General features: G+C 66.4%; 57 protein-coding genes (2 of these 57 running past the window's edge). 22 read left to right on the top strand and 35 right to left on the bottom strand.

Features of this window, described 5'->3' with window-relative positions; all coding sequences use genetic code 11:
- The 7 genes in view from VGC56_RS05925 to VGC56_RS05895 are tightly spaced (at most 19 nt apart) and all read right to left on the bottom strand, a layout consistent with a single transcriptional unit that may run on beyond the window.
- Positions 1 to 156: the 5' portion of a UDP-glucuronic acid decarboxylase family protein gene (locus VGC56_RS05925; protein ID WP_464123906.1), read on the bottom strand. Its footprint begins 864 nt before the window's first position; the window shows 156 of its 1,020 coding nt (coding positions 1-156); it begins with the start codon at positions 154 to 156; the stop codon falls past the left edge of the window.
- A 19-nt stretch (positions 157 to 175) separates the two neighbouring features.
- Entirely contained in the window at positions 176 to 1,261 is a 1,086-nt protein-coding gene (locus tag VGC56_RS05920; RefSeq protein WP_464123904.1) for a CgeB family protein, read from the bottom strand.
- Positions 1,258 to 2,370, bottom strand: a complete 1,113-nt coding sequence (locus tag VGC56_RS05915; RefSeq protein WP_464123901.1) for a CgeB family protein — start codon at positions 2,368 to 2,370, stop codon at positions 1,258 to 1,260. Before VGC56_RS05915 ends, VGC56_RS05920 begins: the two co-directional genes overlap by 4 nt.
- The gene (locus VGC56_RS05910; protein WP_464123899.1) at positions 2,367 to 3,569 is read right to left on the bottom strand and encodes a CgeB family protein; all 1,203 of its coding nucleotides are present in this window, start codon (positions 3,567 to 3,569) and stop codon (positions 2,367 to 2,369) included. The genes VGC56_RS05915 and VGC56_RS05910 overlap by 4 nt, the downstream gene beginning before the upstream one ends.
- On the bottom strand, positions 3,566 to 4,678 hold the full coding sequence (locus VGC56_RS05905; RefSeq protein ID WP_464123897.1) for a glycosyltransferase family 4 protein: 1,113 nt from the start codon (positions 4,676 to 4,678) through the stop codon (positions 3,566 to 3,568). The genes VGC56_RS05910 and VGC56_RS05905 overlap by 4 nt, the downstream gene beginning before the upstream one ends.
- Positions 4,671 to 5,771, bottom strand: a complete 1,101-nt coding sequence (locus tag VGC56_RS05900) for an SDR family NAD(P)-dependent oxidoreductase (RefSeq protein ID WP_464123895.1) — start codon at positions 5,769 to 5,771, stop codon at positions 4,671 to 4,673. The genes VGC56_RS05905 and VGC56_RS05900 overlap by 8 nt, the downstream gene beginning before the upstream one ends.
- On the bottom strand, positions 5,768 to 6,883 hold the full coding sequence (locus VGC56_RS05895; protein WP_464123893.1) for an SDR family NAD(P)-dependent oxidoreductase: 1,116 nt from the start codon (positions 6,881 to 6,883) through the stop codon (positions 5,768 to 5,770). Before VGC56_RS05895 ends, VGC56_RS05900 begins: the two co-directional genes overlap by 4 nt.
- Before the next feature lie 280 nt (positions 6,884 to 7,163).
- Between VGC56_RS05895 and VGC56_RS05890 the strand changes: the two genes are divergently transcribed.
- From VGC56_RS05890 to VGC56_RS05875, 4 genes are read left to right on the top strand one after another with little or no spacing between them, the layout of a single operon-like run.
- Positions 7,164 to 7,763 carry a histidine phosphatase family protein gene (locus tag VGC56_RS05890; protein WP_464123890.1) on the top strand — a complete coding sequence of 200 codons (600 nt, stop codon included), beginning with the start codon at positions 7,164 to 7,166 and terminating at the stop codon, positions 7,761 to 7,763.
- Positions 7,760 to 8,542, top strand: coding sequence for a TIGR04290 family methyltransferase (locus VGC56_RS05885; protein WP_464123888.1), 783 nt, complete (start codon positions 7,760 to 7,762; stop codon positions 8,540 to 8,542). The genes VGC56_RS05890 and VGC56_RS05885 overlap by 4 nt, the downstream gene beginning before the upstream one ends.
- Before the next feature lie 21 nt (positions 8,543 to 8,563).
- Positions 8,564 to 9,475: a beta-xylosidase gene (locus VGC56_RS05880; RefSeq protein WP_464123885.1), complete on the top strand. Its 912-nt coding sequence runs from the start codon at positions 8,564 to 8,566 to the stop codon at positions 9,473 to 9,475.
- Positions 9,475 to 10,581 (top strand): inositol-3-phosphate synthase, encoded by a 1,107-nt coding sequence (locus tag VGC56_RS05875; RefSeq protein WP_464123883.1) that lies wholly within the window; start codon positions 9,475 to 9,477, stop codon positions 10,579 to 10,581. Before VGC56_RS05880 ends, VGC56_RS05875 begins: the two co-directional genes overlap by 1 nt.
- 328 nt (positions 10,582 to 10,909) lie before the next feature.
- Here the strand turns inward: VGC56_RS05875 and VGC56_RS05870 are convergent, their stop codons facing one another.
- The 3 genes from VGC56_RS05870 to VGC56_RS05860 all read right to left on the bottom strand — a co-directional run bounded on the left by VGC56_RS05870 (position 10,910) and on the right by VGC56_RS05860 (position 12,944).
- Complete coding sequence (locus tag VGC56_RS05870) at positions 10,910 to 11,341, bottom strand: hypothetical protein (RefSeq protein WP_464123881.1); 432 nt, start codon at positions 11,339 to 11,341, stop codon at positions 10,910 to 10,912.
- 64 nt (positions 11,342 to 11,405) lie between these two features.
- Positions 11,406 to 11,834 carry a hypothetical protein gene (locus VGC56_RS05865; RefSeq protein ID WP_464123879.1) on the bottom strand — a complete coding sequence of 143 codons (429 nt, stop codon included), beginning with the start codon at positions 11,832 to 11,834 and terminating at the stop codon, positions 11,406 to 11,408.
- Between the two features lie 78 nt (positions 11,835 to 11,912).
- On the bottom strand, positions 11,913 to 12,944 hold the full coding sequence (locus tag VGC56_RS05860) for a DUF1176 domain-containing protein (protein ID WP_464123877.1): 1,032 nt from the start codon (positions 12,942 to 12,944) through the stop codon (positions 11,913 to 11,915).
- A 98-nt stretch (positions 12,945 to 13,042) separates the two neighbouring features.
- Here VGC56_RS05860 and VGC56_RS05855 point away from each other — a divergent pair, with 98 nt between their 5' ends.
- Genes VGC56_RS05855 through VGC56_RS05845 form a run of 3 tightly spaced genes read left to right on the top strand, consistent with a single transcriptional unit; the run spans position 13,043 to position 14,882 of the window.
- Positions 13,043 to 13,378 (top strand): YggT family protein, encoded by a 336-nt coding sequence (locus VGC56_RS05855; RefSeq protein ID WP_464123875.1) that lies wholly within the window; start codon positions 13,043 to 13,045, stop codon positions 13,376 to 13,378.
- Positions 13,375 to 14,262, top strand: coding sequence for a bifunctional methylenetetrahydrofolate dehydrogenase/methenyltetrahydrofolate cyclohydrolase FolD (folD, locus tag VGC56_RS05850; RefSeq protein WP_464123874.1), 888 nt, complete (start codon positions 13,375 to 13,377; stop codon positions 14,260 to 14,262). Before VGC56_RS05855 ends, folD begins: the two co-directional genes overlap by 4 nt.
- Complete coding sequence (locus tag VGC56_RS05845) at positions 14,259 to 14,882, top strand: MarC family protein (RefSeq protein ID WP_464123872.1); 624 nt, start codon at positions 14,259 to 14,261, stop codon at positions 14,880 to 14,882. Before folD ends, VGC56_RS05845 begins: the two co-directional genes overlap by 4 nt.
- Here VGC56_RS05845 and VGC56_RS05840 read toward each other — a convergent pair.
- Positions 14,872 to 16,662, bottom strand: a complete 1,791-nt coding sequence (locus tag VGC56_RS05840) for an AcrB/AcrD/AcrF family protein (RefSeq protein ID WP_464123871.1) — start codon at positions 16,660 to 16,662, stop codon at positions 14,872 to 14,874. The two genes, VGC56_RS05845 and VGC56_RS05840, sit on opposite strands and share 11 nt — an antisense overlap.
- 354 nt (positions 16,663 to 17,016) lie before the next feature.
- Between VGC56_RS05840 and VGC56_RS05835 the strand changes: the two genes are divergently transcribed.
- Positions 17,017 to 17,418, top strand: a complete 402-nt coding sequence (locus VGC56_RS05835) for a GtrA family protein (RefSeq protein WP_464123869.1) — start codon at positions 17,017 to 17,019, stop codon at positions 17,416 to 17,418.
- Positions 17,419 to 17,443: 25 nt separating this feature from the next.
- Entirely contained in the window at positions 17,444 to 18,172 is a 729-nt protein-coding gene (locus VGC56_RS05830) for a class I SAM-dependent methyltransferase (RefSeq protein ID WP_464123868.1), read from the top strand.
- Here the strand turns inward: VGC56_RS05830 and VGC56_RS05825 are convergent.
- Positions 18,106 to 19,176: a glycosyltransferase family 2 protein gene (locus VGC56_RS05825; protein ID WP_464123866.1), complete on the bottom strand. Its 1,071-nt coding sequence runs from the start codon at positions 19,174 to 19,176 to the stop codon at positions 18,106 to 18,108. The two genes, VGC56_RS05830 and VGC56_RS05825, sit on opposite strands and share 67 nt — an antisense overlap.
- Entirely contained in the window at positions 19,173 to 20,786 is a 1,614-nt protein-coding gene (locus tag VGC56_RS05820) for a hypothetical protein (protein WP_464123864.1), read from the bottom strand. The genes VGC56_RS05825 and VGC56_RS05820 overlap by 4 nt, the downstream gene beginning before the upstream one ends.
- A gap of 107 nt (positions 20,787 to 20,893) precedes the next feature.
- Here VGC56_RS05820 and VGC56_RS05815 point away from each other — a divergent pair, with 107 nt between their 5' ends.
- Positions 20,894 to 21,400 (top strand): EF-hand domain-containing protein, encoded by a 507-nt coding sequence (locus VGC56_RS05815; RefSeq protein ID WP_464123862.1) that lies wholly within the window; start codon positions 20,894 to 20,896, stop codon positions 21,398 to 21,400.
- Between the two features lie 42 nt (positions 21,401 to 21,442).
- Here the strand turns inward: VGC56_RS05815 and VGC56_RS05810 are convergent, their stop codons facing one another.
- From VGC56_RS05810 to VGC56_RS05800, 3 genes are all read right to left on the bottom strand, one after another.
- Entirely contained in the window at positions 21,443 to 22,669 is a 1,227-nt protein-coding gene (locus VGC56_RS05810) for a class I SAM-dependent methyltransferase (RefSeq protein WP_464123861.1), read from the bottom strand.
- A 75-nt stretch (positions 22,670 to 22,744) separates the two neighbouring features.
- Entirely contained in the window at positions 22,745 to 23,929 is a 1,185-nt protein-coding gene (gene rlmN, locus VGC56_RS05805; RefSeq protein WP_464123929.1) for a dual-specificity RNA methyltransferase RlmN, read from the bottom strand.
- 71 nt (positions 23,930 to 24,000) lie between these two features.
- Positions 24,001 to 24,450, bottom strand: coding sequence for an invasion associated locus B family protein (locus VGC56_RS05800; protein ID WP_464123860.1), 450 nt, complete (start codon positions 24,448 to 24,450; stop codon positions 24,001 to 24,003).
- 170 nt (positions 24,451 to 24,620) lie between these two features.
- On the opposite strand from VGC56_RS05800, the gene VGC56_RS05795 reads away from it, so the two are divergent.
- Positions 24,621 to 25,211 carry an outer membrane protein gene (locus VGC56_RS05795; protein WP_464123858.1) on the top strand — a complete coding sequence of 197 codons (591 nt, stop codon included), beginning with the start codon at positions 24,621 to 24,623 and terminating at the stop codon, positions 25,209 to 25,211.
- A gap of 149 nt (positions 25,212 to 25,360) precedes the next feature.
- Positions 25,361 to 26,473: a DNA polymerase III subunit beta gene (gene dnaN / locus VGC56_RS05790; RefSeq protein WP_464123856.1), complete on the top strand. Its 1,113-nt coding sequence runs from the start codon at positions 25,361 to 25,363 to the stop codon at positions 26,471 to 26,473.
- Between the two features lie 85 nt (positions 26,474 to 26,558).
- Here dnaN and VGC56_RS05785 read toward each other — a convergent pair whose 3' ends face one another.
- The gene (locus VGC56_RS05785) at positions 26,559 to 27,323 is read right to left on the bottom strand and encodes a hypothetical protein (protein WP_464123854.1); all 765 of its coding nucleotides are present in this window, start codon (positions 27,321 to 27,323) and stop codon (positions 26,559 to 26,561) included.
- Positions 27,324 to 27,406: 83 nt separating this feature from the next.
- Here VGC56_RS05785 and recF point away from each other — a divergent pair, with 83 nt between their 5' ends.
- The 3 genes from recF (at position 27,407) to VGC56_RS05770 (ending at position 29,777) form a co-directional block, all read left to right on the top strand.
- On the top strand, positions 27,407 to 28,468 hold the full coding sequence (gene recF, locus VGC56_RS05780) for a DNA replication/repair protein RecF (protein ID WP_464123852.1): 1,062 nt from the start codon (positions 27,407 to 27,409) through the stop codon (positions 28,466 to 28,468).
- 198 nt (positions 28,469 to 28,666) lie between these two features.
- A complete protein-coding gene (locus VGC56_RS05775; protein ID WP_464123851.1) occupies positions 28,667 to 28,900 on the top strand; it encodes a hypothetical protein in 234 nt (77 codons plus the stop codon).
- Positions 28,893 to 29,777, top strand: coding sequence for an SPFH domain-containing protein (locus VGC56_RS05770; RefSeq protein WP_464123849.1), 885 nt, complete (start codon positions 28,893 to 28,895; stop codon positions 29,775 to 29,777). Before VGC56_RS05775 ends, VGC56_RS05770 begins: the two co-directional genes overlap by 8 nt.
- Before the next feature lie 50 nt (positions 29,778 to 29,827).
- Here the strand turns inward: VGC56_RS05770 and VGC56_RS05765 are convergent, their stop codons facing one another.
- The 3 genes from VGC56_RS05765 to VGC56_RS05755 are packed head-to-tail and all read right to left on the bottom strand — an operon-like array spanning position 29,828 to position 32,537.
- Positions 29,828 to 30,346 (bottom strand): phosphoribosyltransferase, encoded by a 519-nt coding sequence (locus tag VGC56_RS05765; RefSeq protein WP_464123847.1) that lies wholly within the window; start codon positions 30,344 to 30,346, stop codon positions 29,828 to 29,830.
- 32 nt (positions 30,347 to 30,378) lie between these two features.
- Positions 30,379 to 31,599, bottom strand: coding sequence for an ABC transporter permease (locus tag VGC56_RS05760; protein ID WP_464123845.1), 1,221 nt, complete (start codon positions 31,597 to 31,599; stop codon positions 30,379 to 30,381).
- The gene (locus VGC56_RS05755; protein ID WP_464123844.1) at positions 31,596 to 32,537 is read right to left on the bottom strand and encodes an ABC transporter ATP-binding protein; all 942 of its coding nucleotides are present in this window, start codon (positions 32,535 to 32,537) and stop codon (positions 31,596 to 31,598) included. Before VGC56_RS05755 ends, VGC56_RS05760 begins: the two co-directional genes overlap by 4 nt.
- 38 nt (positions 32,538 to 32,575) lie before the next feature.
- Here VGC56_RS05755 and queG point away from each other — a divergent pair, with 38 nt between their 5' ends.
- The gene (queG, locus tag VGC56_RS05750; RefSeq protein WP_464123842.1) at positions 32,576 to 33,634 is read left to right on the top strand and encodes a tRNA epoxyqueuosine(34) reductase QueG; all 1,059 of its coding nucleotides are present in this window, start codon (positions 32,576 to 32,578) and stop codon (positions 33,632 to 33,634) included.
- Positions 33,635 to 33,640: 6 nt separating this feature from the next.
- Here the strand turns inward: queG and egtD are convergent, their stop codons facing one another.
- Genes egtD through VGC56_RS05730 form a run of 4 tightly spaced genes read right to left on the bottom strand, consistent with a single transcriptional unit; the run spans position 33,641 to position 36,690 of the window.
- Positions 33,641 to 34,603 (bottom strand): L-histidine N(alpha)-methyltransferase, encoded by a 963-nt coding sequence (egtD, locus tag VGC56_RS05745; RefSeq protein WP_464123840.1) that lies wholly within the window; start codon positions 34,601 to 34,603, stop codon positions 33,641 to 33,643.
- Entirely contained in the window at positions 34,603 to 35,850 is a 1,248-nt protein-coding gene (gene egtB / locus VGC56_RS05740; RefSeq protein ID WP_464123839.1) for an ergothioneine biosynthesis protein EgtB, read from the bottom strand. The genes egtD and egtB overlap by 1 nt, the downstream gene beginning before the upstream one ends.
- Positions 35,851 to 35,906: 56 nt before the next feature.
- Positions 35,907 to 36,485, bottom strand: a complete 579-nt coding sequence (locus VGC56_RS05735; protein ID WP_464123927.1) for a cob(I)yrinic acid a,c-diamide adenosyltransferase — start codon at positions 36,483 to 36,485, stop codon at positions 35,907 to 35,909.
- Between the two features lies 1 nt (position 36,486).
- The gene (locus VGC56_RS05730) at positions 36,487 to 36,690 is read right to left on the bottom strand and encodes a twin transmembrane helix small protein (RefSeq protein ID WP_464123837.1); all 204 of its coding nucleotides are present in this window, start codon (positions 36,688 to 36,690) and stop codon (positions 36,487 to 36,489) included.
- Between the two features lie 302 nt (positions 36,691 to 36,992).
- Between VGC56_RS05730 and VGC56_RS05725 the strand changes: the two genes are divergently transcribed.
- Complete coding sequence (locus VGC56_RS05725; protein ID WP_464123835.1) at positions 36,993 to 38,321, top strand: S41 family peptidase; 1,329 nt, start codon at positions 36,993 to 36,995, stop codon at positions 38,319 to 38,321.
- A gap of 870 nt (positions 38,322 to 39,191) precedes the next feature.
- On the opposite strand, the gene VGC56_RS05720 is transcribed toward VGC56_RS05725, so the two are convergent.
- On the bottom strand, positions 39,192 to 39,635 hold the full coding sequence (locus VGC56_RS05720) for a HEAT repeat domain-containing protein (RefSeq protein WP_464123834.1): 444 nt from the start codon (positions 39,633 to 39,635) through the stop codon (positions 39,192 to 39,194).
- A gap of 104 nt (positions 39,636 to 39,739) precedes the next feature.
- The gene (locus VGC56_RS05715; RefSeq protein ID WP_464123832.1) at positions 39,740 to 40,345 is read right to left on the bottom strand and encodes a hypothetical protein; all 606 of its coding nucleotides are present in this window, start codon (positions 40,343 to 40,345) and stop codon (positions 39,740 to 39,742) included.
- Here VGC56_RS05715 and VGC56_RS05710 point away from each other — a divergent pair.
- The 3 genes from VGC56_RS05710 (at position 40,344) to VGC56_RS05700 (ending at position 42,678) form a co-directional block, all read left to right on the top strand.
- Entirely contained in the window at positions 40,344 to 40,979 is a 636-nt protein-coding gene (locus VGC56_RS05710; protein ID WP_464123830.1) for a hypothetical protein, read from the top strand. The two genes, VGC56_RS05715 and VGC56_RS05710, sit on opposite strands and share 2 nt — an antisense overlap.
- A 125-nt stretch (positions 40,980 to 41,104) precedes the next feature.
- Positions 41,105 to 41,986, top strand: a complete 882-nt coding sequence (locus VGC56_RS05705) for a hypothetical protein (RefSeq protein ID WP_464123829.1) — start codon at positions 41,105 to 41,107, stop codon at positions 41,984 to 41,986.
- A 479-nt stretch (positions 41,987 to 42,465) separates the two neighbouring features.
- The gene (locus tag VGC56_RS05700) at positions 42,466 to 42,678 is read left to right on the top strand and encodes a hypothetical protein (protein ID WP_464123828.1); all 213 of its coding nucleotides are present in this window, start codon (positions 42,466 to 42,468) and stop codon (positions 42,676 to 42,678) included.
- A gap of 1,459 nt (positions 42,679 to 44,137) precedes the next feature.
- Here VGC56_RS05700 and VGC56_RS05695 read toward each other — a convergent pair.
- The 3 genes from VGC56_RS05695 to VGC56_RS05685 all read right to left on the bottom strand — a co-directional run bounded on the left by VGC56_RS05695 (position 44,138) and on the right by VGC56_RS05685 (position 45,229).
- Entirely contained in the window at positions 44,138 to 44,344 is a 207-nt protein-coding gene (locus VGC56_RS05695) for a hypothetical protein (RefSeq protein ID WP_464123826.1), read from the bottom strand.
- 130 nt (positions 44,345 to 44,474) lie between these two features.
- Positions 44,475 to 44,903, bottom strand: a complete 429-nt coding sequence (locus VGC56_RS05690; protein ID WP_464123825.1) for a hypothetical protein — start codon at positions 44,901 to 44,903, stop codon at positions 44,475 to 44,477.
- 83 nt (positions 44,904 to 44,986) lie between these two features.
- Complete coding sequence (locus VGC56_RS05685; protein ID WP_464123823.1) at positions 44,987 to 45,229, bottom strand: hypothetical protein; 243 nt, start codon at positions 45,227 to 45,229, stop codon at positions 44,987 to 44,989.
- Positions 45,230 to 46,296: 1,067 nt separating this feature from the next.
- Between VGC56_RS05685 and VGC56_RS05680 the strand changes: the two genes are divergently transcribed.
- Both VGC56_RS05680 and VGC56_RS05675 read left to right on the top strand, forming a co-directional pair.
- Positions 46,297 to 46,650 carry a cupin domain-containing protein gene (locus VGC56_RS05680; protein WP_464123822.1) on the top strand — a complete coding sequence of 118 codons (354 nt, stop codon included), beginning with the start codon at positions 46,297 to 46,299 and terminating at the stop codon, positions 46,648 to 46,650.
- An 817-nt stretch (positions 46,651 to 47,467) separates the two neighbouring features.
- Entirely contained in the window at positions 47,468 to 48,232 is a 765-nt protein-coding gene (locus VGC56_RS05675; protein ID WP_464123821.1) for an SDR family oxidoreductase, read from the top strand.
- Between the two features lies 1 nt (position 48,233).
- Here the strand turns inward: VGC56_RS05675 and VGC56_RS05670 are convergent, their stop codons facing one another.
- The 6 genes from VGC56_RS05670 to VGC56_RS05645 all read right to left on the bottom strand — a co-directional run.
- Positions 48,234 to 49,034, bottom strand: a complete 801-nt coding sequence (locus VGC56_RS05670) for an SDR family oxidoreductase (RefSeq protein WP_464123820.1) — start codon at positions 49,032 to 49,034, stop codon at positions 48,234 to 48,236.
- Complete coding sequence (locus VGC56_RS05665; protein ID WP_464123819.1) at positions 49,018 to 49,923, bottom strand: acyl-CoA thioesterase; 906 nt, start codon at positions 49,921 to 49,923, stop codon at positions 49,018 to 49,020. Before VGC56_RS05665 ends, VGC56_RS05670 begins: the two co-directional genes overlap by 17 nt.
- Positions 49,923 to 51,338, bottom strand: coding sequence for a phytoene desaturase family protein (locus VGC56_RS05660; RefSeq protein ID WP_464123817.1), 1,416 nt, complete (start codon positions 51,336 to 51,338; stop codon positions 49,923 to 49,925). The genes VGC56_RS05665 and VGC56_RS05660 overlap by 1 nt, the downstream gene beginning before the upstream one ends.
- A gap of 1 nt (position 51,339) precedes the next feature.
- Positions 51,340 to 52,938, bottom strand: coding sequence for an AMP-binding protein (locus VGC56_RS05655; protein ID WP_464123816.1), 1,599 nt, complete (start codon positions 52,936 to 52,938; stop codon positions 51,340 to 51,342).
- Between the two features lie 2 nt (positions 52,939 to 52,940).
- Positions 52,941 to 53,729, bottom strand: a complete 789-nt coding sequence (locus VGC56_RS05650; protein ID WP_464123815.1) for an SDR family oxidoreductase — start codon at positions 53,727 to 53,729, stop codon at positions 52,941 to 52,943.
- A 63-nt stretch (positions 53,730 to 53,792) separates the two neighbouring features.
- A protein-coding gene (locus VGC56_RS05645) for an acyl-CoA dehydrogenase family protein (RefSeq protein ID WP_464123813.1) crosses the window boundary here: on the bottom strand, positions 53,793 to 54,132 show its final stretch. It continues 818 nt past the right edge of the window; the window shows 340 of its 1,158 coding nt (coding positions 819-1,158); its start codon lies beyond the right edge, outside the window; it ends in the stop codon at positions 53,793 to 53,795.

Raw genomic sequence — 54,132 nt, 5'->3', positions numbered from 1 at the left:
GCGCAGGTTCTGCGGCCGGCCGGTCAAATAGGAATCGAGGCAGACGACCCGAGCGCCCTCCCCCAGCAGCACGTCGATGATGTGCGATCCGATGAACCCCGCGCCGCCCGCGACCAGCACCAACTCGTTACGGTTCCTCACAGGCGATACCTCCATTGCGTGTCATGGTCGTTCGTCACAGCGCCGCCACCGCGAGCGGCTCGGCCCGCGCTTCGATGGCTTCGGCAAAATGGGCTTCGAGCTCGGCGGCGCGGTCCGCGGCGCGGTGCCCGTGCATCACGCGGGCGCGGGCGCGGCGGCCCATGTCGGCGGCCTCCGCGTCGGAAGACAGGAGCGCGACGACCTCGTCGGTGGTGCGCGCGAGGACGATCTCCTCGCTCGGCGTAAACAGGCTGTCGAGGCCTTCCCAGATGTCCGACACCACCGGCACGGCGCAGGCGGCGGCCTCGAACAAGCGCACCGAGGGGGACCAGCCGGCGGCGATCATGTCGGCGCGGGTGACGTTCAGCGTGTAGCGCGAGGCGGCGTAGAAAGCGGGGTGCTCGGCCGGCGGCAAATGGTCGATTCGCTCGACGTTCGCGGGCCAGTCGATGTCCGCGGGATATTGCGGGCCGGCGACGACGAAGCGGCGCTCCGGCATGCGCCGGGCCGGTTCGATGAGCAGGCGCTCCAGCGTCGGCTGGCGGTCGGGGCTGTAGGTGCCAAGATAGGAGAGGTCCCATCGCTTCGGCAATTCGAGCGGCGGGTAGGCGTCGGGGTCGACCGAGCAATAGAGGGCGCGGGCGGCGGGGGCGCCGTACTCGCGCTCGATGCGGCGCAGCGTCGGGCCGCCGGTGAAGGAGAGGTAGACGTCGTAGCCGGGGGTCACTTCCGGCGAGAGATATTCGAAATCGCCCCGCTCCAGCTTGGCGAGGGTGACTGGCGTGTCGATGTCGTAGAAAGCGGTGGCGCCGCGGGCATGCGCCTGGACGAAGCGGGCGACCTCCACGCCTTCGGGCACGTAGGAGCCGACCATCACCGCGTCGGCGTTGGCTATCTCCTGGCGCCAGCGGGCGAGGCCGGCGAGGTCCGCATAATATTCGAGGCGGCAATAATCGGGATCGGTGACGTCGCGATTGTCCCGGTACCAGGGGACGTCCCGCTCGAGGAACAGGATGTCGTGCCCCCGCGCGGCGAAGGCTTTGAGGAGGGCGCGGAAGGTGGTGGCGTGGCCGTTGCCCCAGCTGGACGAGAGGGAAAGGCCGAGGACGACGAGCTTCATGCGGCGCTCCGCGCCAGCTCAGGGCCCACGGCTTCCGTTCGCACAACGGCGGCGCGAAACAGCGCGTCCACCTGCTCGCCGCGGTGGGCGTAGGTGTGCTCGGCCAGCACCCGGCGCAGCGCGGCCTGGCCGATGGCGCGGGCGCGCTCGGGCGTGAGCGCGGCGACGTGGTCGGCAACGTCCTGGCCGTCGCGGGCGACCAGCACTTCCGCGTCGGGGGTAAGGAATTGCTCGATCCCCTCCCAGGCGTCGGTGATCAGGCAGGCGGCGGCGCCGGCGGCCTCGAATACGCGGGTGGCGGGGGAAAAGCCGATATTCGCCATCGAGTCGCGGGCGACGTTAAGCACCGCCAGCGGCGTGCAATTAAAGGCGTTGTGCTGGTGGGTGTAGACGTGGCCGAGGTGGCGGACGTTGCCGGGCATCGCCTTCGACTCCCAACCGTTGCCGCCGATCAGGAAGCTGCGCTCGGGGAGGGCGGCGGCCGCTCGTAGGAAGAATTCCTCGACCCGCGCCTCGCGGTCCGGAAGACGGTTGCCGAGGAAGGCGAGGTCGGCGGCGAAGGCGGGATCCGGCCCCACCGGATGGTGCGTCGTCGGATCGAGTGCATTGTAGACGGGGACGCAGCGGCGGGCGCCGAAGCCTTCATAGGCGTCGATGACCGGCGGGCCGCCGCCATAGGTCAGCACCATGTCGAGGCTGGGGAGCGCGCGGCGGACGGGATGGCTGTCGTCGGCGCGCATTTCGTCCAGGGTGGCGGCGGCATCGACGTCCCAGAAGATCTTGAGCGCGTCTTCGCGGCTGTGCTCGATGATCCCTTGGAGCAGCTCGGCGTCGAACACGCCGACGCCGCTCGCCTTGACGACGATGTCGGCGTAGCCGGCTTCCTCCAGCACGCCGCGGAGCGCTTCCGGGGTGGCGTCGTAGACGATCGAGCGCGCCCAGTCCGGCGCCTCCATGTCCCTGTGCTGCTGCCGGTCGAAGGCGTCGGGCTCATAGAAACTGATGGCGTACCCGCGCCCGGCGAGGTCGCGCAGCAGGCCGCGATAATAGGTCGCGGCGCCGTTCCAATAGGAGGAGAGCAGGCTGGAGCCGTAGAAAGCGATCTTCATGCGTATCTCCTCCCCTCCCCTTCAGGGGAGGGGATCGAGGCGTGAGGGCTGTCGATGAGCTCCAGGCGGCGAGTCGCTACAGGCCCCACCCCAACCCCTCCCCTGAAGGGGAGAGGCTTCAAGGTGGCGACGATCCCCAGCAGCTCATCGGCCCGATGGGCGCAGGTGTGGCGGGCGCGGATGGTTTCAAGGCCGTGGTCGATCAGGGACTGGCGGAGGGACGGGTCGCCGGCGACATCCCGCAGGGCCTTCGTCATCGCCGCCTCGTCCTCGCCGATGAGGTAGTCGGTGCCGGGGCGGAAGAGGTGCTCGGCATCGTCCCACGGGGCGCAGAGTAGCGGGATGCCGCAGGCGAGCGCCTCGAACACCCGGATGGTCGGGATGCCCGGGAGGAGCTTCGTGTAGTAGCGCCGCGGCACGTGGATGGTGGCGAGGTGGCGAGCGAAGATGCGCGGCGCCTCCGCATTGGCGAGCCAGCCATGGTAATGGCCGCCGTAGCGGCGCACCGTCGCCTTGGCCGTCTCGTGGTAGCGCACGCCGTAGACGTCGAGGCCGAGGCCGGCGGCGCGGGCGGGGAGGAAGAGGTATTCCTTCAGCTCCTTGGTCCGCTCGCCCTCGCCCCAATTGCCGATCCAGACGAGCCCCTTGCGCTCGCCCTCCTCCACCGGCGGGTGGAAGTGGCGGATGTCGGCGGCCTCGTGCCAGGTGAAGACGCGGTCGCCCCAGCCCCAGCCGCGATACACTTCGGACAGCGCCTCGCCGAACGCGAGCACGCCGTCATAGGCGGAGAGGTCGTAGGCGCGCATCGATTTGGGATCGCTGACGGCGCGGTGGTGGGTGTCGTGGAAGACCAAGGTGAAGGGGACGCCCCGGGAACGGAGCCGGCCGAGCTTCGCCACCAGATCATGCTCGTTCCATTCGTGGACGATGACGAGATCGGCGCCCTCGACCAATTCTTCCAGATCCGCCTTCGGGCCGAAGCGGGTGGAGCTCAGCTCCGGATAGGCCTCGCGCCACGGCTCCAGCCCCTCCTCGCTATGGTCTTTGAGGAGGTTTTCCAGGCTCCACGCACCCTCCGGCTCATAAGCCTGGACTTTGTGCCCCTTCGCCTGGAGCTCGCGCAGGACGCCGCGCAGGAAGTGGGCGTTGCCGTGGTTCCAGCAGCTTTGGAGGGAATGGGTGAAATAGACGATGTTCACGCCGCGGCCCTCGCGGCGAGGACGGGGCGGCGGACGGCGGGGAGGAGGCCGCGGTAGAGCGTCGCCATTTGCGCGGCCATCACGTCGGGGGTGAAGCGGGCGGCGCGCTCGGCCGTGGCGTGGCCCTGCACCGAGCGCTCGAAATCGTCCCCAACCAGGTCGGAGATGGCGCGGACGAAGCCCTGCTCGTCGCGGGGCGGCACGAACGTCGCCACCCCCTCCCACAGCTCCCGAAAGGTCGGGATGTCGGAGAGGATGAGCGGGCAGCCGGCGGCGGCGGCTTCGAGCACAGAGAGGCCGAACGGCTCGTAGAGCGCGGCCGAGACGAAGACCGGGCGGGCGGAAAGCCAGCGGGCGATCTCCTCCTCGCCGAGATTGCCAAGGCAGTGGAGATTATCGAACATCACCTCGGCGCCATTGGGGCCCTTCAAGGGGCCGGCGGCGCGCACCGGCACGCCGACCGACGCCGCAGCGGCGTCAACGGTGGCGAGGTTCTTGCCCTCGTCCCACAGGCGCCCCGCGGTAAAGACGAAATCGTGGAGGGCGCCGTGGCGCACCACCAGCGGCGTCCGGCCGTTGTGGACGGTGCGCGGGGCCGCATCGAGCGCGTAGGTGCGCTGCACCGCCTCGCCGAACGCGGTGGTGGGGGTGACGATTGCGGCGGCGGCGTGGAGGCCGGCGCGGACCATATCGGTCCGCCACACGAAGTCGTGGGGCAGCGGGCTGGCGTGGACCGCCGCCCACCAGGTGGCCACGCAGCTGTGGTGGACGACGACAACGGGCGCCGGGAAGTCCGCCTCGGCGGCGAGGGCGGCGCTGTTGAGCTGGACGATGTCCACCTCAGCATCCTTTGCCAGCGCGGCGATGCCCCGGGCGGCGTCGCGGAGCGCGGCGCCGTCCTCCGCCAGCCAGTCCAAGGCGAGGCCGGTGTCGATCAGCTTCAGGCCCGGAATGACGCCCGCGGCGGCGCGCTGCTCCTCGGACGGCGATGGACCCATCACGGCGACCACCGTGGCGATGCCGAGCCGGGAGAGCCCGCGGGCGAGATCGAGGCTGTACTGCCAGACGCCGCCCACGGCGTCGGCCGTGACGAGAATGCGCTTAGGCATGCGCCACCTCCCCGCTGTCGACGGCGGGGACCTGGACCGTCTCACGCGGGAGGCGTCTCGATTCGCGCAGCCATTCGGCAAGGAGGGCGACGCCCTCCTTCCACGGCACCGCCGGAGAGAGGCCGAGGGCATGCCGAATCGCATTGGTGTCGGCGACGAAGTAACGCTGATCGCCGGCGCGCCAGTCGGAATAATGGACGTCCAGTTCGCGGCCGAGCAGGGCCGAGATGTGGGCGAGGAGCTCGCGCAGGCTCACCGCATTTGCGGGGCCGCCGCCGAGGTTGAAGGCGCGGCCCTTCACCCGGTCGATCCGCTCCCAGGCCTTGAGATAGGCTTCGACGGCGTTCGAGACGTCGAGGATGTCGCGGACCTGGCAGCCGTCGCCGTAGAGGGTGATCGGCTTGCCCTCGAGCGCGCGGATCAGGAAGTGGGCGACCCAGCCCTGGTCCTCGGTGCCCATCTGCCTGAGGCCGTAGATGCAGCTCATCCGCAGGACGGCGGTGCGCATGCCGAAGCTGCGGGCATAATCGAGGACGTACTGGTCGGCGGCGCCCTTCGAGCAGCCATAGGGCGTATGGAAATCGAGCGGACGGGTTTCGGCGATGCCGGCGCGGGCGACGGCGGGGTCCTGCGCGCAGTAGCGCTCGCCTTCGAGGCGAAAGTCGATGTCGCCCAGATCGCCATAGACCTTGTTGGTCGAGGCGAAGATCACGGGGGTGCCGTCACCCTTGAGCCTGATCGCATCCAGCAGGTTCAACGTGCCGCGGATGTTGATCTCGAAATCCTCGCGCGGATCGACCATCGACGTGGTGACGGCGACCTGGGCGGCCATGTGGAACACGGCCTGCGCCTCGCGGGCGGCGCGGGCGAGCGAATCCTCGTCGCGGACGTCGGCGACGATCGCCTGGACCTGCTCGCCGTGGCGCTCCTTCAGCCAGGCGAGGTTTTTCTCGACGCCGGGGCGGGAAAGGGCATCGTAGACCAGCACCTCGTGGCCCCGCTCGGCGAGCGCATTGGCGATGTTGCACCCGATGAAACCGGCACCGCCGGTGACGAGGACGGGGCGGGAGTCGCTGAGATCGTCGCGACTCATGCCACCAGCCCCCGCGCTTCGAGTTCGGCGCGGGCCTCGTCGACCCGGTCGTCGGCGGTCTGGACGGCGACCCATTCGGCCAGTTCGGCGAGGCCTTCCTGGAAATCCTTCTCGGCGCGGAAGCCGAGGGTTTCGGCCGCCTTGCTCCCGTCGCAGAAGCAATGGCGGATGTCGCCGATGCGCGACTTGCCGACGATCTGCGGCGCGATGTCGTTCTTGCCCATGGCGCGGGCGAGTTCCTGCGCGACTTCGGTAACCGAGCGGTCGTGGCCGGAGCCGATGTTGAACACCTCGCCCTTCGCCTGCGGCAGCTCGAGCGCGTCGGCGAAGGCGCGGGCGACGTCGCCGACATAGACGAAGTCGCGGCGCTGCTCGCCATCCTCGAAGATCATCGGCTGCTGGCCGTTCAAGAGCCGCGAGGCGAAGATGGCGAGAACCCCGGTATAGGGGTTGGAGAGCGCCTGGCCGGGCCCGTAGACGTTGAAGAGGCGCAGGCAGACGCCCTCCATTCCATAGGCTTCGGACATGATGAAGGTGGTGCGCTCCTGGACATATTTGCCGAGCGCGTAGATCGAGGCGAGGTCGGGGCGCTTCCATTCGGGAGTCGCCACGGGAACCAGCGGCCGCCCGCACGCATCGACCGGGTCCCAGTTCTGTCCCTCACCGGTGCGGGACTCGCGCTTCGCCTCCTGGACGGGATTGCCGTCGGCATCCTTGTAGAGGCCTTCGCCATAAATGCTCATCGAGCTGGCGGTGACGACGCGGCGGACGGGATCGTCGATCAGTTTCTCGAACAGGACGGCGGTGCCGACGTCGTTGACCGAAGTGTAGCGCTCGACCGCGTACATGGACTGGCCGACGCCGACTTCGGCGGCGAGGTGGATGACGCTGTCGACGCCCTTCAGCGCCTTCATCACCGCATCGCCGTTGCGGACGTCTGCGCGGATCAGCTCGGCTTCCGCCGCGAGGTCGTCGGGGCGCTCCTTGTCCCCATGGACCTGCTCGATCATCGAATCGAGGATGCGGACCTGATGGCCGCGTCCGAGCAGCTCCCGCGTCACAGCGCGCCCGATGAAGCCGGCGCCGCCGGTGATGAGAACCTTTTCGCTCAATTCCCGTCCCTTTTTTATTCTAGATCAATGATCCAAGTTAGGAAGATTTGTCCAGCCTTTTGAACGGCTTGGGTTAGCTTCTTCTTCTTCCCACCTAACCCCACATCCGGCCGATTTGTTCCGAGAGTGAAAAGAGCGAGGAGTGAAGCGGGGGCGCTGCCGAGGGGAGCTAACCTCGATCAATTTACCCGCCGCGGGCTCGGCCCGGAGCAAGGAACCGACCCTTGCGCCAGCGGTTCACCGCGCGCCCCAATCGTTCCAGAACGGTATCGATCCTCCAGTGACAGCCACCCTCCTCCTCATCCGGCACGCGGCGCATGTTGAGCTCGGCCGCACCCTGAGCGGGCGGCGCCGCGACGTGGCGCTGAGCGGCGAGGGGCTGGAGCAGGCCGAGATCGTCGCCGACCTCCTAGCGGTGGAGCCCCTGACGGCGGTCTATTCGTCGCCGCGCGAGCGGGCCTATTACACCGCCCGCTCGATCGCCGAGGCGCACGAACTGGAGGTCGGCATCGTCGATGACCTCGACGAGATCGATTTCGGCGACTGGACCGGCGTCGCCTTCAACGACCTCGAGGGCGACCCGGCCTGGAACGACTGGAACGAGTCGCGCGAGACGGCGCGGCCGCCCGGCGGGGAGAGCATGGCCGAGGCGGTCAAGCGCACCGCCGCCGCGCTCCTCGCAATCGCCGCCGAGCATAAAGGCGAGGCGGTGGCCGTCATCACCCACGGCGACATCATCCGCGGCGCGGTTGCCCATTATCTCGGCCTGCCGCTCGGCAACATGCTCCGCTTCGACATCGACCCCGCGTCCGTCACGCGCCTCGCGCTCGGCAGCTGGGGCGCGCGCATCATGACCCTGAACGAGAGGCTCTATCAATGAATCTTGCCGCACGAAGCATCCATTCCGACCAAGAGCCGCTGCGGGCGAGGATCGAAGCGCTGGGGCCGTGGTTCCACAATATCGACCTGGGCGGAGTATGGACGGCGCCGGACCATTTCCTCGGCGACTATCCCAACATGAAGTTCCGCCGCTTCGAGACGCACCTTCCGGCCAATCTCACGGGCAAGAGCGTCCTCGATATCGGCTGCAACGCCGGCTTCTACTCGATGGAGATGAAGCGGAGGGGGGCCGAGCGGGTCGTCGGCATCGACAGCGACGACCATTATCTCGCCCAGGCCCGCTTCGCCGCCGAGACGCTGGGCTATGCCAATATCGAGTTCAGGAACCTCTCCGTCTACGACGTGGCGGCGCTCGGCGAAAAGTTCGACCTCGTGATCTTCATGGGCGTCCTCTACCATTTGCGACACCCCCTCCTCGCCCTCGACCTCATCCACGAACATGTCGCCGGCGACATGCTGCTCTTCCAGTCGATGCAGCGCGGTTCCAACCAGGTGATGGAGATCGCCGAGGATTATCCGTTCGAGGAGACGGAGATGTTCCGCGAGAGCGCCTGGCCGAAAATGTATTTCATCGAGCGCGAATATGCCCACGACTGGACCAATTGGTGGGTGCCGAACCGCGCCTGCGCCGAGGCGATGCTGCGCGCGTCGGGCTTCACGATCGAGACCAGGGCTGAGGACGAGGTCTACATTTGCCGCCGCGCCGAAATGCCCTATGGGCAATGGGGCGCGGGCGCGGCCTATCCGGCGAAGGGGTGAGATTTGTCCATCGAAGCGGCGATGATCTGGAACGAACCCAATAACAAATCGCATTGGGACCCGGAGATCGACCCCGAGTGGACGATTTTCGGCGACACCGTCACCCAGGCCGCCAAGGCGATCCGCAGCGTCAACCCGGACGTCCGGCGCGTGCTCGGCGGCATCTCGCCCATCGACCCGCATTTCATTCGCCGGCTCGATGGCCAGGGCGTCCTCGACCATGTCGACGTGCTCGCCGTCCACGGCTTTCCTCTCGACTGGAATCTGTGGCCGATCGACGCCTGGCCGGACAAGATCGCCGAGATCGAAGCGGTAGCGCCCGATCATGACATATGGGTGACGGAAGTGGGCGTCGGCAGCTTCGGTGCCGAGGAAGTCCAGGTGTTCGGAGTCGACCGCACCGCCGAGCTGCTGGTCGGCCGGGTGCCGCGCATCTTCTGGTACTCTTTGTTCGACCTTCCCCACAGCTGGGGCGCCACCACCCGCCACCGGGAAGCCGAGGGCTCAAGCTATTACCGCCATTTTTACATGGGCTTGATCCGCGAGGACGGCACGCCCAAGCTTGCGCTCGACCATTTTCAGAGGCACACGCCCGCGATGGGCATCATGCAGTGGTTCCATTTCGAGGATCCGCGCCTCGACGACGCTGTCCAGTGGCTGCGCCGCCTCGGCGTAACCCACTTGCGCACCGGCCTTTCCTGGGCCGACAGCTACCGTCCGGGGTGGGAATCCTGGTTCGACCGGCAAATGGAAAAGCTGGAAGAATTTGAAACTACCGTCACTTTCTGCTTCACGCCTGAATCAGAGGGCGTTGCGCCCCACCACACCAGCCCCCCGAAGGATCCCATGTACTTCGCCGACTTCTGCGCCCGCATGATCGAGCGCTACGCCCCCCAACAGGCCCTTGGCCAGCAGCAGAAGGCCGTCGCCTGATGAGCCTCCATGATCCGAAGGGCATCAACGTTGCCATCGTCGGCGTGGGCAACTGCGCCAGCTCGCTCGTCCAGGGCCTCGCTTATTACCAGAACGGGGGTGCGAACGAACAGATCGGCCTCATGCACTGGGACCTCGGCGGCTACCGGCCGATCGACATCAAGGTCGTCGCGGCCTGGGACGTCGATCGCCGCAAGGTCGGCAAGGATGTCGGCGCGGCGATCTTCGAGAAGCCCAATTGCACCGCCATCTTCTGCGACCACGTGCCCGAAAGCGGCGCGACCGTGGAGATGGGCAAGATCCTCGACGGCTATTCCGACCACATGGCGGAATTCCCGGACGACCGCACCTTCCTCCTCTCCGACGCCGCCGAGCCGACCAAGGACGACGTGGTGCGGCGGCTTAGGGAGACGGAGACCGACGTTCTCCTGAACTACCTTCCGGTGGGCAGCCAGCAGGCGACCGAATTCTACGCCGAATGCGCGCTCGAAGCGGGCGTGGCGTTCGTCAACAACATCCCGGTGTTCATCGCCTCGAACGAAGCCTGGGCGGAGCGTTTCCGCAAGGCCGGCGTGCCGATCATCGGCGACGACATCAAGGCGCAATTGGGCGCGACGATCGTCCACCGCGTGCTGACCGACCTGTTCCACAAACGCGGCGTCAAGCTCGCCCGGACCTATCAGCTCAACACCGGCGGCAACACCGACTTCCTCAACATGTCGAACAAGAGCCGGCTCGCGTCCAAGAAGGTCTCCAAGACCGAGGCGGTGCAGTCGGTCGCCGAGCATCGGCTCGACGACGAGAACATCCATGTCGGGCCGAGCGACTATGTCGCGTGGCAGAACGACAACAAGGTCTGCTTCTTGAGGATGGAGGGCGAGATGTTCGGCGGCGTGCCGATGAACATCGAGCTTCGCCTCTCGGTCGAGGACAGCCCCAACTCGGCCGGCGTCGCCATCGACATGATCCGCTGCGCCAAGGTCGCCAAGGAGCGCGGCATGTCCGGGCCGATCTATCCGGCCGCCGCCTATTTCTGCAAGCATCCGCCCAGGCAGATCACCGACGACGAAGCCTACGAGCAGCTCGAGGCCTTCATCCGCGGATAAGACGCATCGGCTCGAAATGGTACTTCGAGCCGGGGGCTGAATGAATGTGAAAGCCCCTCCTCCCGGTCTGGGTGGAGGGGCTTTTTTTTCTTATGCCTCCCTGCGGAGCGGCAGCTCCGTGGGGAGGGGGACCACACCAAGTGTGGTGGAGGGGTGACAAGGCGCGGACTCAGAGTGTCCAGCGCGCGATCCTCTGCGTCAGGCGTCGGTCACCCCTCCACCAGCTTTGCCGACGGCTGCTGCGCAGCCGGTTCCGGCTCTCGGCAGTCCCCCGGACTGCCGACCCGCCTACACCCCCCTCCCCATCCTGCGGATGGGGAGGCAAGATTCAGCAGCTGCGGCCGATTTCACGGCCGAGCAAAGCGCCCGCGGCGCCGCCGACGATGGCGCCGGTTGTGCCGCCGTGGCGACGGTAGCCGTAATGGCCGCCGCGGGAGATTTCCCGGCCGAGCAAGGCGCCGGCGACTCCGCCGACGATCGCGCCCGTCGTGCCGCTGTGGCAGCGCGAGCGGTAGCCGTAGCGCGGCGCGTAATAGGAGCGGCCGTAATAGGTGGGGCCGTAATAAGCGGGGCCGTAATAAGCGGGGGCGTAATAGCGCGGCGCGTAATAACCGCGGTTGTAATAGCCGCCGCCATAGCCCGCCCCATAGCCGTAGCCGCCGTAATAAGGCCGGTAATGGTGGTGGCGGGCCTCGGCCGCCGTCGGCACCGTGGCGACAGCCGCGACGGCGGTGAGGCCAAGGACGATTGCCTTCAACATACGCTTACTCCTTCCATTGCCGCCGGCATCATGCGCGACGCAGCTGAGCGGAAAATGAACGGGCTCAGCGGATCCAGCCGCGGTGGGCGGCCATGCCAGAGAACCAGACGAGGAAGACGCCGATCGCCACGATGATTGCTGGCATGATCGGCGGCCCGAGCTTGCTCGAATCGGCCATGAGAAAGGCCCAGCCGAACTGGACGATCACCGCGATCAGCGAGACGACGAAGGCGGCGCGGGCGAGCCGCATCCGCGCCAGCATCAGCAAGGCGCCGCAGAGCCCAACCCAGACGGCAATCGCGAAGGCGCACCACGCCCAGACCGGCATCGTCCGCCAGACGGCGTCCTGCGCCGGGGGATGTTTGGCCATCGCCGCGCCGGCCATGCCGACCTCGCCGAGGTAGGAGAAGCAGCCCATCGCCTCCCACAAGAGGGCGAGCACCGCCACCGCCCAGAACCAGACCGGCACCGCCGGCTTCGCTGCGTCTTCCATGATCCCCCTCCCATGTCGTTGCGCGGGTGGAATGTACGCCTTTGCGAGGCCCCGCTCAATCGCGTTGCGGTCGGCCTCCTAGCGCCGCACCGGCCGGGCGCGCCAAGTCGGGATCCAGTCGATCGAGCCGCGGCATTCGTCCATCTGCGCCTGGGCGATGAGGCGGAAGCGGGTGCCGTCCCAGGCGAAGCTCTGGCGGGTGCCGCAATCCCCGATGCCGCGGCCCTTCATGAACATGTCCAGCGTGCCGCCCTTCGGGTCCCACTCGGCATTGAAGACCAGAGGGGGATCATCGCCATGTGCGTCCTTCTTGCCCGGAAGGTCGTCCGGCGCCGGCTGCCACGGCCCCGTCTCGCCGGCAACGTAGAGGAGGCTCGCGGCATTGTAGGCGCCGCTGTCGCAATGGTCGGGGATGAGGGCGAGCGTATGCGTCGCGTCGAGCCGGTAGACCTCCGCCGGCTGACGATCGCCGGGCTCGCCGCCATCGCAGGCCTTCTTTCGCAGCGCGTCCGCCACGGCGAGCGGTATCCGGCGCGGCGGCTTCGAGCTCGGCGCCGGGACGACGATCTCCGGCGCCGGCGGGGCCGGCGGTACGGCGCTCGCCGCCTTCGGCCCGGGGCGGCCCAGAGCGGTAACGGTGCCGACCCGCTGCTGCCGGTCGTCCATGTAGAGCAAGGCGGCGCTCGCCCCGGCGAGCGAGATGGTGCCGAGGCTCTTGCCGTCGGCGCCGAGCGCCTCGAGCCTGGTGCCGGTGCGCAGCGCGGCCAGGAGCGCTGCCGTGCCGGCCGCGTCCACCATTGTGCCCGCCTCCCCTTCCGTGAGCCGCCCCGGGAGGCGCTTGCCGTCCACCGCCAGCGCGGCGACCCCGGTCTTCCCGTCCGACCCGCCGAGTGGCGGCCCGAGGACGATGCGCACGGCCGCGCCCGGCGCCGCGCCGCGCGCGAGGCTCATCGTCAGCCCGTCGTCGGCCGCCTGGTCGTGGAGCAGCGCGACCGCCTCGCAGGCGCGGACATTGTCGCAGCCGACGGCCCAATCCTTGAACAGCTTGAGCTCGGAAGGGTGCGGGGCGGTCCCGGCGGCCGCGGCGGCGAGGAGGAGCGGCAGGATCATACCGCGAGCGTAATCGCCTCCGCACGCGCGCGCCAGCCTCGCCATTGCCGCACTCGGCGCTGCCCCCTACATGGCGGGCAGCGGGTGGTGGAGAGATTATGTACGCGCTGTTTCGGATTATCGAGCTGCTGCTCAACATCGCCTGGTGGGTGATCATCATCCAGGCGATCCTCAGCTGGCTGATCGCCTTCAACGTCATCAACACCTACAATTCGGGGGTGCGCAGCTTCCTGCGCGCGCTCGACCGGATGACGGAGCCGCTCTACCGGCCGATCCGCAAGATCCTTCCCGATTTCGGCGGGCTCGATTTCTCGCCGATGATCGTTCTGCTGCTCATCTACATCCTCAGCAGCATCGTCGTACCGGAGATTTTCCGCCCGCTGCTGGCCCCGTCGGCGCCCGCGACGGTGCAGGTTGCGGCGCCGCCTGCATGAGCGCCGAGATCATCGACGGCCGCGCTTTCGCGGAGCGCCTGCGGGCGCGGGTGGCGGAGGCGGTGCCTGCCTTCACGGAGGGCACGGGGCGCGTGCCCGGGCTGGCCGTGGTCCTCGTCGGCGAGGACCCGGCGAGTGAGATCTACGTGCGCTCCAAGAACAAGGCGACCCTCGCCGCGGGCATGGCCAGCTTCGAGCATCGCCTGCCCGACACGGCCACCGAGGCGGAATTGCTCTCGCTGGTCGAAGAAATGAACGGCGACGACCGTGTCGACGGGATCCTCGTCCAACTCCCGCTCCCGGCCGGGATCGACGACAAGGCGGTGATCGACGCGATCGATCCCGCCAAGGACGTCGACGGCTTCCACGTCGTCAACGCCGGCAAGCTCGCGGTCGGCGAGGAAGGCCTCGTCTCCTGCACCCCACTCGGCTGCCTCATGCTTTTGAAGGACCGGCTCGGCGATCTCTCCGGGCTGGAGGCGGTGGTGGTCGGCCGCTCGAACATCGTCGGCAAGCCGATGGCGCAGCTCCTCCTCAAGGAGAATTGCACCGTGACCCTCGCCCACAGCCGCACCCGCAACCTGCCCGAAGTCGTGCGCCGCGCCGACATCCTCGTCGCCGCCGTCGGCCGCGCGGAGCTGATCCGCGGCGATTGGCTGAAGCCCGGCGCGACGGTGATCGACGTCGGCATGAACCGGATCGACGCCGGCGAGGGCAAGACGAAGCTGCTCGGCGACGTCGCTTTCGACGAAGCGCGCGCCGTCGCCGCCGCAATCACCCCCGTCCCCGGCGGCGTCGGCCCGATGACCATCGCCGTGCTCCTGCGCAACACCCTCGCCGCCGCCCACGCCCGCGAAGGACTGCCGGAGCCCGCCGGGCTGTGATCGAAGCCTTTGTGTCCGCGTTCGTCACCTTCTTCGTGGTCATCGATCCGCCGGGCTGCGCGCCGATCTTCGCCGGCCTGACGCGCGAGGCGACGCCGGCGCAGCGGCGGGGGATGGCGCTGCGCTCGACTTTGGTCGCCGGCGGCATCCTCCTGTTCTTCGGCGTGCTCGGCTACAAATTGCTCCACGCGCTGGGCATCAGCCTCGCCGCCTTCCGCATCTCGGGCGGCATCATGATGTTCATCATCGCCCTCGACATGGTGTTCGAGCGCCGCACCCAGCGCCGCGAGAACCGGGCCGAGGAAGTGAACGCCGACCCCGAGCATAACGATATCTCGGTCTTCCCGATGGGCATCCCGATGATCGCGGGGCCGGGCTCGATCGCCTCGGCGATGCTGCTGATGGCGCGCAGCGACGGGTGGGAGGGATCGCTGATCGTTCTTGCCGCGATCGGCGCGGTCCTCGTCCTCACCCTGATTTCGCTGCTCGGCGCCGCCTTCATCATGCGCCTGCTCGGCCGCAGGCTGGAGGCAATGCTGACCCGGCTACTCGGCGTCATCCTCGCCGCGCTCGCCGCTCAGTTCGTCATCGACGGGGTGATGATCGCGTTCAAGGTTTAGGGCCCGGATTCACCACCCGCCACATCCGGAACGGCGAATCCGTCGGCAGCGTCACCGGCGCCAGCCATTTCGGAACCTGTCCGCGCATCAGCTGCATGTAGAAGCCGCCCGGCGCCTCGGAGGCGTAGATGGTCGATTCCGAGATGCCGGGGCAGAGCAGCACGTAGTCGATGTGGCGCCGGTCGATGACCGACTTTGCGTAATCGGCCGAGTTGCGGAACGACTTCATCACCTCGGCGATGTCGCGGCCGTTGCGGTGATAGGGGCCGGCGACGGCGTCGTGGTGGGTGACGGCGATCAGCCTCGGGCCAAGGTCGACATGGGTGAGCACGTAGCCTTTCGGCACCAAGGCGATCGGGTGCATCGCCCACAGGCTCGGGCAGAGGCCGTTGGCCTTGTCGACCGCCTTGTTGGCCGGGTTGCGGTGCGGCTTGGGCCACCAGTTGACGACATTGTCGACCGCCGTCCCCGAGATGAGCAGGAAGACGCCGACGACACCGAGCACCCGCACCAGCATGAAGCGGCTGTTCCAGAACCAGGGGATGGCGACCCAGCCCAAAGCGGTGGCGCCGGGAAGGGCGAGGAGCTGCGCGGCGGGACCGGCGCGGCTCTGCCACAGCAGCAGGCTCGCGGCGAGGAAAGCCGGGGCGGCGAGGGCGAGCCACAGGCGTAGCGCCGGGCCGTCGCCGCGGTGCTTCGCGAACATCAGGAGGTAGCCGAGGAGGCCGATGACGGGGATGGTGCAGACGGCGAAGATGACGTCGGTGCCGTGGCGGTAGATCGGCCGCGCCTCGAGCACGTTCCGGAGCCACAGGTAATTGGCCTCCGGATCGACATTTTCGAGCCGCCCCAGGCAGTTCGGCCAGAAATGCACGAAGGCGGCGCCGAGCAGCGCCCCGCCCAGGGCCGCGCAGCCGAGGCGCAGCCAGGCGTTGGCGGGGCTGATGAAGCCCAGAACCACGGCGATCGCGCCCGCCGCGACCAAGGCGGAGAGCCAGACCGGCGACAGCGCATCGCAGACCGGCGCGCGGTTGGCGTAGGAGGCGAAGAGGAGGAAGCCGAGCGCGATGCCGCCGGCCAGCGTGCCGCCATAAGCGATCAGCCGCCGCCTTTCCTCCGCGCCGCCGTCCCACACCCAGAGCAGCACCGCCGCCGCGCCCAGCAAGGCGAGATAAGGGAGCATCTCCAGCCCGATGACGATCGACAGCGCCGTCGACAGGCCCAGCGTGAGCCCACCGCGGGCGCGGTTAGGGTCGGTCAGCGCCGAGCAGGAGACGGCGAGGAAGGCGAGCTGCCAGCCATGATGGTCGATCCTGAGCGGCGACCACATGCCCTTGAGCGAGGGCGCGCAGAGCAAAACGGCAAGGGCGAGGAGAAAGGCGAGCGGCCCGAGCATCCGCCGCACCGTCGCCGCCAGCGCCGCCATTGCGACGCCCATCGGCAGGACCGGCGCGATCGCCACCGCCGCCCGCTCCGCCTCGGCGCCGCCGATGAAGGGCGCGAGGGCGAGCTTGATGCCGGCGATCGGCAGGTCGACGAGCCGCGACCAGTGAATGTCGGCGCCGTAGGGCGGGTTCAGGCGATATTGCCGCAAGTCATACCAGCCCTGGCCGGAGAGCCAGGCGCGGACCTGCATGATGCGGATATTGTCGTCCGTGTCAGGGAGGGCGAAGCCGTGGATCAGCCGCCACTTGTCCCACATCAGGAGGGCGACGCCGGCCAGCCAGATCACGGCCACCCACCAGCGCCAATGCCTCTCGAGCCGCGCGAGCCCCTCCATCCCTTTCGCCCTTTCGATCCCCGTGCCCCCGCCTTAGGGCCTGCACTCAGCCCCGGCAACGGCCTGGACGGAGGGGATTTTCGTCCTGCGCAAGGAGCGAGGAGGGAGCGATGGCTGACCATCGTGACCGACGAGCGAGGCCGCGCCGGGCGAAAAGACGCCCGCCCCTGCGGGGTCGTCCGGAAAGGCTCGCCGGACCGCGTCGCTTGCTTGCGCGGACCGTCAGGTCCGCGTCTGCGCGGCGTTCCTTGCCGGCGAGCCTTTCCGGACGATCCAGGCCATTGCCGGGGCTGAGTGCAGGCCCTAATCGCTGGCGGTCAAAGGGCAAGCGAGGCGGGCGAGGAACGCGCTGGAATGAACGACATGGCGCACCTGCGCATCGTGCTGGGGCAGATGATCCGCTTCGGCGCGGTCGGGCTGTTCTCGACCTTCGTCTACGCGGCCGTCTACTGGCCGCTGGCGCAGTTCGTGATGGCGCCGATGCTCGCCGTACCCATCGCCTTTGGCGTGGCGGTGCTGATCGGCTATCCCCTGCACAGCAGATGGAGCTTCAAAGGCCATGGCAAGGACGAAAGATCGGCGCGCACAAAGATGCAATTCGTGCTCGTCCAGTCGCTGGGCTTCCTGCTCAACCTCGGCTTCACCTGGTACCTTACCAGGCATCTCGGCGGGCCGCCCTGGTGGCCGCTCGTCCCGGCGGTGCTGGTGACGCCGCCAGTGACCTTCGGGCTCAACCGCTGGTGGGTATTCGCCTGATGGCCGCGCCGTTCATGGCCCGCTGATGGAACGCATCATCTACGACCGCATGGCGGAGCTCGACAGCCGCCACTGGTGGTACGTCGCCCGCCGCGACATTCTGGCCGAGCTGATCCGCCGCAAGGTACCGCTTCCCACGGAGCCGCGCATCCTCGAGATCGGCTGCGGCACCGGGCATAACCTGCCGATGCTCGGCCGCTTCGGGCGGGTCGACGCGGTGGAGATCGATCCTGTCGCCCGCGCCCTTGCCTCCAGCCGCCTCGGCCACGCCGTCCACGACGCGCCGCTCCCCGCCCTCGCCGGCGTGCCGGAGCGCAGCTACGACCTCGTCGCCCTGCTCGACGTGCTGGAGCATGTCGAGGCGGACCGGGAGGCCCTGATCAGCATCAGCGAGCGGCTGCGGCCGAACGGCCGGATCCTCCTCACCGTTCCCGCCCACCCCTGGATGTGGAGCAGCCACGACGTCGCCAACCACCACAAGCGCCGCTACACGAAGAAGACGCTGAGGGCGGTGGTCGCCGATGCGGGGCTCAAGCTCGAGGAACTGACCTACTTCAACTCGGTGCTGTTCCCGGTGGCGGCGATGGCGCGGGTGGCGTCGCGGCTGGCGGGCAAGGAAGGCAGCGGCGACGCGATGCCGCCCAAGGCGGTGAACGCGCTGTTCGAGACGCTGTTCGGCCTCGAACGCTATGCGATCGGCAGGCTTCCGTTCCCGCCCGGAGTGTCGCTGGCGGCCATCGCCTCCGCTTCGTGAGCGACATGGCCGAGGCGCCCGTGCGCCCCGGTGTGGCCGGCAATGTCGGAGACGATGTAGAGCGGCCGCCGCTTCGCCTCGATGTAGAGCCGGCCGAGATATTCGCCGATCATGCCCAGCACGAACATCTGCACGGCGCCGAGCACCACCACGACCAGCATCAGCGAGGTCCAGCCCTGGATGGCGGTGCCGGAGAGAAAGCCGACCGCGATGTAGATGAGGAGCAGCACCGAGGCGGCGACCAGCCACAGGCCGAAATGGCTGGCGAAGCGCAAGGGGGCGGTCGAGAAGCCGGTCACCGCGTCGAGAGCGAAGCGGACCATCTTCGACAAGGGATATTTGGTCGTGCCGGCATGGCGCTCGGCGCGGTCGTAGACGATCGGCACCTGGCGGAAACCGACCCAGGCGACCATGCCGCGAATGAAGCGCGCCTGCTCGGGGAGGCTCAGGAGGGCGTCGAGCGCGCGGCGGCTCATCAGCCGGAAGTCGCCGGTGTCGCGCGGGATCTCGATCTCCGCGAGCTTGGAGAGGCCGCGGTAGAAGAGCTTGGCGGTGGCGAGCTTGAACGCCGTCTCGCCGGCGCGGGCGCGGCGCACCGCATAGACGACGTCGGCTTTCTGCCCCTCCATCTCCGCCACCATGGCGGGGAGCAGCTCCGGCGGGTCCTGGAGGTCGGCGTCGATGATCAGGATGCGCTCGCCGCGGCACAGATCCAGTCCAGCCGTCAGCGCCAGCTGGTGGCCGTGGTTGCGCGACAGATTGATGGCGACGAGGTGCGGATCGGCGTCGGCGAGGCTGCGCATCATGGCCCAGCTGCCGTCGCGCGAGCCGTCGTTGACGAGCACGATCTCGTAGCTTTCGCCCGCCACCTGCCGCGCCGCCGCGCCGACGCGCCGGTGGAGCTCACCCAGGCACGCTTCCTCATTGTAGCAGGGGATTACCACGGACAAGGCGGGGGGCGACAAAGCGGGGGGCGACAGCGCGGGCGCGGCGGCGGGCATCATTCTTCCTCTTCGGGGACGGCCACCGGCTGGTCGGGGGGCGTGCGGTCGACGACCCTATAGAGCACGCTCGCGCCGTCCCGCCAGATGGGTGTGAGGCCCCGCGCAAGGGCCGGATCGAACTGCGGGGGCTCGATCAGCCAGACGTAGTCGAACACCTGCCGCGGGAAGCCGCGCATCGCCTCGTCGATGGTCCGCCAATATTCGCCGCTGCACGGCTCCTTGGTCACCTGCTGGGCGGGATCGTAGCGCCACCCGCCGCCGCCGAGCAGCCGGCTGCTGAGCAGCTGCCCGCCCGGCATCTGCCACTGGTCGTTGGAATAAGCATGCTTGCGGACCAAGGCGATGGCCGGGAGATGCTCGATCCGCGTCATTCCCCAAGGCTGCCGGCACCGCACCTGGACGAAGGCCACCACCCGCGCATGCTCGGGGATATGGTCGACCGCGGCCAGTTCGCGCTTGTAGGTCTGGTCGTACATCCAGAAGCTCAAAGTATTCCCGCCGATCCGGATCACCACGAACGAGATTGCCGCAATCGCCAGCATCCGGGCGAAGCGGGGGCCGGCATCCTCCTTCAGGCGGATGGCGATGAGGCCGATGGCGATGAGGTACGGGACGAGCCGCATGTCGGCATAGGCAGATCCGAAGATGATCCGCGGCAGCAGGATGTAGACCAAGAGGAGGAAGAGCGCGGACGCCGCGAGGTTGCGCGAGAAGCCGAGGCGCGGGCTGCGGATGCCGCCGGCGATGACCAGCAGAACGGCGATCAGCGACAGCAGGTCGAACATGAACCAGCGGTCGCGCAGCGCCTGGACCAGCCAGAGGTACTTGGCCTGCCAGTTGAACCAGTCGCCCGTCTCGCCGCCGACATGGTGGCCGCTGCGCCACAACAGCATGAGCAGGATCGGCGGCGCCAGCGACAGGCAGTGCCAGGCCGAGCGCAAAGCCGAGTGGACGAGGCTGCGCCCCTTGTCGAACTGGCGCACCAGCTCTGCCGAGAAGGCCATCACCCCTAATGTCCCCCAGCCGAACGTGTGAGTGAACCAGATGATGATCGAGAGCGGCACAAAGATCGCCGCGCGCATCAGCGGATGGCCGAGCCGCGCCAGCCTCAGCCAGAAGGCGAAGGCGAGGAGCGCGAAGGCCATCGACAGCGAGAAGTTGAGGAAGCCGAAGATGAACGGGTGACCGTAGGCGAAGGGGATGGCGAACAGGGCCGTCGGCGGCACCCGCCCGTGCACCTCGCGCGCCACCCACAGGAAGCCGGCGACCGTCATCGGCGGGATCGACAGGACGATGAGCTTGGTGGCGAGCTCCAGCCCGAAGATCTTCGCCATCGGCACGATCAGGAGGTCGACGCCGAGATTGCCGATCACCGACCAGCGGAACGAGTAGAATTGCTGGAGTGTGGGATCGGATGCGAGGTCGAGCTCGACCCGGAAGCGCCCCATATGGCCGGGCAGGTCGACCAGCGGCGGGATGGTCGGCCACAGCAGGGGCAACGTGGCGAGCAAGGCGAGGGCGGCGACGCCCCAGCGATGCTCCCACCAAGGCGCCCCTCTTCTGTCCAAAGCCGTCGTGTCCGTTCCCGCCAGTTGCTGCAGCCTTGCCACAGGCTGACGCGCGCGTTCAAGCGCAGTACAGTCGCTGAGCCGTAACGGCCATGCGGGAATTGGGCGGGATTGCCCTGCCGTCTCTCGACACCAGGAGTGTTTCGCCGATGCACAAGATCGTCCTCGCCGCCCTCGCCGCGGCCGCTGCCTTCCCTGCAGTGGCCCAGCCGATGAAGCCCGTCCTCCCGCCGGTCCCCAACACGACACTGCCCGCTCCCGCCGGTCCGCCGATGCGCGCGGTCACCCGCGCCGAGGTCCAGACGCAGGTGCAGGCGAACTTCGCCCGCCTCGATGCCAACCATGACGGCTTCGTCACCCGCGACGAGGCCGAGGCGGGCCGCCCGCCGCGGCCCGAGGGTGCGCCCGGCGCCGGCGCGGGACGCGGCGGCTTCCGCGGCGGCGGCAATATGTTCGCCCGCTTCGGCGGCCGCGGCTTCGACGAGATGGATACCAACCACGACGGCAAGGTGTCGCTCGCCGAGGTCAATGCGTTCGCGATGGGGATCTTCGATCGCTTCGACACCAATCATGACGGCGTCATCACGCCGGAAGAGCGCCAGGCCGCCCGCGAAGCCTTCCGCGCCGCCCGCCAGGGCGGCGGCGACCGGCAATAGCGCGAGGAGGGCCGGGGCGGTTGCCGCGCCGGCCCTTGTGCCTCAGGTTGCGACGGCGCGTAGCTTCGCTTCGTCGGCGAGCATGTAGTCGCGCAGGATCGGGGTGGCCTCGCGGCGCTTCAGATACTGGAGCTGATAGACGCCCATCGGCGCGTCGCGGAACATGGTGAGCGACACCGCCAGATAGAATTGCCACAGCCGGTAGAAGCGCTCGTCGTACATGGCGACGATCTCCGCCTTGTGGGCCCGGTAGCGGTCGTACCATTCCCGAATCGTGTAGACGTAGTGGAGCCGCCACGTCTCGCAATCGGCCATGATCAGCTTCGCCTGCTCGCTCGCCGCGACGATCTCCGAAAGGGCGGGGAGGTAGCCGCCGGGGAAAATGTATTTCTGCATGAACTTGTCCGTCGTGCCCGGGCCGCCGAGCCGGCACATCGTGTGGATTAGCGCCACGCCGTCGTCGGCGAGCAGCGCGCGTACCTTGCGGAAATAGGTCTCGAAGAAAGGCTGGCCGAGATGCTCGAACATGCCCACCGAGACGATCCGGTCGAAGCTGCCCGTGACGTCGCGATAATCGAGCAGCTCGAATTGCACCCGGTCCGAGACGCCGGCCTCCGCCGCCCGCTGGCGCGCGACCGCGAGCTGCTCCTTCGAGAGGGTGACGCCGAGCACGTCGACGTCGCAATTTCGGTTGAGGTAGAGCGCCAGCCCGCCCCAGCCGCAGCCGATGTCGAGGACCCGCATGCCCGGTTTCAGCATCAGCTTCGAGGCGACGTGGGTCTTCTTGTCGAGCTGCGCCTGGTCGATCGGATTGGCCGGATCGGTGAAATAGGCGCAGCTATATTGCAGGTCGGTATCGAGGAAGAGCCGGTAGAAATCGTTGCCGATGTCGTAATGGTGGGCGACGTTCCTCAGCGATTGCGGCCGCCAGTTGAGCTGGCTGAGCGCGTGGCGGAGCTTGCCGCCTTTCTTCAGGAATTTGTTGGAGCCCGCGCTGTCCTCCCATTTGTGGCTGCCGCGGATGATGTTGACGAGGTCGAGGATGTCGCCGTTCTCGACGATCAGCCGCCCGTCCATATAGGCTTCCGCGGCGCCGAGGCCGGGATCGCTGGCGATCTGCCGCACCACCTTGCCGTCGGCGATGCGCACCGTGACCGGCTTGAACTCCGCGTCCGGCCGGCCGTAGCGGTAGGTCTTTCCCTTATGGTCGATGATCGTGAGCTCGCCCTTCTTGACATAGCCGGCGAGCATCTTGTCGAGCAGCCACATGCGCTTCGTCTCCCCCTGTTGCGGGGGGAGTGAAGCGGAGGTCGGCGGCGGCGGTCAAGCCCCGCCCACCGCAGGTCAGGCGAGCGCCGCCTGCTTCTCCTCGGCGATGCGGTCCAGTTCGGCGCGGCTCTTCTTCTCGGCGGCGGACTTCAATTGTCCGCAGGCCGCCATGATGTCGCGGCCGCGGGGGCGGCGGATCGGGGCGGAGATGCCGGCGTCGAAGATGATGTCGGAAAAGCGCCGCACCCGCTCCTCCTCCGAGCATTCGTAGGCCGCGCCGGGCCAGGGGTTGAACGGGATGAGGTTCACCTTGGCCGGCAGCTTGTACTTTTTGATCAGCCGGACCAGTTCGCGCGCGTCCTCGTCGCTGTCATTCTTGTCCTTCAGCATCACATATTCGAACGTGATGCGCCGGGCATTGTTGGCCCCGGGATAAGCGGCGCAGGCGGCGAGCAGTTCCTCGATGCCATATTTGCGGTTGAGGGGGACGATCTCGTCGCGCACCTCCTTGGTCACCGCGTGGAGCGAGACGGCGAGGTTGACGCCGATCTCGTCGCCCGCGCGCGCCATCATCGGCACGACGCCGGAGGTCGAGAGGGTGATGCGGCGGCGCGACAGGCCGAGCCCGTCGCCGTCCATGACGATCTTCAGCGCATCGCGGACATTCTCGAAATTGTAGAGCGGCTCGCCCATCCCCATCATGACGATGTTGGAGAGCATCCGCCCCTCGGGCTGCGACGGCCATTCGCCAAGCGCGTCGCGGGCCAGCATGACTTGGCCGACGATCTCGCCCGCATTCAAATTGCGCACCAGCCGCATCGTCCCGGTGTGGCAGAAGCGGCAGTTCAAGGTGCAGCCCACCTGGCTCGACACGCACAAGGTCCCGCGGTCAGCATCGGGGATGAAGACCATCTCGAAATCGTGGCCGTCCGGGGTCTTCAAGAGCCACTTGCGGGTGCCGTCGGTGGAGACCTGCTGGACGACCACCTCGGGCCGGCCGATGACGAAGCGTTCCTCGAACCACGGCTTCTGCGCCTTGGCGATGTCGCTCATCGCTTCGAAGCCGGTGGCGCCGCGATTGTAGATCTGGTGCCAGATCTGCTTGGCGCGAAGCTTGGCCTGCCTGGGCTCCAGCCCCGCTTCGATCAGGGCTTCACGCATTTCGTCCCTGGAGAGGCCGACGAGATCCGTCCGCCCATCCTCGCGGAGCGACGGCGCGCGCGGCACGGGCACCGGGTCGATGTGACCGGGGATGGGCATCTGAGCTGTCATGAGGCCGCCCATGTAGGCGTTTAAGAGGGATTTTGCCAGAGGCCGGACGCTCCGCCAAACTAGCCGCGCGCGCACCCGATCGCCGCCGCGTCGATGGCGGTGGCGGCGCCGCGCAGGGGATAGGTGTCGCGCAGGGACGCTCCGTTCTCCGCCCGGGTCTCGAGGGTCATTTGCACCCCGGTGCGCATTGCCGCGACGATGTCGGCGTCGGCGCGGGCATCCTGTGCCCATGCCGTGTCGCCGCCGCCGATCAGCTGGAACAGGCGCTCGTCGACGCGGAGCAGCACCGCCGAGCCCTGCCGCTTCGGCCGCGCCAGGCGAAAGCTCAGCTGGCCGCGCGGCCCGCCGCCCGTCCACCAGCCGACCGATGCCGACGCGCGTCCGCCGCTGCGCCGCACGGCGCCGTCCGGTTCCGCCACCGCCCAGCAATGGCTGCCGTCGCGAAAGGCGCCCCACGAAGAAAAAATTCCCAGCGCCTGTTTCTCGGCCGCGGCGGGTGCCGCAACCATCAGAGCTGAAAGGAGAAGAATGCGTCCGTTTAACACAGGTTCAGCTTTCCCCAATGTTGCTTCTTTGCAACGGATTCAGTTGTTTATCTGACGTTCATGAAACATTTTACACAGCCCCGCGCTGGGCCGCACACATCGCGAAACCCATTACGAGTAGGGAGCTGAATACAATGCGTAAGTACATCCTCGCCGCCCTTGTCGCCGGTAGCATCGCTGCGCCGGCCATGGCGCAGCCGGGCACCGACAATCCCACGCCCTATACGGGCTTCCGCGTCGAAGGTCTCGTCGGCTGGGACCGCCTGAAGGTCCCGGGCGATCATGCGGACGGCGTCCTCTACGGCGCCGGCGTCGGCTACGACATCCAGACGGGCGGACTCGTTCTCGGCGTCGAGGGCGAGGCCGCGGGGTCGACCACCGACCAGTGCGCGACCAGCGTCAGCGTCACCGGCGACCGTCTCTGCGCCAAGCTCGGCCGCGACCTCTATATCGGCGGCCGCATCGGTGCCGTCGTCGGCGGCCGCACCCTGCTCTACGCCAAGGGCGGCTACACCAACGCCCGCGTTCGCCTGACCTACACCGACGGCGCCACCGGGGTGAACAACTTCAACCTCGGCGCCAACAAGGATGGCTGGCGCATCGGCGGCGGCGTCGAGCAGTCGGTCGGCACCCGCACCTTCGTGAAGGCGGAGTATCGCTACTCCACCTATTCGGGCAACATCGACAAGCATCAGGCGGTCGTCGGCTTCGGCTTCCGCTTCTGATCATTGCAGATCGAAGCACCGCTTCGATCCGAGACGAGGGGCCGGGGCGGCGACGCTCCGGCCCTTTTTTCGTGCGCCGCGACAATCCCCTAGCGAGGGGGCGCAACCGGCTTTAAGAGTCGGGGTAAGTGCCACTTCCGGGGGTTATGATGAGAGCGACGATCGAACGGGCCACGCTGCTGAGGAGCCTCGGCCACGTCCAGTCCGTGGTGGAGCGCCGAAACACGATCCCCATCCTGTCCAACGTCCTCATCGAGGCGCAGGAGGATGGCGGGCTGAAGCTGATGGCGACCGACCTCGACCTCCAGATCAACGATACGGTGGAGGCCAATGTCACCCAGCCGGGCGCCACCACCGTCTCGGCCCACACCCTGTTCGACATCGTCCGCAAGCTTCCGGAAGGGAGCCAGGTCGAATTGAACGCCGCCGAGGGCAAGATGCAGGTCAATGCCGGCCGTGCCCGCTTCAACCTCGCCACCCTGCCGCGCGACGATTTCCCGGTGATCGCGGAAGGCGACCTGCCGACCCGCTTCGAGCTGCCCGCCGCGACGCTCCGGCAGATCATCGACAAGACCCGCTTCGCCATCTCCACCGAAGAGACGCGCTATTATCTGAACGGGATCTTCCTCCACGTCTCGGACGAGGCGCAGCCGGTGCTGAAGGCCGCCGCGACGGACGGCCATCGCCTCGCCCGCGTCACCGTCGCCCGCCCCGCGGGGGCCGAGGGGATGCCGGACGTGATCATCCCGCGCAAATGCGTCGCGGAGCTGAGGAAGCTTCTCGACGAGGTCGACGGCACCGTCGGCGTGTCGCTGTCCGAGACCAAGGTGCGCTTCGGCCTCGGCAACGCCATCCTCACCTCGAAGCTGATCGACGGCACCTTCCCGGACTATAGCCGCGTCATCCCGACCGCCAACGACAAGCTGCTCAGGATCGACCCGCGCAGCTTCGAGGAAGGCGTCGACCGCGTCTCGACGATCGCCAGCGAGAAGACCCGCGCGGTCAAGCTCACGCTCGATCGCGACCGCGTCACGCTGTCCGTGACCAGCCCCGAGAACGGCACCGCCGCCGAGGAGGTCTCCGGCGATTACAGTGCGGACGGCATCGAGATCGGCTTCAACGCCCGTTACCTTCTCGACATCCTCGGCCAGATCGAGGGCGACGTCGTCGAAATGCACCTCGCCGACGCCGCCGCGCCGACGCTGCTGCGCGAAAACGACAAGGCCGCGGCGCTCTACGTGCTGATGCCGATGCGGGTGTGAGCCCGGTCGGCTGATCGCGACCCGAGCGTTTCCGCGTCGAGGGTAAAAGCGGCGAAGCGGGCAAGGACCGAACCCTGGAACCGGTTCAGCGCGCGCTCTTTGCCCGGGCCGCATATTGGTCCTTCGTCAGCACGACCGCCGGCAACGCGAATTCGCTCGCCGGGATCGGATCATGGCTGACGCCATCGAGGAGGAGCATTCTTGATAGGCGGATGACGGCGCCCTTGCCGAGCATCTCCTCCGTTTTCGCCATGAACTCGGGAATGGAGCCCAACATCAGCTTCATCATGCGCGAGGACAGCGCGAACTGGGCCGCGATCGCCCGGCCGACGGGCGCGAGATCCGGATCGGCACTGAGGACCGCGTCGAAAGTGTCACCGGCCTTTCCGGTACTGCGGAGCGCCCAGAGCGTGCCCGTGCGGCCGGCCACCGTCTCGCTGCCCTTGGAGACGAGCACGTAGCGCGTCGGGTCGTGTGGCTGCTGGTTGTCCTTGGCAATCGCGCCAAGAGGCTCGAACTGGACGGCGGCCCAATCGTCTTCACGGACGGCGAAGGTTCCCGCGAGGTCGGACTCTATGAGATAGGTGACGCCGCCCAGCGTCAGGAGCGCCTGCTCGTTGCCCCGACTGAGGCGCGTATCGCCAAGGTCGTTGATTTCCACGGTAATGGCGGGGCGCGGCGGCGTCGCCGGCACCTTGTCTTCGGTGACCGACGTGCCCTTTTTTCCCGTGGCATCGATGGTGAGCCGGCCGATTCCACCGGGCATGACGTAATGTGCGGTTATGTCGGCGAGCGCCGGTGAGCCGAGCAGCATCGCGGCCCCGGCCGCCGCGATTTCCTTGAAGCGCATCCGCATCCCCCATCCGCGAGCAGGCGCAATCCTATCATGTCGCCCGCATGGCCGTCACCGGGGTTTGGAGCTAGGACGCGGCGATGGCCGTCACCCGCCTCAGCCTTGCCGACTTTCGCTCCTATGCCGACGCCGTTGTAGCGCCGGGCCCCGGGCTCGTCGTCCTCACCGGGGAAAACGGCGCGGGCAAGACCAACGTGCTGGAGGCGGTGTCGCTGCTCTCCCCTGGCCGCGGGCTGCGGGGCGCGAGCCTGGGCGAGATGCCGCGAACCGAGGGCTCCGGGGGCTTTGCGGTGGCGGCGCGGCTCGAGGACGTCGAGATCGGCACCGGCACAGTGGCTTCGGCGCCGGAGCGGCGGCAGGTGCGGATCAACGGCGCGGCGGCCTCTGCGACGTCGCTCGGCGAATGGCTTTCCGTGCTGTGGCTGACGCCGGCGATGGACCGATTGTTCCAGGAAGGAGCGAGCGGAAGGCGGCGGTTCCTCGATCGCCTCGTCCTCGCGCTGCGGCCGGACCATGCCGTCCATGCCGCCCGCTACGAAGCGGCGATGCGGGCGCGCAACAAGCTGCTCGGCGAGGCGGGGCCGCCGGATGAGGCATGGCTCGGCGCGCTCGAGGCACGGATGGCGGAGCATGGCGGTGCCTTGGCCGAGGCGCGGACAGCCGCGGTCGGCGCGCTCGCCGAGCGGCTGGAGGCGGCGCCGGAGGGGCCATTCGCTCGTGCGGGTCTAGCGCTGGAGGGTGGCGACGAAGAGTTGGCGGGGGGTCTGCGCCGCGGGCGGGCGCGCGATGCGGCCACGGGGCGGACGTTGATCGGGCCGCACCGCACCGACCTTGCCGTCATCCATCTCGGCAAGGGCCAGCCTGCCGGCCTGTGCTCGACGGGGGAGCAGAAGGCGCTGCTCCTGGCCGTGATCCTTGCTCATGCCGATCTCGTCGCCGAGCGGGCCGGGCGACGCCCGATCCTGCTGCTCGACGAGGTCGCCGCCCATCTCGACCCGCGCCGCCGCGCCGCCTTGTTCGAGCGGCTGCACGACGCCGGCGGCCAGGTGTGGATGACGGGAACGGAGCCGGCCCTGTTTGCGGAACTCCCCGCCCGTGCCAGCCGCTGGCATGTCGAGGCAGGTGCCCTTACCGCAGCATGAGCGCAAGATACTTTGTATCGCAAGCTTGCACCCAATAGACTCCAGGTAGCAGCAGGAGCAGCAGCAGCTACTCTGCTGCACCTCTACTATTTCCGATCTTGCTTGCAACTGAATCGTGCCAGGACTATTCTTTGCTGCGGCGCACCATCCGATGCGCTGCGGCTCCCCGCTCTTGGGAGTCAGGGACTAAGTAACCCCATGAAATCGTTCGATCTGTGGCTCGTGAGCTTCGGGCTCCGATGCGGCGCGCTCGCCATCGGCGAGTCGGCCTGCTTCCTCTACGTCGTGCCGACCTTGTTCAACCTCCACCGCGACGCCGCCGATGCGGCCGCCGCTCTGGTGGCCATCGTCGCGCTCGCCGGAGGATTCCTCGCCGCCGCCGGCCTCGCCCGTGAACTCAACCTTCTCCTCAGGAGTGGGAACAATGACTGATTTCGATTTCGACACCAACCGCGCCGCCCTCATCCGCCGGCGCCTTCTCCGCCTGTCGCCGCTGGCGCTGATCCCGCTCGCCGCGCTCGTACCGATGACCTCGTGCAGCCGCGTCGAGCCCGGCCATGTCGGCATCCGCGTCACCAATTTCGGCAGCGCCGCCGGCGTCTCCGACCGCGCGCTCGGCGTCGGCTGGTATTTTACGCCCGTCGGCAGCAACATCTATGAGTATCCGGTCTACACCTCCACCTACGCCTGGACCGCCAGCGCGGCCGAGCAGAGCGCCAATGACGAGGCGTTCAACTTCCAGGACAGGAACGGCCTCAACCTCTCGGCCGACGTTTCGGTCGCCTACCGGGTCGATCCGGTGAAGGCGCCGATCCTGTTCCAGAAATACCGCACCGACATGGCCGGCATCGTCGCCGGGCCGCTGCGCAATGCGGTCAGGAGCGCGCTGGTCGAGGAAGCGGCGAAGCTCGGCGTCGAGGAGATATACGGTCCGAAGAAGGGCGAGCTGATCACCGCCGTTTGGAAGGACGTCTCCCGTTACTTCGAGCCGTTCGGCCTTCATGTCGAGCAGCTCTACTGGGCGTCGAACATCCGCGTGCCGCAGCAGGTGCTGACCCAGATCAACACCAAGATCGCCAACGAGCAGGCGGCGCTCGCCGCCCAGGCCAATGTCGCCACCGTCCGCGCCAATGCCGACGCGGCGATCGCCGAGGCGGAAGGCAAGGCCAAGGCCTCCCACATCGAAGGCGAGGCGCTGCGCGCCAACCGGGAGATCCTGCGCCAGCGGACGATCGAGAAGTGGGACGGCAAGCTCCCGACCTATATGGCCGGCGGCGGGCAGCTGCCGTTCATCGTCAACAAGGAATAGACGCGCCAGGCTCCCCTTCCCGTCCAGGGAGGGGGAGCAGTCGCCCCCTGCTATCTCAGCCGCTCCGGCACTTCGTTCGCCGCCTCGACCAGCGCCTCGCGCGGGGCCACCGCTTCCCAGGGGAAGACGAACCAGCGTTTGTCCTCGGCCCGGTCGATCGCCTCCGACCAGTAATCCACCTTGGCGCGCGAGCGGACGTTGGTGATCAGCACCGCGATGCGCAGCCGGTCGGCGATGCCGCCATAGGCCGCGATCGCCTCGCGCAGGAAGGCGATGGTGGTGCCGCTGTCGTTGATGTCGTCGACGATGAGAAGGTTCATGCCGCCCCGCATCTTCGCCGCGAGCTTGGCGAGGAGCTCGTCGGCAAACCCCGGCTCGCCCGAGCTATGATCGACTGACAGCATCGCGATTCCCGTGCGGTGCGAGAGATAGGCGGCGGGGACCAATCCGCCGCGGCCGATGCCGACCAGAAAGTCCGGCCGCCAGTCGTCGGCCTCGATCCGCTGCGCGACGGCTTCGAGGTCGGCGAGGAAGCGTTCGTGGCTGATATAGGCTAAGTCAGGCTGCATCCGCCCCGCTTACCGGCCCCTCGCCCGACAATCTAGCGCGCGCGGCGGGGGCCGAACGCCTTCGCCGGGCTGCCGCCGGATTTGAGCACGTTTCGCCGGAACAGCGCTCCGCCGAGCCGCACCACGATCCACACCCAGAGCGCCTGCCAGGCCAGCGCTGCCAGGTGCGGCCAGATTTCCGGCGTCTGCGCCGCGCGCGAGATCATCATCATCGGCGAGCTCAGCGGGAACAAGGCGGCGCCGATGCCGAGCGGCCCGTTGAAATCGCCTCCGGCCAAGGTCGCGACGAAGAAGATGACGATCTGGCCGATCGTCACCGGCATCGAGATGGACTGCACCTCGCGCACCGACGAGGCTTGCGAGCCGATGCCGAGGAACAGGCCCCCGAGCAGCAGATAGTTCATCGCGAAATAGAGGAAGCAGAAGAGGAGGAAGACCGGCCACCCAAGCGCCGGCGTGGGGAGGGTCAGGTCTCCCGTCGCCCAGAAGTGCGCGCCGACCGCGGCGGCGGAGACCCAGACCGCAAGGCCGCACAGGGAGACCGTGAGCATCGCCGCAAGCTTGCCGAAGAAGACGGCGTCGATCGGGATCGCGGAGGCGAGCACTTCGATCACCTTGTTCGATTTCTCCTCGATGAAATTGGATAGCAGCATGCCCGCCAGCATCACCGTCACCATGAACAGCAGCCACTGGCCGATCTGGCCCGTCTGCCGCCGCTCGAAAGCGAGTGCGCCCGCCGATTCGTCGACCCTGACGAGGTCCACCCGGGCGGGTGGGGGCGCGGCATGGGTGGCCTCGAGCGCGGCCTGGCGCTGCGCGTCCGTCAGGATCGCCCCGATCTGGCGGGGGACGCGCGCGTTCTTGTCGAACGGGCCGGTGACGCGCGGGTGGGCGAGGCCGCCGGCGAGCACGGCGACTAGCTTCTTGTCGGTCGCCGCCAGCAGGCGTTTGGTCTGGTCGGCCTGATCGTAATCGCGGTCGAAACGGGTCAGCTCGATGAAGTCGTCGCCGAAGCCTGGCGCGAGGCGGGCGCGGGCGGCTCCGATCGGGGCGAACTCGGCCGCGGATGCGATGACCGCGACGTGCGCCCTGTCCTCCTGCTTGCGCATTTTGATCGTCGCCGCGCTGAAGCCGACGGAGAGCGCGATGATCAGCACCGGGAACAGGAGAAAGAGAACGAAGGCACGCGACATGACGGTCGCGGTAAAATCGCGGCGGCCGATCACCCAGGCCGCCTGGAAAGTGCTCATCATGCCGCTTCTCCGAGGCTGGGCACGTTCATCTGGCTGGCGGCCTCGGCTCCTGCGATGGCGACGAAGGCCTCGTGCAGCCCCGGTCGCTCGATCGAAAGATCCTCGATGCCCGCGCCGCCGTCGATGAGGGCGCGCAGCAGCGGCTCGATACCCTCGTGGGGCAGCTCGAAGCGCCAGACACCCTCGTCCTTGCGGGCGCTGGGCGGCAGCGCTTTGCGCCATCCGCCTTCATCGGTGCGCGTTCTCAGCCGTACCTGCGGGCGCAGCCGCCCGCGCGCCTCGTCGACCTGCCCCTCGAAGCGAACGCGGCCGCCCGCGATGATCGCGATGCGCTCGCACAGCCGCTCGGCATGGGCGATGACGTGGGTGGAGAAGATGATCGTCGCGCCGCCCGCGGCTTCCTCGCGGATCATCGCTTCCAACCGTCCCTGATTGATAGCGTCCAGGCCGGAGAAAGGCTCGTCGAGCACGATCAGCTTGGGACGGTGGATGATGGTGCCGAACAATTGCACGGTCTGCGCCATGCCCTTCGACAGGCTCTTGACCGGCTTGTCGACATAGTCGCCGAGGCCGTTGTCCCTGAGCATGCCCTCGGCGCGGACGCGCCCGACGGCGAGCGGCAGGCCGCGCAGCGCGCCCATGAAGGCGATCGCCTCGCGCGTCTTCATCGAGGGATAGAGGCCGCGCTCCTCGGGCAGATAGCCGACCTCGGCCGCCGCCTCGAGCGGCTCGGCATGGCCGAGCAGCCGCCGCTCGCCCCGGTCCGGGTCGATGATGCCGAGCAACATGCGCAGCGTCGTCGTCTTCCCCGCGCCGTTGGGGCCGAGAATGCCGTAGATCGTGCCTTCGGGCACGCTGAGGTCGATCCCGTCGACTGCGGTCTTTCCGTCGAAGGCCTTGAACAGCCCCCGCGCTTCGATGGCTAAGCCGTTGGACACAGGTCCCCCTTTCCCCAAGCGTGTGGTAGCGGGGCGCCATGGCGGACGGCAAGGCAAGACTGCGCGACCGGCTCGAGGCGAAGGCCCGCGAGCTCGGCTTCTGCGCATTCGGCGTCGCCCGCGCCGATGCTGCGCCGCAAAGCGGGGAGCGCCTCCGCCAGTGGCTGGAGGAAGGCGCGCACGGCGACATGCTGTGGATGGCCGAGACCGCCGAGCGTCGCGCCTCGCCGCAGGGGCTGTGGCCGGAGGTGCGCTCCGTCGTCGCGCTCGGCATGAGCTACGCGCCCGCCGCCGATCCGCTGGCGCTGGCGGAGGCGCCGGAGCTCGGCCGCATCTCGGTCTACGCGCAGGGCGGCGACTATCACGACGTCGTCAAAAAGGCGCTGAAGGCGCTCGCCCGCTGGCTGGTCGAGGAGGCGGGGTGCGAACTCAAGGTGTTCGTCGACACCGCGCCGGTGATGGAAAAGCCGCTCGCCGCCGCCGCCGGCCTCGGCTGGCAGGGCAAGCACACCAACCTCGTCAGCCGCCAGGACGGCAGCTGGCTGTTCCTCGGCGCCATCTACACGACGCTGGAATTGGAGCTGGAGCCGGCGGAGGAAGGGCACCGCATCCATTGCGGCAGCTGCACCGCCTGCCTCGACGCCTGCCCGACCAACGCCTTCCCGGCCCCGTTCCGGCTCGATGCGCGGCGCTGCATCTCCTACCTCACCATCGAGCATAAGGGGCCGATCCCGGAGGAATTCCGCGCCGCGATCGGCAACCGTATCTACGGCTGCGACGATTGCCTCGCCGTCTGCCCCTGGAACCGCTTCGCCGACACCGCCCGCCGCCATCGCGCCTTCCTGCCCCGCGCCGAACTCGCCGCGCCGGCGCTGGCGGACCTGCTCGATCTCGACGACGCGAGCTTCCGCCAGGTCTTCGCCGGCTCGCCGATCAAGCGCATCGGCCGCAATCGCATGGTGCGGAACGCCGCCATCGCCGCCGCCAATAGCGGCCGCGCGGAGTTGCTGCCGGTGCTGGAGCGGCTGACGATGGACGAGGACCCGGTCGTCGCGGAAGCCGCGCAGTGGGCGGTGACACAGCTGTCCCGCGTCTGAAGCGCCTTACGGCGCGAACCGCGGCGCTTCCGCTTCCGCCAGAACGATGGCGAACTGGTCGTCGGAGTCCGTCCACTGCGCCACCACGCCCCACCCCGCCGCCCGCAGCAGGAGGCGGGAATCGCGGTCGCCATATTTGTGGCTGTTCTCGGTGTGGATTGTCTCCCCCGCCGCCATGGTGAAAGCGCGGCCGTCCACGCCGAAGCGGACGGCGCGCAGGGCCTCGAGGTGCATCTCGATCCGCGCCTTGTCGTCGTTCCAGATCGCGCGGTGGCGGAAGGCTTCGACGGGGATGTCGCCGTCCAGCTCGCGATTGATGCGGTGGAGGAGATTGAGGTTGAACGCGGCCGTGACGCCGGCGGCGTCGTCATAGGCGCGGACGAGGATGGCCGGGTCCTTGATCCGGTCCATGCCGATGAGGAGGTAGGAGCCCTCGCCCAGCGTGTCCTTCATCGCGCGCAGCAGGTCGACGCCGGTGCGCGGCACCAGGTTGCCGATGGTCGAGCCGGGGAAGAAACCGAGCTTCGGCGCCGCCGACACCGCCGCGGGGAGGACGATCGGCCGCGTGAAATCGGCCTCCACCGGCAGCACCGGCAGCGCGGGGAAGTCGGCGCCCAGGAGCCGCGCCGATTCGCGCAGGAAGTCGCCGCTGATGTCGATCGGTACGTAGGCAGAGGGTGCGACGGCACGCAGCAGGATCGGCGTCTTGGCGGAGGAGCCCGAGCCGAACTCGACCACCGCCCGCCCCGCGCCGACCATCTCGGCAACCTCTGGGCAGTGGCGCTCGAGCAAAGCCGTCTCGGTACGGGTTGGATAATATTCGGGAAGCCGGGTGATCTCCTCGAACAGCTCCGAGCCGCGGCGATCGTAGAACCAGCGGGCGGGGATCGCCTTGATGGGGGCGGCGAGGCCCGCCAGGACATCCTCGCGAAAAGCGGGATCTGGCCGGAGCCGGCGCGGCGCGTCCATCAGACGTCGCGGGCCAGGCGGACGCCGCAAAACTGCCAGCGCTGGTGGGGGTAGAAGAAGTTGCGATAGCTCGCGCGGAGGTGCCCGCGGGGAGTCGCGCAGGACCCGCCACGCAGCACCATCTGGTTGACCATGAACTTGCCGTTATACTCGCCGACCGTACCCGGCTCCGGTGTGAAACCAGGATAGGGAAGGTAGGCGCTGCCGGTCCATTCCCAGACGTCGCCGAACAATTGCCGCAAGCCCCGACCGTCGGAAGCCGCCCGCGGACGGACGGGACCCGCCGCATCGAGCTGGTTTCCGGACGCCGGATCGGCGGGACCCGCCGCCGCTTCCCATTCCGCCTCGGTCGGCAGCCGGGCGCCGGCCCAGCGGGCGAAGGCCTCGGCCTCGTAATAGCTGACGTGGCAGACCGGCTCGGCGGCGTCGACCGGCTGGAGCCCGTCCAGCCCGAAGCGCCGCCAGCCGTCGCCGTCCCGCTCCCAGTAAAGCGGCGCCGCGACCCCCTCGCGCTTCACCCAGTCCCAGCCGTCGGCCAGCCACAGGCTCGGCGTCTCGTATCCGCCCGCGTCGATGAAGCGGAGCCACTCGCCGTTGGTGACGGGGCGGTCGGCGAGTTCGTGCGGCGGCAGGAACACCGCGTGGCGCGGCCGCTCGCAGTCGAAGGCAAACCCGGCACCCGGGTCCCCAATCTCATACAGCCCGCCCGGCCGCTGCGTACCCCCAAGCGGCGGCGCCGCCCGCGGCGCGGCGGTGCCGACGCGCGGCCAGAGCGCCGGGCGGAGCGGGTTCTCGGCCATGGCGGCGAGCATGTCGGTGAGCATCAGCTCCTGGTGCTGCTGCTCGTGCTGGAGGCCTAGCTCGAGGATGCGGTGCGCGTCCGCGTTCAGCGCCGGCAGCGCCCGCGCCACCGCCTCGTCGACATAAGCGCGCCAAATGCGGATCTCGTCGAGGCTCGGCCGGCTGAGCATGCCGCGCATGGCCCGCGGATGCCGGGCGCCCTCGCCTTCATAATAGGAGTTGAAGAGGTAGGCCCAGCTCTCCTCATAGGGCCGGTGCCCCGGCACATGGTCGCGCAGCACGAACGTCTCGAAGAACCAGGTCGTGTGGGCGAGGTGCCATTTGGCAGGCGACGCGTCCGGACACGGCTGCAGCGTCGCGTCCGCGTCGGAGAGCGGCTCGGCAAGCGCGAGGCTCAGCGCCCGCACCGCCGCGAACCGTTCCGCCACCTCGTCGCTGCGGGGCATTCTCGCCTGCGTCGCCACCAATCCTCCCCGCGATCATTCTACATCCGTAACCTGGGTCAGTCAGCGCTCCGCGACGCCCCGGGTTCCCACAGGATATCGCCGCCCTCCGCGGCCGCCACCAGCCGGGCGAGCACGAACAGATGGTCGGACAGCCGGTTGAGATAGGCCAAGGCCAGCGGATTGAGCGGCACGGCGCGTCCCGCGGCGACGGCGGAGCGCTCGGCGCGGCGGACGATGGTGCGGGCGAGGTGAAGATGGGCCGCACCTGCGCCGCCGCCCGGCAGGATGAAGCTGCGGAGCGGCGACAGACCGGCGTTCATGGCGTCGATCTCGCGCTCGAGCCGGTCGATCTGCGGCTGGACGATGCGCAGCGTCATTTCGCTCGGCGCGAAATCGTCCCCAGGCGTGGCGAGGTCGGCCCCGAGGTCGAACATCTCGTTCTGGATGCGCCGCAGCGTCGCGCGGTGCCCCTCGTCCGTCACGTGGAGGAGGGCGATGCCGATGGCGCTGTTCGCCTCGTCGACATCGCCCATCGCGTGGGCCCGCCCGTGATCCTTGGCGATGCGCGAGCCGTCGGCGAGGCCGGTGTCGCCGCCGTCGCCGGTGCGGGTGTAGATTTTAGTGAGCCGGACCAGCTCAGTGCCTTCCGCTGGCGAGGAGCAGGATCAGCATGACGATGACGATCGCCACCGCCTGGAACAGCACGCGCTGGCGCATCAGATTCTGCGAGCGCTCGCCGGTAATGTCCTTCTGCTGCGCCATGCCGATCACGCCCTTGACCAGCACGAAGCCCGTGGCGCCCATGGCGGCGATGAGGAGGAGAACAAGGAGGATCGTCATGCGCCCTATCTAGGAATTCGCCGCGGAATATCCACCCGGCACTTTGCCTGTGTCGAGGCAGCGGGATCGAGCCCGGACGGGGGGGCGGAGCAGGGTTCGGCGGCAATCGTCATGGGACTAGGCCTGATGCCGCGGCGGGAGGCCGCAACGCTCCCTCCGCGCGGCCCGAGAATGTCCGCTTACGGCCCATAGCGGACGTTCGATCACGGAGCCCGTGACGAAACCCTCGTCGTGCCTCGGGAGTGACACCGGTACAGGAGAGGTAGATACACAAGTCCGCCGCTCTTGCTGAGGATGACTCAATGCGTTTTCGACTCGCCACGTTGCCAGCATCCCTGCTCTTTGCCGCTGCTGCCGCGCCGACGCTTGCGCAAACCTCGGTGCCGAGCGCGTCGTCGGCCCCGCTCGACCCAGCAGCCCGCGCCGCGATCGTGGGGCAATTGTCGACCGAGCTGCGCAGCCGATACATATACCCGGATGCCGGCGAGAAGGGTGCCGCCGCGATCACCGCCGCCGCCGGCTCGGGCGCCTATGATCGGTTCACCGACCTGCCGTCCTTCGCCCGTCGGCTGACCGACGACCTGCGCGGCGTCCTCCACGACAACCATCTCGGGGTGTTCGGTGAGACGAACCGGCCGGCCCTGAGCGTCGCGTCGATCCCGGGCGACGAGGCCGGAATCGTCCGCGTAGGCAGGCTTTCGGGCGGGATCGCCTATCTGGAGATCGCCGGCTTCGCCAATCCAAGGGCGTTCAAACCGGCGCTCGACCGCGCCATGGCGGGACTGAAAGGCAGTCGCGCCGTGATACTCGACATGCGCGGCAACCACGGCGGCGATCCGGCGTCGGTGAGCTACCTGGTCAGCCATTTCGTGCCTGCGGGCAAGCGGATCGAAATCAACAGGATCGTCTGGCGCAAGGCGGGGACGAGAGACCTCACGCGCAAGCCCTTCTTCAGCGAGCGGACCCCGGTCAGCTTCGCCGGCCTGCCCGTTTATGTTCTCATCGGCGGCCACACCTTTTCGGGCGGCGAGGAACTCGCCTACGACATTCAGACGCTGAAGCTTGGCACCCTCGTCGGCGAGACGACCGGTGGCGGCGCGAACCCGGGGCAGAGCTTTCCGATCGGACACGGTGTCATGGCGTTCATCCCGACAGGTCGCGCGGAGAGCCCCGTTACCGGATCCAACTGGGAGGGACGGGGGGTGCAGCCCGATCTCCAGGTGCCCGACGCGGATGCGCTGGCGACGGCGCTGCGCCGTCTCGGCCAATCGCCCGCCGCCGCTACGATCGAAGCGGCATCCCCCGTCTCGGTCTTCACGCCGCGCACCGTGCCGCTCAGCGGCTCGGAGCCGATGCTGCGCCGCCTCCTCGCCGGCCGGGCCGCGCCTGAGCCCGATTACACTTTGTTGTCAGCGGACGCCGGGGAGCCGGGCCGGGCGGCGCTTGCGGCCGCGCACCGCCGCCTGCAGGCGCTCGGCGATCCGCAGGCCATCCACTTTCGACGCCCCGACGGCTTCGGCTTCGACGAGTTCACGCTCGTCTACCCCGATCACACCTTGCTCGTCGCGATCGACCTCGACCCGGCCGGCAAGCTCATCGGCCTCATCGGCCCTGACAAGGTGTCGCCTTAGCTGCGCCGATCTGTCGACTTGGTGCAGCACGCCGGCTCCACAGGATGCGATGCGACGCCCTTTCCTCCAGGTACCGCTGTTGCGGGCTTTCGCTCGCTTGAGCTGTTGCGTTGTATGATCCGGACCGTCTGATCGCTCAGCGAGTGTCAGAGCGAACAAGGCGGAAGTCGGGCGCTCGGCAGCACGCTCTGAATGACCGATTGTGGGGCGTAAGCCGCCATTCGGGTAACCTCCGGGACCGGCAGCTATCGCATCGCCGCCAGCCGAAACCGGACCGGGAGCTAGCGGCCAGTCTCTGCCGCCGGGAACACGGCAGCCAATGTCCGCTAACCACCCATTGCGGACCTTCCGCGGGAGCGTCCGCTTTCGACCCATTGCGGACGCTCGCTTAGAGTGCGAGGCTGCGGCAGGAGGCGAGCACGTGGGGAAGCTGGTGAAGCATAAGCCGGTTGAGAAACCGGAGTGACGCGGGCGCTTCTGTGTCTCTTGTTCACCGCTGCCATCGTAGGACCGGTTTCCGCCCACGGGAGCGCGAGTTCGAAGCTTCCGTTCAATCGCGAAAATGTAACGCGGGTGCTCGAAGAGTGTCACATCGGTGGCGCTTATGGGGACAGTATGATCCTGGTCGCGGGCCCGCTCTCACGAAGACAGCGACGATGCCTCTACCGCAAGCTGGTTCTGCCACCGGACCTCATCGTGATCAGCGTCTAACCGACGGTGCTGGTGGGTTTGTAAACGACATAATCGGCACTTTTGTGCTAAACAGGCGCCGGGGGGTACAAGGCCGCTTTCCACCCGAAGGGGACGTTGGCGAATGCGGGCTATCGACCCATCGCAGACATTAGCTTCTCGCTGCTCCTTCACATGCCTTCAGGGCCTCGAACGCAAGACCGTCCAAGAAGTCGTCACCGAGGGTTCGGTGAACGCTCGCAGGTCGGCAGCTAGCAATGGGTCCGCGACGATGGACGCGGCCTCGAAGAGCGGCAACGGAACAGACTCGCTGGAGAGTTCTCTTTGCAAGAACGGCAGCGCCAACGCCTTGTCGCGCTGAGCCAAGCCTAGGATCGCTTCAGCCCGCACAAACTCGTTTTCGTCCTGAGCGGCGCGAAGCAGCGCCTCCCTTACTTCCTGCGTGTCTATGTCCTGCTGAGCCAGCAAGAGCGTAGCCCAATCGCGGTTCGCCGGATGTGCGTCACTGGTCATGCCGATGAGGCGATGGAGGTTGGCGTCACCGTGTTCATCACGGGTGAGCGGCGCATCATCGTCGAGGAGCATCTTCAGAAAATAGGAGGGTGGCTCGTATCGCTCGGTCATAGACGGCAGCCTAACACCGGAATGTCCGCTTTCCACCCATGGCGGTCGTTGGAAGCAGCCATCCCCACGCAGCAGTGTACTGCGTCTTGGGCGAGACCTCGGCTTCAGGGGCGAGGCTTTATCCATAAACTACCACCGACGAGTGTTCGGATGACATGGACCCTGCGGTCGGAACCGAATTGATAGAGCGTCGCGCGGGTTACCATGCGGGGGTCCGCGAGGAAGTTCGGCGGCAGGTCCGACCTGTCCACGGTGTCGTACTCGTCGACGACGAGCAGGTTACCTCCGTCCTGCCATCCCTCACTGAAGCCGATAACTCGCCCGGGAGAGACTTTCGCGGATGACTGGACGCGCAGCCACTCAGTCTTTCCAGCCGCGAGAAGCTTCCCGTTGTCGTACCAGCGCACGTCGTCGGCGATGTACGGGGCGAGGCGGGCAACGCTCTCGGTGTTCATGGGTCCGGTAACGAGTGCTCGTACATCCTCGACGTAGGCGGGGGGAGCCGGCGGCGGCGCGGCCTGCGCTCGCATTTGCCCACCCATGAGAAGGGCCGCAGATGCCAATAGCGAAAACTCGAAGCGCATGCCGGCCAATATAAATGAGCGGCGCCCGCGGTGGCAATGTCCGCTATCGACCCATTTGAGTCCTTGGCCGGTGCTGCCTTCGGACCGATTGCGGAGGTTGAGGGGGCGTGCGATGATCTCGCCCATGAACATCATTTTGATCGCTTTTCTAGCGGCTCAGGTGGGTGCTGCGACAACACCAAACAGCCGATCCTACCCTGCTGGCGTAGGCCGATGTCAGACCGATCGCGCGCAGTTGCTCATGCTGAGCCAACGCGAGTTCGACCAAAATCTGCGTGGAGGTTGGCGGGAGCTAGCGGCCCGACCCGGGTGCGAAGTTTTCGCCGCCGACCTCATCCGCGACTATCGAGCCGCCCATGGCGTGAGCGACGGCATCCTCTTCTGGCACGAAGGACAGCTTCGAGCCGAAGGGGGACAAACCGCCGAGGCGATCCTCTTGTTCGAACGGTCGAGGAAGGGACTCGACGACGCCTTCGGCTGGAACGCGTACGTGGACGCGACCATCGCGTTTCTTCGACGGGACCGTCGGGCGCTACTTGCAGCAAGAGAGGCTCTCGCGCGTACGCCCCGACCGGTTGATTTCAATCCGCACGATCCTGAGGGCAGGCCGCTGCACATCGGATGGCCGCCGAATTTCGAAGCGGTCGATGGGCTAGTAAGGTGCTTCGGCCGTACCTATTCCGAAGCTTATGGTGTGACGTGCCGCCCGGCAAACAACCATGTCTCAAGGCCCAAGCGCTATGTGAGCCGCCGCCACTGAGCGTCCGTTTCCCACCCATCGCGGACTTACCGCTGGAGGGTCCACTTACGACCGATTGCCGACGTTCGGCGCCGCCACTACGGTGGTGATCGCGACATGCATCAGCTGACTGAGACATATCTGTAATGGCTCGTGTTTTTGCGCTCTTGCTCGGCATCGGTCTCGCGGTTTCCCGTCCCGAGGCCCGTACGGGCGAGGATGCGGAGCTGAAGCAGTGTCGGGAATGGATCCAGGGCCATTCCCAACCGTCCGCGAAGCGGTCTGCCCTCATCAAAATCCTCTCGCCGCGGACAATCTGCTTCGATGGTGAGATTTTCCCTTCGACGTTGAAACAGGCGAACGCGTGGGCCGATAGGCCGGCAAAGCCACGGGGCCGACCAAGGCTTGTGGTTCGCTCCATCGGCGGGGATGCGGATGCCGCGATGGACCTTGCCGAGAAGCTCCAGCGGCTCGACGCGGAAGTGACCGTCGTCGATTATTGCATGTCGTCCTGCGCCAACTACTTCTTCGCCGCGCTTCGCACGCGAAGGGTCACGCCCGGCGCGTTGCTTCTCTTCCATGGCGGATATTCCGCGAAGGACCGGCCGGAGACCGCCGAATGGCTGGACAAGGCGCTCCGCGACCCGGCAGTGTTGCGCAGCGTCCCCGACCCCGTCCGCTGGCGGGAAAACGAGCTGAAGAGATTCGACAGGAGCGTCAATCGCCAGAACGCGCTCTATCGTCGCGTCGGAGTCGACTCGCTGGTGGTGACGGGTATGTCTTCCGTGGATGAAAAGGCTATCCCGGTCTCCGGTTGCGGCACCCGCAAAGATGCGCAACGCGCATTTTTGTTTTTAAATACCAAGCAGTTGCGCCGACTGGGCATCGTAATTGAGGACGGGAAGCCGTCGATCGACCCCTCCGAGGCCGATCGCCGGCTTGCGCAGTTCGGCTTCCGGTTTACCGCGTGCGCGGCACCGACCACATATTTCGGCGCGAAACCCGGAAAAGCAACCCAGCCACGGTGACGGTGCAGGACCTGCGAACGAACGCTTTCCACCCATTGCGGACATTCGGTGATTAGGCTGTTCCGAACAAGCCGCTGGAGTGAAGGCGCTCCAACACCGCATCGAGGTCTACGCCGCCGGCGCTGGAGCAGCCGAGCTCACACGTAAAGCCATCCCACCAAGTGCGAACTGCTGCGGATAGCCGTCAAACTCTATAAGGGCTTCAAGGGGCGATCCGGTCGGCTGGCGCGGAGAGGTTCGGAGTGCGGTGGCTATGCTGTGCACCAGGTCGCGCAGCTGTGAACCTTCCTCAAAAATCGGGAAAGCTGAGGCCGGTGTCGGTGCGTACGACGCTTATCACGTCCGCAACTTCCATCTTCTGAGTGCATTTCGCAATGTCCGCTTTCCACCCATTGCGGACATTCGCAGCCCGTGCGAGGATGCTGGAGTAAGGGGAGCGGTGGGAAGCTCGTGAAGCATAAGCCCGTGGAGAAGCCGGAGTGACGCGCCGCTACCTGGGGGCCGGGATGGTGGTCGCCGGGATACTGCTCATACTGCCCGAATTGGCGGTGGTGCTCGCGAGCCGCGCTTATTTCAGCTTCGGGACCAGCTTCTCGCTCGTGTGGCCCGCTATCGCCGGAGCCCTAGGGGCACTGATGCTGTGTATCGGCATCTGCACACTGACCCGTAAGCCGGTCGAGAACCCGGAGTGATACTGGCAATGCTTTTGGCGGCAGCACAGCCGCCCGGTATGACAGACGAGGCGTGGGATGTTCTCAGAGAGCGCATCGAGAGCGCCCCGCAAGCCGTGGCAACCTTCATTGAGCGCCGGACAACCTGCAATGAGATCCGCCGCGATCCTCGTCGCGGCCCGGCCTTAGCAGCGAGACTGCGAATCCAATTTCGGTGCGCGAGCCTCTCGACTGACGGCCAAGCGCTGTACCGGGCTTATCATTCGCGGCCCCAGATCATCCAACTGCTCAAGGAGACCGAAAAACTGCGACCGTGGTAGCCCATTTTCAAGGTATAGGATCGCCAGTGAGCTACGAAGGCACGCCCCTCACATTCGGCGGCTTCCTCTTGGCAGTGGCCATTGCGGCACTCCTGCTGGCAGGAGCCGCCGTCTGGCTAATCCTTGCCGGTCCGTGGAGACCTTAGTGGGTTTGCAAACGACCTAACCACCTGTCCCGTGCCAACGAGGTGAGGCCGCGCCGTCGGGAAGGCGAATGTCAGCTTTCCACCCATTGCGGACATTCGAGGCTACTGGTCTAAGACCGAAATGACAAAGGCTTTTTGCTCCGGTGGCTCGGTGAGGGTCCTGTGCACTCTCCTTGTCGGCTCCGGTCTCTTTTCCGCACTGTTGGCCCTTTCACGGTGGGGAGCATCCAGCCAGCTCTGGCAACGGACGCATTCACCTTTTTTTTTGGAGCGGTGGCTCCGATCATGTTCGCGCGAGCCGCCCTTGCTAGAGATCGGCCGGGGCAGCAGATACGCCGCGACTTTCTTTGGTCTCTTATGCTCGGCTTCGTGGTCGTGAGCCCTTTATCGGCGGTCCGTTGGGGCAAGCGACTGTTCTTTGGGGAGATGGACTGGTTCGCCCCACTCATACTCTTTGCCATGGTGTCGGCAGTCCCGATCGCAATGGTATGGTCATCGAGCCGCGATGCGCGGTGATCGCCCGAATGTCCGCTCCAACCTATAGCTGCCATCCCGCATCGCGCAGATAGGACCATGCTGAGCGCCCGCTATGGGTGGGCAGCGCGACAAGCGCCCAACCTCCGAACGGCTGGTTAGCGGTCCTGCTGCCCCACCGTCAGTTCGTCCGCGCCTATGTCGTCGGTGACAGAGTGATTGCCTGGTACTTTCACGGCGGCTTCGGGGCCCGTTTCCATGTGGTTGGACTCGTCCGTCTTGTCACTGACGCCAAGCGTCGGCCCTCTCTGTCGCTTCTCGACGGCGGCCTGACAGGGCCCCTTTGCGAGGCGACACAAGCTATCCTCGACGGCATAGCCCCCCACATGGAAAAGTAGGCGAACGTCCGCATGACGCGCCCCCAACGTCCGCAATGGATCGTAAGCGGACATTCTCACCACCAAAGACGCCCAGCCGCCGCCGTACTGCCGCCCGGGAGCCGCCAGGAAAACGGACGCTACAGATTCCCTTGCGATTCCCTCAGCGGCGAGAGCGGCGCCACCGATCGAGCCAATGCAGGAGCACAAGTCCTGCGACGTAGCTGGCGAGGACCGGTTTGAGGTTCAGGCGGACGTCGATTCCGAGGAGGGTCCCCACGACGGCAATTAGAATAAGGGAAAGGCCCAGGGCGACTGGCAAGACCACGGCGTAAAGAAGCAACCCGGTGGCGCTCGCCTTGTTGAGCACTCGCCCAGCTCGTTGCTCGCTAAGCGCGCTACTCGCCCCAAGGACGAAGCTGAATGCGACGGTGATTACGAGGGCAGGCGCCACTGTTCGGATCCCTTCCACTCGGGTGATTGGCACGCGTTGCGGCAAATTAGCCCCGCAGCGCTTCGGCCTCCGTCCACCAACGCATGTGATCAGCTTTCCCGCTCCCGGCCAAGATGCTGTCAATTGCCCTCGCAAGCCGCTCGACAGTGGTGGTCGTGCTCACTCGCATCAGCCGCCGTCTGATCCACGGCCGCGACGGCTCAATGAAACAGAGGAAGCCGTCCTCATACTCCTCGTAGTTGCCGCAGCCGATCCAAAGCGGGAAAGTTTCGCTCTCTATGTCGATACGCCAACCCCAGTCTTCGGGAGTCACCGCAGTCACCTCGAACCCCTGCTGCGGAAGCTCCTGCGAAAGGAGATTCGCCAATCGCCTGCCGTAACGGCCGGCATTGATCTGACCCTCTTCCCCCGGCATCGGCGGGAACTCGGTTGATCGGAACTCCAGGTGGGTGCGCATCCCCGAAACAGACCACATGATGCCTAATATATGCTTTTCACCTCTGCCAAACGCTCAGGCTGCCCGAGCCGCCGCGGTGTCAGCTGACGTGGCCACCATCTTTAGAACTTGGCTAGATGCTCGTATCCAAGAGGATACCAGATGCCGCGCTTGAGCCAGTTTCCCATGTTCGGAAGCACGTGGTCCTCGTCCAGGTCGGTTGCGTTTTCGACAGGAGCGACGTGCCGGGGCTGCCGCTCGCTTCCGAAAGCTTCCTCAAGCAAAGCCAGGGCATCGGCTTCGGACGCAGCTGTTATGCCGACTCCAGGAGCATCCGTGCACTCAATCCAGTAAGCGACCAACATGGAGTCACCGTAGGAGCAAGCAGGACCGTCGCCTAGACAAGGGGAAGCGGGCGCTGGGCGCTGACGCGCGAATGTCCGCTGTTGCGCGGCCCCGCCAAGGACCTGAGCGAGGGTTAGTCGCGCGAAGCTGTCGCTTGGCTGGAGTACCGCCAATGCGCGGCACGGGTGGATAGCGGACATCTCTTCCGCTCACCAATGGTCCGCATATTCGGCGACGATTCCGTTGACGATGAGGGCTATCAAGGCGACCGCGTAAGAGCCCAGAAGCTCAGCCCGAAGGCACCCTTGGCTGCGGCTGCAAGCAAGAACGGGAGAGCCAGCCACAGCAGGAACGCTTTCAGGCCAACTCGGCGGTTGTTGATGAGCTCCCGCATTAGAGCAGTATCCGCTTGCCACCCTAATAATCGCTGAACGCCAGCTAGAGGTAGAAAGGGGACATTCACCCGACCCGTTGCCAACGAACTTTCGATACGCCGTGCGGGCCGAAACCGCCCTTGAACTCACCAAGTCTGCGCACTGCTCTCGATGGGTTCACCTTCAGCAACTGCTGCAGTCGCTGGAGAGCACGATCATGCTCTTCTGTCCGCAGCGAGCACAGGATGATCGTCGGCCGGCCTCCAGGCTCCTGCGTCGAATGCATCTTTCCAACGGCACCATCTAGCACGGCCTTCCGTGACAAACCGCATGTCGTCCTCAGTGATGAGGCTGAGCCAATAATGGTTGCTCCACTCGTCCGTTTCCTCATCGCAGATGCGACTGTAGGCATCTGGCGCCCCTTCGAGATCGGCTACACCCGTCAGGGGTTGTTAGAAGTCATGCACCGTGTGAACGGTGTTCCACTGCCGAGACGGGGCTTTCACGACTCACCCTTTGCGACTGGCCCGGAGAAACCGCAACGTCCGCAATGGGTCGTAGGCGGGCGTTCCCGCTGACCGTATGCAATGGGCGCATGCTAGACCTGCAACCGGGCGAGGACGAATGTCCGCAATGGGTCGGAAGCGGACGTGCAGGACCACGCCTCATCGCTGTGCTAAGTTCCCTTGAGCCGTCACCGCCGGAGGGACCGAATGACCGCGAATCTTGCGCAGGAGGCCGACCCATTGGTCGCGATGGTCGCGGCACCAGACCATCATCATGTCCTCCTGGAGAACGACCAGGTCCGCGTCCTCGATACTCGGCTGGGTCCCGGCGAACGCACGCCCGTGCACGCTCACGGGTGCCCAAGTTCACTCTACGTGATGAGCTGGAGCGACTTCGTGAGGCGGGATGCGGACGGCAAGGTGCTCGTCGATTGCCGCGCATCGGACAGCCGTCCCGCCGCGGGCGACGCCTTGTGGTCTGCGCCGCTTCCTCCGCATTGGGTTGAAAATGTCGGTGATCGCGAACTGAGGATAATCGCGGTCGAACTGAAGCACGCCTGAAACGAGGCACCCTGGCGCCGGCTGTGGGTTCCTTACTGCGAATTTCTGCAGATCGCCGCACGGCAGCCGCGGCTCATCGCGTCCCACTAGAGACCAGCCAAAAAGGGGTACTTTCGGGGGTACATTTCCGTGACGGTTACGGAACGAGCTGCAGAAAAGCGTCACGCAGCACGTCGTTCGATTCCGTCCCTGGGCATCGCATGGTAGGCCCAAGCGGTCCGCAGCCGCCTCGAGGTGATGGCGAGCCCAGGGGTCGAACGTTGCACTATGCATCAGTGACGCGCACGGCATCCAGCACGATCAGGGGTACTTTTGGGGTATCGCCAACGGGCGTTCGGTAGGTACCCTGCGAATGACGCTCTGGACGGTCGACGGTGTCTTCTTTGCGCCAGAAGCGGGCGCTCACCAAACCCGTTGAGCTCCGCAAGAGCAGACGCTCGGTGCCCGCAGCGATCGCCAAATGCCCACGGCGTGTGATTCAATCGACGCCGCGGTGTTGGACGGGTGGCGGAGCTCGAGCCTCAGGCGCCCGCAATGCCCTCGAGGACGATGCCGTGGCCGGAGCAATATTGGCACGTTTCGCCGGCCACCATGCCCTTTCCTTCGCATCTTGGACAAACATTCTCCCCCAGGCCCCCGGGGCCCGAACGCGTCTCATCACCTGGTGCCGGATTGCTCGGGTCCGGATGCTCCATCGGCTGCCTCCTATATTGGCCGGGTTTCGGCGCCTGAGTCGAGGTCTCGGTGCCGGAAGTTGATTGCCGCAGCGGCTCGAACTGGCTATCTAACGGTTGGTTGATAACATTGGAAGGCCGCCGTGCAAATCAGTTTAGAAGGCAAGACCGCCTTGGTAACAGGCGGCGTGAACGGCTTGGGTAGGATGATTGCGGAGGGGCTTCTCCGCGCCGGCGGGGAGGTGATCGTCACCGGCCGAAAGGGTGTGGATGAAGCTCGGCACCAGCTGTCTTCGCTGGGCACCTGTCACGCCATTGAAACCGATCTCCGTGCGGAAGGCGCGATCGACCGCCTGCAACAGGAAGTCGCCAAGATGTCGGACTCACTGCACATTTTGGTGAACAATGCCGGCGCTACCTGGGGTGCCCCACTTGACGAATTTCCGGATCGAGCGTGGGCCGGAGTGATGGACTTAAATATCCGTGTCCCGTTCGCCACGGTGCAGCGTCTGCTCCCGCAGCTGGCGGCCGCCGGACGCTCCGCTGACCCGGCTCGGGTGATCAACATCGGCTCGATCGCCGGGGTCTCAACGACCGGGCTCAACGCCTACAGCTACTCGTCGAGCAAGGCCGCCCTCCATCACCTCAGCCGCGAACTTGCCGCGGAGCTTGGCAACCGCCATATTGCCGTGAACACCATCATCCCTGGTTTCTTCCCGACGAAGATGACCGCACATATCCGCGGGGATGAGGCTAAGACCGAGGAGTTTGAAGGCCGAATTCCACTCGGTCGCTTCGGGACCGCTGGCGATATCAGCGGCTTGTGCGTGTTTCTTGCCTCCGAGCACGCATCTTACATCAGCGGGGCTCAGATCCTCCTTGACGGTGGTCTCATCGCCACGCGCTAGGTCACTCCGGGCAGACTGAACTGCCGCGGTAGACGATCCCCTCTCCCAGCCAATTCCCGCCATCAAGGTAGAGGGTCGTTCCGGTTACATAATCGTAGAGCGGACTGACCAACGCTGCGCCCCAATTTTGCAGTTCCTCGTCCGTCGCCCAGCGCCCTGCCGGTGTAACAGAGGGGATGAAGTCGGCCACTGCGCCACCAAGATTGTCAGCAGCGCCTTCGGAGAGATATTGGGGACCTAATGCATTTACCTGAATACCAAATTGCGCCCACTCCCGCGCCAGGGTCTGCGTAAGGTGTGAAACTGCAGCGCGGGCAGCGCCGGAGTGGGCTATCCCCGGCGATCCGCGCTCAATGCAGCTTGCGGATATATTGAGAATTTTGCCTCCGGCCTCGCGATCGATCATGTGCTGACCGACGGCTCGGCACATGTAAAAGGTACCATTGAGGCAAACGTCTATTACCGAACGCCAGCCCCGCGGAGAAATGCTCTCGGCCTTGGATGGAAACTGCCCACCCGCATTATTAACGAGAATATCGAGCCCCGCGTGCTTGTCGACGATGCGGGCCACCACGGTATCGACCAGAACGTCGTCCCGAATGTCGAGAAGCTCGTAAGAGGCGTCGATACCTTCGCCCTTCAGCAACTCCACGGCCGACCTAAGCCTTCCTTCGTTCCGCGCCGCTATGATAACGCGGGCGCCGACCTTGCCAATTCCGCGCGCCAGCTGCAGCCCGATGCCGCTGCCGCCACCAGTCACGAGCGCTACGCGCCCGCAGAGTAGGTCATCCCGAAACAGCATTCTGCCCACTCCCCATCCCCGCGCTCGGCGGAATTCGGATCAGCCCTTCCTGCGCAACGGAGGCTACCATCCGGCCGTCGCGCGTGAATACTTGGCCGCGGCCGAGAAATCGGTTCGAAGATCCGCCGGGGCTATCGAGGGCGTAAAGCAGCCACTCGTCCATCCGAAATTGCCCATGAAACCAGATGGAATGATCCAGGCTTGCATCTCCCAGCGTCGGCTCGCCCCAGCCAAACCCAAGCGGGAGCAGGCCCGTATCCAAGATGTGCATGTCGGACGCGTACGCGAACAGCGCTGCGTGAATCGGGCTTTGCTCGGCCGCGTCGATGGGATCTGCGGCGCGCATCCAGAAGTGGCGTCGAGGATCACTGGGGGCCGCACGTAGGGGCGTGAACGGCTCGACGAACCGATACTCGATGCCGATGTCAGCTTCCCAAAACGGTCTGACATGAACCGGAAATCGTGACACGAGAGGGTCCACAATAAGATCGATGGAATCGAGTTCCTCTGGAGGCGGAACCTCCGGCATCGGCAGCTGAAGCATCGGGCCCGCTTCCCGGTCGTGGAATGATGCGGCCATGCTCAGCATCATTTCGCCGCATTGGATGGCCTCCAGCCGACGGGCTGAGAAGCTTCGGCCGTCCCTATCCCGCCAGACGCGATATTCGAGTGGTGCATTCGGCTGCGCCCCGCGCACAAAGTAGGCGTGGAGGCTGTGCACCGGCCGCGTCTCCGGCACCGTCCGCTGCAGCGCGGCCAGACCCTGCGCCAGGAGCTGCCCGCCGTACAGCCTGAGACTCTGTACATGCGGAGTCTTGGTCTCGAACCGATCGCTTGCGACCTCTTCGAATTGAAAAAGGCTGGACAGGTCATGCCGCGGTTTCGGCATTAGTACCGCCACGTATCCTGAAAAATCGGCAGCCGTTTGCCGAGCACGCCTTCGGCGACGGTGATAGCGGAACGGGCGGAGCGGTCGATGCCTATCATGCGGCTACGATAGGTGTCGCCGGCCACCCACAATCCCTCAACGGCTGGCACCTTGTTGGACGGGCGGTAGATCCCAACCAGGCCCGGCCTCTGCCACGTGTTGTACGTCAGCACCTTGTGCCGCTTCTTCCAAATCACCTTGTCCTTCAAATCAGGAAAAAATGTATCCATCTCGGCGTCCAGCTGATCGAACTTTTGCCGCATCCAGTCCTTGTCCTGTGACTTCATCGGGTCTGTGACAATGCCACAGCAAAGCAGATGCTTGCCCGGAGGTGCGACGGTCGAGTCCAGGGCCGACGGCAGAAAGGACCAGCCATCCAATCCCGTGTGAGGGCCCTTGACCCATCCCGTCAGCTCAAGGGGAGACTGGGTGAAAACGGGCGCCTCGAGCGCAGCATAGAATCCGAACCAGAAAGTCCGGTTCTCGAGCTTTGCGCTTTCATTGATTTGGTCGACGTACCACTTTGGAATCTGGGCCTCGGGGAGGACCCGAAGGGCATCCCATACAGGAAGTGTGCAGATGACATGTTCAGCCGCTATGGTGGCCATGTCAGCGTCGTATTGCGATTGAGTCTCGACTTCGCCCTCTTCGGCGAGCGGCAGCGCGCCTCGACCCAGGGTGACTCCCTTCACCTTTCCGTCCTGAATATCGACAGACGAGACTCTGACCCCCGTTTCGACGACACCCCCATGCCGCTCGACGACTCCCCGCAGGTCGCGGCACATCTTGACGAACCCGCCTTTTGGCCAGACCGAATAGCCCGCTACACGGCGCTCGCCATAATGAAGCTTACGGGTGAACAAGAAATCGCTCGCGCTGATGTCCCACCAGTGGTCGCCGCCCATGCTTTCGATCTTCGCGAGAGATTCCATGAAGTCAATGATGCCCTTCGCGCTGGTGCGCTGCTCCAGCCACGTGCGAAGCGGCACGTCGTCTAGCTTGTCGAGCTCCTCCCATGGAGTCGCGACGATCTCGCTGACGATGCGCCGGTATTCTTCCTTGTCGTCCTTGTAATAGTCCCGGATGTCATTCCATCGGCCATCGTAGAACACCGGACAAGCATCATTGCGGATCCCGGTGTCCTCGAACGTGAGACCGACGGCCTCGAAAACCTTGCCGAGGCCCGACCCTGTGTCCTCCAAGATGTGCCCGCCCCACTGAAGCGTGTAACCATCGACGGTCACCTCGGCGAGGCGCCCGCCTACGTCCGGGCGCCGCTCGAGGACGATGACCTTCTTGCCCTCCGTGGCGAGCAATGCCGCCGCCGACAGTCCCGTGATTCCGGCCCCAATGATTGCGACGTCGTAAGCGGTCATTCTAAACTCCTGTAGGTCTCTTCGAGGGCCGACGCGGGGCCGTCCGCTCGAAAGTGTCCGGCGTGATGCCCGTGTCGCGGAGAATGTGCTTCTGCACTCGCCCGGTCGGTGTTTTCGGAAGTGATTCCACGAAGCGGATGAAGCGCGGTACGGCGAACCGCGGCATCGTCTCCTGGCAGAAGTGGTGAAGCTCCTCTGCTGTGGGCTCTGCGCCATCGTGGCGCACGACCGCGATCATCACTTCGTCCTCGGTCGCCTCGGACTCGATCGCGAAGGCAGCGCATTCGCGGACACTTGGATGCGCCTGAACGGCGCGCTCGACTTCGAACGAGGAGATATTCTCTCCGCGCCGGCGCATGGCATCCTTGAGCCTGTCGACGAAGGTGAGGTCACCAGCCTCGTTAAGCATTCCTATGTCACCGGTGTGGAACCAGAGATTGCGCCACGCCTCGACGGTGGCCTCCGGGCGCTGCCAGTAGCCTTGCATGATGGCATAGGGTTCCGCGGGGCGAATGACGATCTCCCCGCGCGTGTTGGGCGGCAGAGGATTGTCGTCCGAATCGTGAATGCGAATCTCAACATGCTCGAAGGGGCGCCCCATCGTGCCTGGGGCGCCCATGCCACGCCTCGGGCCACTGACGGTGCCCACCTCGGTCATGCCGTAGACTTCGACCAGCTGCGTGCCGAACCGCCGCGTGAACTCCGCTGCCACACGCGGGGGGCACGCCGCGCCGCCGGCCACCCGCAGGCTGTTATTGCCCTCACCCGGGCGTTCGGGCTGCTGGGTCAGGAAAAGGACGACCGACCCCATGTACATAGTGAATGTCGCTTGATGACGATCGACGTCGGCCCAGAAATCCGTGACGGAAAAGCGCTCCCGCAAAACGCAGCTGGCGCCGGCGATCATGCACGCCTTGATCAGCGCCGACCGCGCGGTGACATGGTAGATCGGAAGGTAGGAGTAGCCGACATCGTCGACGGTCAGAGCCGCCAGCTCTCGCCAAACCCGCGCTGCCCACATCGCGCTCCTGTTGCAGTGCATCACGCCTTTGGACAGCCCCGTCGTGCCGGACGTGTATAGGATATACAGGAGGTCGCTTTCGCTCCTCGGCACCATCGGCAACATCGCGAAAGTCGACGCATCTGCGAGTAGGTGGCCAACCTTGCCTGCGGGCAGTTCGTGTTGAGGGGTGCCGACGACGATCAGGTGGCGCAGCTGCGGAATGGTAACTCGCGCGACGACCGAGACATAGCGTGCCTGCACAATCAGCACCGACGCCCCCGATTCCTCAAGGACGTGCTCCAGGAACTGGCCCTTATACTCCGTGTTGACCGGCACCTCGACGGCGCCCGCCCAGGCGCACCCCAGCCAAGTGAATACATAGTCCGGGGTTGCGTCCTGCATCGTCGCCACCCGATCGCCGGGTTGAACGCCGAGAGAGGCCAGCTGCGCCGCGACCTGCTGCGCACGGGTGCGGAGCTCGCCATAACTGATCGCACGTTCGAGGGTGAGGATGGCCGGATGGTCGGCGAGCTTCTCGGCGCGATCATCGATGATCGATGCCATCGTCCAAGGGCCCTGATAATCGTAGGCGCCCATGGTCAAACCCTGAGGATCTCTAGGCCGCCATGCGCTTCGATGACCTGGCCGGTGATGTAATCGGAGTCAGTGGAGGCGAGGAAGGCGGCGACGCCACTGATGTCCTCAGGCACTCCACCACGCCCAAGGGGTATCTGCGCGACAACCCGATCAAGGAAGTCCTCGCGCATCGCAGTTCGGCCGTCATCGACGGGGGTGGTGAGCCCCGTGCCACCGATAAAGCCGGGCGCGATCGCGTTAACGTTGATTTGCCGAGGAGCCCATTCCCGCGCCAAGGCCTTCGTCAATCCGATCAGACCAGCCTTGGCAGCGCTATAATTTGCGGAAAGCTCACGGCCGTAGATCCCGCTCACGGAGGCCATATTGATCACTTTGCGATGATGTCCGTCCTCGGGAACGAGACGCAGGAGCGGCGCGAATGCCCGGCACATCAGGAAAGCGCCTGTGCTGATTACGTTGTGCGCAAGGACCCAATCCCCATCGGTCATCTTGTGGAGCGGCGCGTCGCGGACGATTCCGGCATTGTTTACGAGGATGTCCAGCGCGCCGTGATGATCGGCTATGCGAGCTGCAAACGCGGTCACCTGCTCGGCGGAGCTGACGTCTAGGCGGACGGCCAAGCCGGGCTTCGCCAAGCCGGAGGCAACTGAATCGGCGGCATCCGCGTCGAGGTCCGCAACGATAACGATTGCGCCCTCCAGCGCCAGCCGGCGGCAAATAGCGCGCCCAATCCCGCTCCCACCGCCGGTCACTACGGAAATCCTACCCTGAAGCCGTTCGAGACGGTCCATCCGAGTCACGACCCTGCCCGTGAGGGAATGATCAAGCTGTCGCGGCGGCTGAGCGTCATCGACCTAGTTCATCTTCCGGTCGTCGAGCCCAAGTCCGCGCCCGATGATCTCTTTCATAATCTCGGATGTCCCGGCGAAAATACGGTCGATACGTGCGTCGGTGAACATGCGGCTGATCCGAAATTCCTCCATATAGCCGGCGCCGCCGTGCAACTGCAGGCACGTATCCACGACCCGCCCCTCCAGCTCGCTCGAGATCAGTTTGGCGGCAGAAGCGTCCTCGGCGGTGAGTTCCTGCCCATTCAGCAGGAGCACGCACTGGTCGACATAGGTCTGAGCCGCGTCGAGCTCGGCACGCATCTCCGCCATCTTGAAGCGCGTGTTCTGGAAGGCGCCGATCGAC

It is taken from the genome of Allosphingosinicella sp. (assembly GCF_036403745.1).
Taxonomy (GTDB): Bacteria; Pseudomonadota; Alphaproteobacteria; order Sphingomonadales; family Sphingomonadaceae; genus Allosphingosinicella.
Note: the sequence above shows the minus strand (reverse complement) of the source record. Positions and strands in the feature narration are given on the sequence as shown.

What these genes read in the sequence shown, in the direction of transcription:
- VGC56_RS05920 (WP_464123904.1), bottom strand. Translation starts at nt 1,261, where the DNA reads ATGAAGCTCGTCGTCCTCGGCCTTTCCCTCTCGTCCAGCTGGGGCAAC.
- VGC56_RS05915 (WP_464123901.1), bottom strand. Translation starts at nt 2,370, where the DNA reads ATGAAGATCGCTTTCTACGGCTCCAGCCTGCTCTCCTCCTATTGGAAC.
- VGC56_RS05905 (WP_464123897.1), bottom strand. Translation starts at nt 4,678, where the DNA reads ATGCCTAAGCGCATTCTCGTCACGGCCGACGCCGTGGGCGGCGTCTGG.
- VGC56_RS05900 (WP_464123895.1), bottom strand. Translation starts at nt 5,771, where the DNA reads ATGAGTCGCGACGATCTCAGCGACTCCCGCCCCGTCCTCGTCACCGGC.
- VGC56_RS05885 (WP_464123888.1), top strand. Translation starts at nt 7,760, where the DNA reads ATGAATCTTGCCGCACGAAGCATCCATTCCGACCAAGAGCCGCTGCGG.
- VGC56_RS05880 (WP_464123885.1), top strand. Translation starts at nt 8,564, where the DNA reads ATGATCTGGAACGAACCCAATAACAAATCGCATTGGGACCCGGAGATC.
- VGC56_RS05875 (WP_464123883.1), top strand. Translation starts at nt 9,475, where the DNA reads ATGAGCCTCCATGATCCGAAGGGCATCAACGTTGCCATCGTCGGCGTG.
- VGC56_RS05870 (WP_464123881.1), bottom strand. Translation starts at nt 11,341, where the DNA reads ATGTTGAAGGCAATCGTCCTTGGCCTCACCGCCGTCGCGGCTGTCGCC.
- VGC56_RS05865 (WP_464123879.1), bottom strand. Translation starts at nt 11,834, where the DNA reads ATGGAAGACGCAGCGAAGCCGGCGGTGCCGGTCTGGTTCTGGGCGGTG.
- VGC56_RS05860 (WP_464123877.1), bottom strand. Translation starts at nt 12,944, where the DNA reads ATGATCCTGCCGCTCCTCCTCGCCGCCGCGGCCGCCGGGACCGCCCCG.
- VGC56_RS05855 (WP_464123875.1), top strand. Translation starts at nt 13,043, where the DNA reads ATGTACGCGCTGTTTCGGATTATCGAGCTGCTGCTCAACATCGCCTGG.
- folD (WP_464123874.1), top strand. Translation starts at nt 13,375, where the DNA reads ATGAGCGCCGAGATCATCGACGGCCGCGCTTTCGCGGAGCGCCTGCGG.
- VGC56_RS05840 (WP_464123871.1), bottom strand. Translation starts at nt 16,662, where the DNA reads ATGGAGGGGCTCGCGCGGCTCGAGAGGCATTGGCGCTGGTGGGTGGCC.
- VGC56_RS05835 (WP_464123869.1), top strand. Translation starts at nt 17,017, where the DNA reads ATGAACGACATGGCGCACCTGCGCATCGTGCTGGGGCAGATGATCCGC.
- VGC56_RS05830 (WP_464123868.1), top strand. Translation starts at nt 17,444, where the DNA reads ATGGAACGCATCATCTACGACCGCATGGCGGAGCTCGACAGCCGCCAC.
- VGC56_RS05825 (WP_464123866.1), bottom strand. Translation starts at nt 19,176, where the DNA reads ATGATGCCCGCCGCCGCGCCCGCGCTGTCGCCCCCCGCTTTGTCGCCC.
- VGC56_RS05815 (WP_464123862.1), top strand. Translation starts at nt 20,894, where the DNA reads ATGCACAAGATCGTCCTCGCCGCCCTCGCCGCGGCCGCTGCCTTCCCT.
- VGC56_RS05810 (WP_464123861.1), bottom strand. Translation starts at nt 22,669, where the DNA reads ATGTGGCTGCTCGACAAGATGCTCGCCGGCTATGTCAAGAAGGGCGAG.
- rlmN (WP_464123929.1), bottom strand. Translation starts at nt 23,929, where the DNA reads ATGCCCATCCCCGGTCACATCGACCCGGTGCCCGTGCCGCGCGCGCCG.
- VGC56_RS05800 (WP_464123860.1), bottom strand. Translation starts at nt 24,450, where the DNA reads ATGGTTGCGGCACCCGCCGCGGCCGAGAAACAGGCGCTGGGAATTTTT.
- VGC56_RS05795 (WP_464123858.1), top strand. Translation starts at nt 24,621, where the DNA reads ATGCGTAAGTACATCCTCGCCGCCCTTGTCGCCGGTAGCATCGCTGCG.
- dnaN (WP_464123856.1), top strand. Translation starts at nt 25,361, where the DNA reads ATGAGAGCGACGATCGAACGGGCCACGCTGCTGAGGAGCCTCGGCCAC.
- VGC56_RS05785 (WP_464123854.1), bottom strand. Translation starts at nt 27,323, where the DNA reads ATGCGCTTCAAGGAAATCGCGGCGGCCGGGGCCGCGATGCTGCTCGGC.
- recF (WP_464123852.1), top strand. Translation starts at nt 27,407, where the DNA reads ATGGCCGTCACCCGCCTCAGCCTTGCCGACTTTCGCTCCTATGCCGAC.
- VGC56_RS05775 (WP_464123851.1), top strand. Translation starts at nt 28,667, where the DNA reads ATGAAATCGTTCGATCTGTGGCTCGTGAGCTTCGGGCTCCGATGCGGC.
- VGC56_RS05770 (WP_464123849.1), top strand. Translation starts at nt 28,893, where the DNA reads ATGACTGATTTCGATTTCGACACCAACCGCGCCGCCCTCATCCGCCGG.
- VGC56_RS05765 (WP_464123847.1), bottom strand. Translation starts at nt 30,346, where the DNA reads ATGCAGCCTGACTTAGCCTATATCAGCCACGAACGCTTCCTCGCCGAC.
- VGC56_RS05760 (WP_464123845.1), bottom strand. Translation starts at nt 31,599, where the DNA reads ATGATGAGCACTTTCCAGGCGGCCTGGGTGATCGGCCGCCGCGATTTT.
- queG (WP_464123842.1), top strand. Translation starts at nt 32,576, where the DNA reads ATGGCGGACGGCAAGGCAAGACTGCGCGACCGGCTCGAGGCGAAGGCC.
- egtD (WP_464123840.1), bottom strand. Translation starts at nt 34,603, where the DNA reads ATGGACGCGCCGCGCCGGCTCCGGCCAGATCCCGCTTTTCGCGAGGAT.
- egtB (WP_464123839.1), bottom strand. Translation starts at nt 35,850, where the DNA reads ATGCCCCGCAGCGACGAGGTGGCGGAACGGTTCGCGGCGGTGCGGGCG.
- VGC56_RS05730 (WP_464123837.1), bottom strand. Translation starts at nt 36,690, where the DNA reads ATGACGATCCTCCTTGTTCTCCTCCTCATCGCCGCCATGGGCGCCACG.
- VGC56_RS05725 (WP_464123835.1), top strand. Translation starts at nt 36,993, where the DNA reads ATGCGTTTTCGACTCGCCACGTTGCCAGCATCCCTGCTCTTTGCCGCT.
- VGC56_RS05720 (WP_464123834.1), bottom strand. Translation starts at nt 39,635, where the DNA reads ATGACCGAGCGATACGAGCCACCCTCCTATTTTCTGAAGATGCTCCTC.
- VGC56_RS05710 (WP_464123830.1), top strand. Translation starts at nt 40,344, where the DNA reads ATGAACATCATTTTGATCGCTTTTCTAGCGGCTCAGGTGGGTGCTGCG.
- VGC56_RS05715 (WP_464123832.1), bottom strand. Translation starts at nt 40,345, where the DNA reads ATGGGCGAGATCATCGCACGCCCCCTCAACCTCCGCAATCGGTCCGAA.
- VGC56_RS05705 (WP_464123829.1), top strand. Translation starts at nt 41,105, where the DNA reads ATGGCTCGTGTTTTTGCGCTCTTGCTCGGCATCGGTCTCGCGGTTTCC.
- VGC56_RS05690 (WP_464123825.1), bottom strand. Translation starts at nt 44,903, where the DNA reads ATGTGGTCTGTTTCGGGGATGCGCACCCACCTGGAGTTCCGATCAACC.
- VGC56_RS05685 (WP_464123823.1), bottom strand. Translation starts at nt 45,229, where the DNA reads ATGTTGGTCGCTTACTGGATTGAGTGCACGGATGCTCCTGGAGTCGGC.
- VGC56_RS05680 (WP_464123822.1), top strand. Translation starts at nt 46,297, where the DNA reads ATGACCGCGAATCTTGCGCAGGAGGCCGACCCATTGGTCGCGATGGTC.
- VGC56_RS05670 (WP_464123820.1), bottom strand. Translation starts at nt 49,034, where the DNA reads ATGCTGTTTCGGGATGACCTACTCTGCGGGCGCGTAGCGCTCGTGACT.
- VGC56_RS05665 (WP_464123819.1), bottom strand. Translation starts at nt 49,923, where the DNA reads ATGCCGAAACCGCGGCATGACCTGTCCAGCCTTTTTCAATTCGAAGAG.
- VGC56_RS05660 (WP_464123817.1), bottom strand. Translation starts at nt 51,338, where the DNA reads ATGACCGCTTACGACGTCGCAATCATTGGGGCCGGAATCACGGGACTG.
- VGC56_RS05655 (WP_464123816.1), bottom strand. Translation starts at nt 52,938, where the DNA reads ATGGGCGCCTACGATTATCAGGGCCCTTGGACGATGGCATCGATCATC.
- VGC56_RS05650 (WP_464123815.1), bottom strand. Translation starts at nt 53,729, where the DNA reads ATGGACCGTCTCGAACGGCTTCAGGGTAGGATTTCCGTAGTGACCGGC.